At 35.2% G+C, this 57671-nt stretch carries 42 protein-coding genes and 1 pseudogene (1 of these 43 running past the window's edge); 18 read left to right on the top strand and 25 right to left on the bottom strand.

The window, feature by feature from the left end; all coding sequences use genetic code 11:
• Positions 1 to 1018, bottom strand: partial view of a T9SS type A sorting domain-containing protein gene (locus OXQ85_RS18465; RefSeq protein ID WP_267406383.1) — the 5' portion only. Its footprint begins 725 nt before the window's first position; only the first 1018 of its 1743 coding nucleotides appear in the window; the start codon lies at positions 1016 to 1018; its stop codon lies beyond the left edge, outside the window.
• A 272-nt stretch (positions 1019 to 1290) separates the two neighbouring features.
• On the opposite strand from OXQ85_RS18465, the gene dnaG reads away from it, so the two are divergent.
• The 3 genes from dnaG (at position 1291) to OXQ85_RS18450 (ending at position 5506) form a co-directional block, all read left to right on the top strand.
• Positions 1291 to 3270 carry a DNA primase gene (gene dnaG / locus OXQ85_RS18460; RefSeq protein ID WP_267406382.1) on the top strand — a complete coding sequence of 660 codons (1980 nt, stop codon included), beginning with the start codon at positions 1291 to 1293 and terminating at the stop codon, positions 3268 to 3270.
• Positions 3271 to 3390: 120 nt separating this feature from the next.
• Complete coding sequence (gene clpP / locus OXQ85_RS18455; RefSeq protein WP_267406381.1) at positions 3391 to 4074, top strand: ATP-dependent Clp endopeptidase proteolytic subunit ClpP; 684 nt, start codon at positions 3391 to 3393, stop codon at positions 4072 to 4074.
• A 172-nt stretch (positions 4075 to 4246) separates the two neighbouring features.
• Positions 4247 to 5506 carry an esterase-like activity of phytase family protein gene (locus tag OXQ85_RS18450; RefSeq protein WP_267406380.1) on the top strand — a complete coding sequence of 420 codons (1260 nt, stop codon included), beginning with the start codon at positions 4247 to 4249 and terminating at the stop codon, positions 5504 to 5506.
• A 90-nt stretch (positions 5507 to 5596) separates the two neighbouring features.
• Here OXQ85_RS18450 and OXQ85_RS18445 read toward each other — a convergent pair whose 3' ends face one another.
• The 8 genes from OXQ85_RS18445 to OXQ85_RS18410 all read right to left on the bottom strand — a co-directional run bounded on the left by OXQ85_RS18445 (position 5597) and on the right by OXQ85_RS18410 (position 14406).
• A complete protein-coding gene (locus OXQ85_RS18445) occupies positions 5597 to 6448 on the bottom strand; it encodes a cupin domain-containing protein (RefSeq protein WP_267406379.1) in 852 nt (283 codons plus the stop codon).
• A 2-nt stretch (positions 6449 to 6450) separates the two neighbouring features.
• Positions 6451 to 8427 carry a hypothetical protein gene (locus OXQ85_RS18440; RefSeq protein ID WP_267406378.1) on the bottom strand — a complete coding sequence of 659 codons (1977 nt, stop codon included), beginning with the start codon at positions 8425 to 8427 and terminating at the stop codon, positions 6451 to 6453.
• A gap of 471 nt (positions 8428 to 8898) precedes the next feature.
• Positions 8899 to 9657: a triose-phosphate isomerase gene (gene tpiA, locus OXQ85_RS18435; protein WP_267406377.1), complete on the bottom strand. Its 759-nt coding sequence runs from the start codon at positions 9655 to 9657 to the stop codon at positions 8899 to 8901.
• 26 nt (positions 9658 to 9683) lie between these two features.
• A complete protein-coding gene (locus tag OXQ85_RS18430; RefSeq protein ID WP_267406375.1) occupies positions 9684 to 10088 on the bottom strand; it encodes a hypothetical protein in 405 nt (134 codons plus the stop codon).
• A gap of 5 nt (positions 10089 to 10093) precedes the next feature.
• Positions 10094 to 12220: a S9 family peptidase gene (locus OXQ85_RS18425; protein ID WP_267406374.1), complete on the bottom strand. Its 2127-nt coding sequence runs from the start codon at positions 12218 to 12220 to the stop codon at positions 10094 to 10096.
• Between the two features lie 19 nt (positions 12221 to 12239).
• Positions 12240 to 12590 carry a TerB family tellurite resistance protein gene (locus OXQ85_RS18420; RefSeq protein ID WP_267406372.1) on the bottom strand — a complete coding sequence of 117 codons (351 nt, stop codon included), beginning with the start codon at positions 12588 to 12590 and terminating at the stop codon, positions 12240 to 12242.
• 135 nt (positions 12591 to 12725) lie between these two features.
• Positions 12726 to 13838 (bottom strand): BT_3928 family protein, encoded by a 1113-nt coding sequence (locus tag OXQ85_RS18415; RefSeq protein ID WP_267406370.1) that lies wholly within the window; start codon positions 13836 to 13838, stop codon positions 12726 to 12728.
• A 1-nt stretch (position 13839) separates the two neighbouring features.
• Positions 13840 to 14406 carry a DUF1599 domain-containing protein gene (locus tag OXQ85_RS18410; protein ID WP_267406368.1) on the bottom strand — a complete coding sequence of 189 codons (567 nt, stop codon included), beginning with the start codon at positions 14404 to 14406 and terminating at the stop codon, positions 13840 to 13842.
• 436 nt (positions 14407 to 14842) lie between these two features.
• Between OXQ85_RS18410 and folP the strand changes: the two genes are divergently transcribed.
• From folP to OXQ85_RS18385, 5 genes are all read left to right on the top strand, one after another.
• Entirely contained in the window at positions 14843 to 15610 is a 768-nt protein-coding gene (folP, locus tag OXQ85_RS18405; protein ID WP_267406480.1) for a dihydropteroate synthase, read from the top strand.
• 12 nt (positions 15611 to 15622) lie between these two features.
• Positions 15623 to 16024: an ACT domain-containing protein gene (locus tag OXQ85_RS18400; RefSeq protein ID WP_267406367.1), complete on the top strand. Its 402-nt coding sequence runs from the start codon at positions 15623 to 15625 to the stop codon at positions 16022 to 16024.
• Positions 16025 to 16339: 315 nt separating this feature from the next.
• A complete protein-coding gene (locus tag OXQ85_RS18395) occupies positions 16340 to 17458 on the top strand; it encodes a glycerophosphodiester phosphodiesterase family protein (protein ID WP_267406366.1) in 1119 nt (372 codons plus the stop codon).
• A 6-nt stretch (positions 17459 to 17464) separates the two neighbouring features.
• Complete coding sequence (locus OXQ85_RS18390) at positions 17465 to 19273, top strand: hypothetical protein (protein WP_267406365.1); 1809 nt, start codon at positions 17465 to 17467, stop codon at positions 19271 to 19273.
• A 172-nt stretch (positions 19274 to 19445) separates the two neighbouring features.
• A complete protein-coding gene (locus OXQ85_RS18385) occupies positions 19446 to 19937 on the top strand; it encodes a hypothetical protein (RefSeq protein WP_267406364.1) in 492 nt (163 codons plus the stop codon).
• Positions 19938 to 20619: 682 nt separating this feature from the next.
• On the opposite strand, the gene OXQ85_RS18380 is transcribed toward OXQ85_RS18385, so the two are convergent.
• The 5 genes from OXQ85_RS18380 to alaS form a co-directional block, all read right to left on the bottom strand.
• Positions 20620 to 22089: a M20/M25/M40 family metallo-hydrolase gene (locus tag OXQ85_RS18380; RefSeq protein ID WP_267406363.1), complete on the bottom strand. Its 1470-nt coding sequence runs from the start codon at positions 22087 to 22089 to the stop codon at positions 20620 to 20622.
• Positions 22090 to 22100: 11 nt separating this feature from the next.
• The gene (locus OXQ85_RS18375; protein WP_267406362.1) at positions 22101 to 22337 is read right to left on the bottom strand and encodes a hypothetical protein; all 237 of its coding nucleotides are present in this window, start codon (positions 22335 to 22337) and stop codon (positions 22101 to 22103) included.
• Positions 22338 to 22339: 2 nt separating this feature from the next.
• Positions 22340 to 24535, bottom strand: a complete 2196-nt coding sequence (locus OXQ85_RS18370; RefSeq protein WP_267406361.1) for a hypothetical protein — start codon at positions 24533 to 24535, stop codon at positions 22340 to 22342.
• Positions 24536 to 24857: 322 nt separating this feature from the next.
• Entirely contained in the window at positions 24858 to 27338 is a 2481-nt protein-coding gene (locus OXQ85_RS18365) for a hypothetical protein (protein WP_267406360.1), read from the bottom strand.
• A 161-nt stretch (positions 27339 to 27499) separates the two neighbouring features.
• Positions 27500 to 30103, bottom strand: coding sequence for an alanine--tRNA ligase (alaS, locus tag OXQ85_RS18360; RefSeq protein WP_267406358.1), 2604 nt, complete (start codon positions 30101 to 30103; stop codon positions 27500 to 27502).
• 929 nt (positions 30104 to 31032) lie between these two features.
• Here alaS and msrB point away from each other — a divergent pair.
• Positions 31033 to 32022 (top strand): peptide-methionine (R)-S-oxide reductase MsrB, encoded by a 990-nt coding sequence (gene msrB, locus OXQ85_RS18355; protein WP_267406478.1) that lies wholly within the window; start codon positions 31033 to 31035, stop codon positions 32020 to 32022.
• Between the two features lie 100 nt (positions 32023 to 32122).
• On the opposite strand, the gene OXQ85_RS18350 is transcribed toward msrB, so the two are convergent.
• The 3 genes from OXQ85_RS18350 to OXQ85_RS18340 all read right to left on the bottom strand — a co-directional run bounded on the left by OXQ85_RS18350 (position 32123) and on the right by OXQ85_RS18340 (position 34808).
• Positions 32123 to 32803, bottom strand: a complete 681-nt coding sequence (locus tag OXQ85_RS18350) for a hypothetical protein (protein WP_267406357.1) — start codon at positions 32801 to 32803, stop codon at positions 32123 to 32125.
• Positions 32804 to 33057: 254 nt separating this feature from the next.
• The gene (locus tag OXQ85_RS18345; RefSeq protein ID WP_267406356.1) at positions 33058 to 33903 is read right to left on the bottom strand and encodes an ABC transporter permease subunit; all 846 of its coding nucleotides are present in this window, start codon (positions 33901 to 33903) and stop codon (positions 33058 to 33060) included.
• Positions 33904 to 33905: 2 nt separating this feature from the next.
• Entirely contained in the window at positions 33906 to 34808 is a 903-nt protein-coding gene (locus OXQ85_RS18340; RefSeq protein WP_267406355.1) for an ABC transporter ATP-binding protein, read from the bottom strand.
• Positions 34809 to 34968: 160 nt separating this feature from the next.
• Here OXQ85_RS18340 and OXQ85_RS18335 point away from each other — a divergent pair, with 160 nt between their 5' ends.
• The 4 genes from OXQ85_RS18335 to OXQ85_RS18320 all read left to right on the top strand — a co-directional run bounded on the left by OXQ85_RS18335 (position 34969) and on the right by OXQ85_RS18320 (position 39673).
• Positions 34969 to 36324 (top strand): AAA family ATPase, encoded by a 1356-nt coding sequence (locus OXQ85_RS18335; RefSeq protein WP_267406354.1) that lies wholly within the window; start codon positions 34969 to 34971, stop codon positions 36322 to 36324.
• Positions 36325 to 36650: 326 nt separating this feature from the next.
• Positions 36651 to 37610: a T9SS type A sorting domain-containing protein gene (locus OXQ85_RS18330; protein ID WP_267406353.1), complete on the top strand. Its 960-nt coding sequence runs from the start codon at positions 36651 to 36653 to the stop codon at positions 37608 to 37610.
• 154 nt (positions 37611 to 37764) lie between these two features.
• Entirely contained in the window at positions 37765 to 38877 is a 1113-nt protein-coding gene (prfB, locus tag OXQ85_RS18325) for a peptide chain release factor 2 (protein WP_267406351.1), read from the top strand.
• Between the two features lie 85 nt (positions 38878 to 38962).
• Positions 38963 to 39673, top strand: coding sequence for a VTT domain-containing protein (locus OXQ85_RS18320; protein WP_267406350.1), 711 nt, complete (start codon positions 38963 to 38965; stop codon positions 39671 to 39673).
• Positions 39674 to 40060: 387 nt separating this feature from the next.
• Here the strand turns inward: OXQ85_RS18320 and OXQ85_RS18315 are convergent, their stop codons facing one another.
• Positions 40061 to 40933 (bottom strand): alpha/beta hydrolase, encoded by an 873-nt coding sequence (locus OXQ85_RS18315; RefSeq protein ID WP_267406348.1) that lies wholly within the window; start codon positions 40931 to 40933, stop codon positions 40061 to 40063.
• Positions 40934 to 41649: 716 nt separating this feature from the next.
• Between OXQ85_RS18315 and OXQ85_RS18310 the strand changes: the two genes are divergently transcribed.
• The 4 genes from OXQ85_RS18310 (at position 41650) to OXQ85_RS18295 (ending at position 48879) form a co-directional block, all read left to right on the top strand.
• Positions 41650 to 43989 carry a hypothetical protein gene (locus OXQ85_RS18310; protein ID WP_267406347.1) on the top strand — a complete coding sequence of 780 codons (2340 nt, stop codon included), beginning with the start codon at positions 41650 to 41652 and terminating at the stop codon, positions 43987 to 43989.
• Between the two features lie 512 nt (positions 43990 to 44501).
• Positions 44502 to 46835, top strand: coding sequence for a hypothetical protein (locus OXQ85_RS18305; RefSeq protein ID WP_267406345.1), 2334 nt, complete (start codon positions 44502 to 44504; stop codon positions 46833 to 46835).
• Between the two features lie 161 nt (positions 46836 to 46996).
• Positions 46997 to 47881, top strand: a complete 885-nt coding sequence (locus OXQ85_RS18300) for a DUF808 family protein (protein WP_267406344.1) — start codon at positions 46997 to 46999, stop codon at positions 47879 to 47881.
• Between the two features lie 68 nt (positions 47882 to 47949).
• Positions 47950 to 48879, top strand: a complete 930-nt coding sequence (locus OXQ85_RS18295; protein WP_267406342.1) for an acyltransferase — start codon at positions 47950 to 47952, stop codon at positions 48877 to 48879.
• 272 nt (positions 48880 to 49151) lie between these two features.
• Here OXQ85_RS18295 and OXQ85_RS18290 read toward each other — a convergent pair whose 3' ends face one another.
• From OXQ85_RS18290 to proS, 7 genes are all read right to left on the bottom strand, one after another.
• Positions 49152 to 49736: a hypothetical protein gene (locus OXQ85_RS18290; protein ID WP_267406340.1), complete on the bottom strand. Its 585-nt coding sequence runs from the start codon at positions 49734 to 49736 to the stop codon at positions 49152 to 49154.
• Between the two features lie 226 nt (positions 49737 to 49962).
• Positions 49963 to 50454, bottom strand: coding sequence for a hypothetical protein (locus tag OXQ85_RS18285; RefSeq protein ID WP_267406339.1), 492 nt, complete (start codon positions 50452 to 50454; stop codon positions 49963 to 49965).
• 42 nt (positions 50455 to 50496) lie between these two features.
• Positions 50497 to 51615, bottom strand: coding sequence for a molecular chaperone DnaJ (dnaJ, locus tag OXQ85_RS18280; protein ID WP_267406338.1), 1119 nt, complete (start codon positions 51613 to 51615; stop codon positions 50497 to 50499).
• Positions 51616 to 51694: 79 nt separating this feature from the next.
• The gene (locus OXQ85_RS18275; RefSeq protein WP_267406477.1) at positions 51695 to 52234 is read right to left on the bottom strand and encodes a nucleotide exchange factor GrpE; all 540 of its coding nucleotides are present in this window, start codon (positions 52232 to 52234) and stop codon (positions 51695 to 51697) included.
• A 556-nt stretch (positions 52235 to 52790) separates the two neighbouring features.
• A complete protein-coding gene (locus OXQ85_RS18270) occupies positions 52791 to 54125 on the bottom strand; it encodes an Nramp family divalent metal transporter (protein ID WP_267406336.1) in 1335 nt (444 codons plus the stop codon).
• A 117-nt stretch (positions 54126 to 54242) separates the two neighbouring features.
• Positions 54243 to 55547 carry an OmpA family protein gene (locus OXQ85_RS18265; RefSeq protein ID WP_267406334.1) on the bottom strand — a complete coding sequence of 435 codons (1305 nt, stop codon included), beginning with the start codon at positions 55545 to 55547 and terminating at the stop codon, positions 54243 to 54245.
• A gap of 127 nt (positions 55548 to 55674) precedes the next feature.
• A complete protein-coding gene (proS, locus tag OXQ85_RS18260; protein ID WP_267406332.1) occupies positions 55675 to 57150 on the bottom strand; it encodes a proline--tRNA ligase in 1476 nt (491 codons plus the stop codon).
• A 177-nt stretch (positions 57151 to 57327) separates the two neighbouring features.
• Between proS and OXQ85_RS18255 the strand changes: the two are divergent.
• A pseudogene (locus OXQ85_RS18255) lies at positions 57328 to 57671 on the top strand (prolyl-tRNA synthetase); the annotation flags it as partial.

Below are 57671 nucleotides of genomic sequence, written 5' to 3'. Positions count from 1 at the left end.
TTCCGTTAGAATATTCTTCTTTGCTCCATTGCGTTACATTTCTGTAATAAGCCATTCCCATGATTGGCGCCCAATTTCCATGACCAGCATAATAAGTTGTTCCAGCCTGTCCGTCATGGCTCAATCCTAATGTATGACCAAGTTCATGAGAGGCAATTTCACCCACTAACTTTCCGGATGTTCCTGAAGATAAAGTGAATACCCAACACGGTAAATCTGACATAGATGAAAAACAATTAATTAAAGATATTCCTGTACCTCCTGGTAATGCCGTGTCGGTAGGTGTAATTACACATCTTCGTCTTTTATTTTGAGGATATTGGTTGAAAACTGCTTCATTTGTCGTAATATTTATATTAAATGGTCTAAAATCTTCCGCCACAAGTTCCCAAGCCTCTAAAATCTCATTATCATTCATGCCGGAAGGTAAGGCTACAATGGGGTTTCCGCTATTCCAGCCACTGCCTGCGGGAACTGTATGCCCGTCAAAATCAAGCAAAAGACATCCTGCGGCTCCCGGAAGGCTTTGCAAATACATAATATCACTTAAAACTGCTGATGTAGCTTTAGCCGATTTTTGTTTTGGAGGTTTAGGAAAATCCAGACAGATTAATTTATTAATGTCAATGTTTTTTATGAAAGCATTGGATTGGTTGTCAGAATAATACAGGTAAGCTTTTTTGCTTTTTAAAAGAATAATTCTTCCTTCTAGCTTATTGTTTTTTATATTAATACTGAAACTTCCGTTGGGTTCATCAATAATGTTTCCTTCAATATGTAGTGATTGATCATCATTTTTTTTGCTATAATTAATAATAGACGGTAGAAAATGATTATCAGAAATATCTAGATTAATGACACTTTTGCTGTTATCTGATTGCACGATCATGCGCTGTAAAAATTCATCAGTTTTTCCTAATGAATAGATTTCTTCATTACTCTGGGCGTAAATGCTCGAAAAAGCAAATAGTAAGGTAGCAATAAACGCCTTCACTTTTAAAAATTCATTTTTTTTCATCGTATTTATTTTAGGTTAAAAATTTTTTAATTGTTTTTTTTATTTAATTTCATTAATTCATTATTTTTCAATGAAGTTATGATGATATTTTCCATTACCGAAATAGCGCAAATTGGGATGGTTGTTAATTTTTCAGCCTAAAAAGATGATACTTAATAGTTTGACTTATGATATTGATTTAGTGTTATTTAGTTATAGATAATTTGATAATAGGTTGATTGATTTGATTTAAATATGACCGTTCTTTTTAATATTTGAATTATTTTTGCAGTATGATTTCCAAACAGACCATTGATAAGATATTCTCAACAATCCGTGTAGAGGAGATTGTAGGTGAATATGTGCAGTTGAAAAGGGCAGGGTCTAATTACAAAGGACTCAGTCCGTTTCACGATGAAAAGACACCGAGTTTTGTAGTTTCTGCAGCCAAACAGATTTGGAAAGATTTCTCAACCGGAAAAGGAGGAACTGCGATTTCTTTTTTGATGGAAATTGAAAATTTCACTTATCCCGAAGCACTTCGTCACGCTGCCAAAAAATACGGAATAGAGATCGAAGAAGATCAGCGTGAGTTTTCTGAAGAAGCCAAAAATGCTCAGTCGGAAAGAGATATTCTGTATAAAATTCATGAAGTTGCCAATGATTATTACCAAAATTTTCTTTGGGAAGTTGAAGAAGGTAAGGCGATTGGCTTATCTTACTTTAAAGAGCGTGAATTAAGAGATGACATCATCAAAAAATTCCAGCTGGGATATTCTCCTGAAAAGAAAAATGCTTTTACAGAATTTGCAATCGATAAAGGCTATTCAAAAGAAATTCTTGAGAAATCCGGACTTTCTATTTTTCCTGAAAATGCTCCGAACGGAATCGACCGTTTTCGTGAAAGAGTAATTTTCCCGATTCACAGTTTTTCGGGAAGAGTGCTTGGTTTTGGAGCCAGAATTCTGAAAAATAATGTTAAAACTGCCAAATATCTCAACTCTCCGGAAACAGAAATTTATCACAAGTCGAATGTTCTTTATGGTTTAAATCAAAGCAAACAGGCGATTTCTAGAAAAAATGTCTGTCTTTTGGTAGAAGGATATATGGATGTGATCTCGCTTCACATGTCGGGAATCGAAAATGTGGTGGCGAGCTCCGGAACTTCTTTAACCACGGAGCAAATCAAGCTTATTAAAAGGCTTACGGAAAACGTAACGATTCTTTTTGATGGTGATAATGCCGGAATTAAAGCCAGTTTCCGAAGTATTGATATGTTGCTGACGGAAGGGATGAATATTCGTGTTCTTCTGTTTCCTGACGGCGATGATCCCGATTCTTTTGCCAGAAAACATCCGCAGGAATATGTGGAAAAATTCATCGAAAATGAGGCTCTGGATTTTATCGATTTTAAGGCTGAAATTCTCTTAAAAGAAGTTGGAAATGATCCGATAAAAAAAGCAGAAGCGATCCGTGATATTGTAAAATCAGTAGGTTTCGTACAAAATGCTTTAAAAAGAGAGGTTTATTTAAAAGAAGTTTCGAATAAATTCGGCTTGTCTGAGCAAAGTTTGTTTAATGAACTTGATGTTCAGAGACAGGTTACTCAAAATCAGAATCAGCATGTTCAGCAACAAAAAGAACAGGCGGTGGCTCCTCCAAAAATGGAAATTGTTCCGTTGGATGAAGAAAAAAATGATCCTTTTTTATTTGAAGTCCTTTTCATGGAAAATAAACTGGTAGATCATATGCTGATGTTTGGAGATATTGTTTTGAAGCGAAAAGATGATCAGAATGGCGAATACCAGATTACCGTAATCGAAGAGATTTTGCATCATTTTGAGGAAGAGCAATATCAGTTTTTGGTAAAAGGAAATGAAATTATCATTAATCAGGTTCGTGAAGGTATTCAGAATGATGAATTAAGAAGCGGAAATTTCTTCGTGTCTTTTATGGATGAGGAAATTACGACAAAGGTTGTTGATGCCTTAATTCCTTTGGATGATCTTGAAAACTGGGCTTCCCGAAATATTTATCCACCAAATTATGGTGATAAAATTGGTGAGCAGGTAAAAGGGGATGTATTGCTGCATAAATATCGATATATTGATTATTTAATTACAGAAACCGCAAAACAGCTTGACGGAGCCGATGAAACGCAATATTATGATTTGATTAAAAAGATCACTTTGCTGAAACAGGCTTCTATTCAATTGAGTAATATTATCGAATATTCTCCGATTAAAGGAATTTATGTCAACAGAAAACGCTAGTTTTAATCATAGAAATGTTTATATTTATCGTATTAAACTGACAAAAAGTCCTATAAAATTTTAGGAATAAAAGTTGTAATTTAAACAACAGTAAAAATTTAAAATAATACCAATAGAAATATGGACATTAAAAAAGAATTTAGAGATTTCTCTACAAAACATTTAGGAAACAGCGGTTTGGCAACCGATCAGTATATGGGAATGTATGGCCCAACGAATCTTACCCCGTACATCATGGAAGAAAGAAGAATGAACGTTGCTCAAATGGACGTTTTCTCTCGTTTGATGATGGACAGAATTATTTTCTTGGGAACAGGAATCGACGATCAGGTGGCTAATATTGTGACGGCACAGCTTTTATTCTTAGAAAGTGCTGATCCTTCAAAAGACATCCAAATTTATATCAACTCTCCTGGTGGTAGCGTTTACGCTGGTTTAGGGATCTACGACACGATGCAGATCATTAAGCCTGATGTAGCGACTATCTGTACAGGTATTGCAGCTTCTATGGGTGCTGTTTTATTGGTAGCTGGAGAAAAAGGAAAACGTTCAGCTTTGAAACATTCAAGAGTGATGATTCACCAGCCTTCAGGAGGTGCACAAGGGGTGGCTTCTGATATGGAGATCAACTTGAGAGAGATGTTGAAACTGAAAAAAGAATTGTATGACATTATTTCTGACCATTCAGGACAAACGTACGAATGGGTAGAAAAAGCGTCTGACAGAGATTATTGGATGACATCTACTGAAGCAAAAGACTTCGGTATGGTAGATGAGGTTTTACAGAGATCAAAAGAGAAATAATTGTTTTTCTTTTAAAGAATATTTCAGAAACGCATCAATTGGTATTGGTGCGTTTTTTTTGATTCCAAGTCTTGAATTTTCATGTCTTTTATTACAAAACAAAAGAAAATTAATATTCTATTTAAGATTAATTTACAATCAATATTTACTTTCGCTGCCAATAAAAGTAACTATGAAAAGAATCTTATTACCTCTTGTTTTCTTACTGACAGTGGCTTCATGCAAAGACGATGACAACGCAAACCAAGATATTAATTATTCTAAACTTCCTCAGGAATTTCCTTTCACCACTTTGGCTACACAAAATGGTGTGAATGTAATTAACGGAGGCTTCGGATCAGGAGCCGCAGCGCATCCTACGAGAAAAGGTGAATTTTATGTAATCACCGATCGTGGTCCGAATACCGCTTATTTAAACGGAATAAAATTCCTTGTTCCTGACTTTACCCCTACAATTTTACATTTTAAAATTAATGCGGAAGGAAATATTGAAGTCATTAAATATATCAAGCTCAAAAATCCGTCCGGGCAGCCAATTACAGGTCTTCCAAATCCTGTGGGAATGGGAAGTACAGGAGAAATTGCCTATGGAGCCAACGGAAATCTGTTGGGAACGGATAATTACGGATTAGACAGTGAAAGTATTGTAGCAGCGGCAGACGGAACATTTTGGGTGTCTGATGAATATGGTCCGCACATTGTTCATTACAGTGCAGAAGGTATTGAGACTGAAAGAATCAGCCCGATTGGAGTAAATACCGGAACGAGAAAGCTTCCCGCAGTATTTGCAAAAAGAAGACCCAACCGTGGAATGGAAGGGATGTGCATGACTCCGGATGGAAAAATGTTGGTAGGCACCCTGCAGTCCATGATGTATGTTCCGACAAAAGCTTTGGCCACGAATACTACCTTAACAAGAATTGTCACTTTTGATTTGGCAACAGGCCAAACGAAACAATATTTATATAAACAGGATGGTGGCGCTTCAGATTCTGTTTGCGATATAACGCCTATCAGCAATACTGAATTTTTAGTGATCGAAAGAGACGGAAATTTTGGCTCTGTTGGCGGGGTGAAGAAAGTGTATAGAATTAATTTAAGCGGTGCTTCTGATGTAACCGGAACAGATTTAGCCGCGGTGGACGGAATGAAAATCAACGGGAAAACTTTGGAGCAGTCGACTTGGGATGAAATCAATACCGCGGGACTGAAACCTGTAACAAAAACTTTGGCAATTGATCTGGTAGCTAAATTAGGATACGAACATGATAAATTCGAAGGAATTGTGTATTTAGGAAATAATAAACTGGCTGTTTTCAATGATGATGATTTTGGCGTGGTAGATGACGGTAACGGAAATCCGAAAACAAAAATTCTACCTAAAACTGGGAAACAGGATAAAGGAACGATGTATATTGTAGATATTAAGTAAATAATTAAAGAAAATATTTAAACAGTTGCATTATAAATTCAATAAAAACCTCATTCAGAAATATGCTGAATGAGGTTTTATTTTTAAGACTTAAGAAAGTTCATCAATTATATCAACATATTCCGGGAAAGTATGCTTCAACCCATTCAAAAATGTCTTTCTTTCGTTGTCATCTGCTGGTAAAGGAGTGCTGCAACTTTCATAAAAAGCTGGTGCTAAACTGCAACTGCTTAGATTAAAATCTTTATTTACGACTTTGGCTCCAAACCATGTGTTTTTTGGAACTATAATTTGTATTTTTTCGCCTTTAGAAATATTCTTACCTAAAGTCTTAACGGTTGCCGTCTTTTTCACCAAATCGAAAATATAAATTTGCAAAGCAGAACCTTCATGAAAAAACCATTGTTCATCCATCGCAAGTTTGTGCAATTTCAACTTCGGAAGATTATCTATCAAAATAAAATTCAAAGAATAAGTACTGTCTTTATCGGTTTGATGACTGCCGTCAATGCCAAAATAGCCCACACGATCTACCAGTTTTAGCCCTAATTCTTCAATCCAGGCTTCTTTGGTCTTTTGTAAAGAGAAATTAACGGTTGTGCCTAGAATTTCAGATTTGTCGATGGTACATCGCCACAGCCCTTTTTGGGTAAGAATTGGCTGTTGAGAGCCGTTGGGTAATTCTATTACTTCACGATGATTTAATAATGGGATGCCAGATTTTCGTACCGCTTCATCATCTTTTACATGATCTTCTCTGTCATCAATTGTTCCTACGATTTCCGAGACAGAACTTCCTACGAGTTTTGCAAAATTTTCGTTGCAAAATACAAATCGGGAATCAACATCTTTGATGCAAGTATAGACTCCATCCATATTTTCTACAGATTGCAAGTCTAAACTTACTTCTAATAGTTTAGCAGTTTCGTTAGTATCCATCATGATTAAAATTTAGATTGATCAATTAATTCAAGAATAGCTGTAGATTCTGTGTTTTCAGAAACGGGCTGTTTCTTTTCTTGAGCGTTAGCTGCAATTCGTTTATCTGCTAATTGTAAAGCCATTGCCGTCATGGTTAAGGTAGGATTCCAAGCACCGCTTTGTGCCCATAATGAAGCTCCTGTTATGAATAAATTGGATACAGGCTTACCTTGATTGATGAGTTGGTACTCTAAATTTACGACAGCCTCAATTTTTTTGTTATCACTATCAAGATTATTATTTTCAATAGGTAAGGTAGAGCCTTCGTGTACCATTGCCGGAACATGAGGATATCTTGTGCGCTCTGCTTTTTTCACCCATGAGTTTTGGATTCCATAACGCTCAGGTAAATAATCTGTACCACTTACATGACATTCTTGATAATAGTTCAAATCACTATACCAATATTCAGGATCATCAAATAAATAATCAAGAATATTATAGGTCGTTTTACCCATGTCATCCCATGTTTTTTTATCTTTCAGACTCGGATTACATCTTAGTAAACTTCCTGTAGTCGCATCAGAATCTTTATTAGCTTTAAAAGATGCATCTTCATTATGAATATCTAATTCACCTAAAATTGCACATACTAATATGACATGATTTTCTGAACCTTTCAATTGCTCCGGAGAAGCAGTAGACACTACATCAGGCATATAGCGCATTGCCAGCTCCTGATTTTTAGCCGGATTCGGATCATGAATAATTGATAATTGAATGTGAAACTGCTGACCATTTTCTGCAAAGAAAGGCAGATAAATCGCTCCCATCTGCAAATTTCCATTTTCTGTTAATGCTGATAATTTATCTTTCTTCACTCTTGCTGTAATAGCAGAAATTGTATGGGCTGTAAAATGCTTTCCTGCCGATTCATGATTGAATGATTTCTGAATTAACGTTGCAGGTGGCATGGCTCCCGTTGCTAATATCAATTCTGCGTTATTCAATGCGATGGTTCCTCTTGATGTTAATAATCCATAAGCTTGATTATTTTCATTCAAAATCTCTTCTACAACACATTCAGTAAGAATATGCAATCTGTTGGGGTACATATTATTGCCTTCTTTTCTTCTTTTTTCGGTCTCAGAATCTACATTTTTGGTCGGAAACGCCGTGCTGTCTACCAAATTAAGAATAGCTGTTGGAGTTGAAAATTTATTAAAATCAATCCCTTTATTTTCACCATCACCACAAGCCAACGATGCATATTCTACCTTCATGAGTTGCGCACGTGTTTCACTTTTAGAGTTAAAATCGTCTTTGTTTTTATCAAATAGATCATGAATAATATCTTGCAATGTTCCATATTCTGGTAATCGTAATTGGTCTAAATTATTTTCCAGCCCCAATTTTTTTAAATTCTTAGAGAAAGGCAATGCATTGGACTTATGAACATGCAGTAATTTAATCGCATCATCAAAATAAGAAGTATCCCCATTTTTTTGCGTTAAAGACTCAAATAGTATTGGCGACCACTTCTCGGCTTGTGCTTTTTCGGGTTGAGGGCACCATGCACTCCACAAGAAGCTTCTGCCTCCAAAATAAGGTAACATTCCATGCTGCGTTACACGATAAGGCGCTTTTTCCAGCATGGTAGACTGAGACAAACTCCAAGGAAAAGTTTCAGAAATTGGGCCTACCAATTTTTTATAGCTCGCTCCTAAATTCTGAAAATGTGTTGGTAATAAGAAACCTCCGCGTTCCACCATAAGAATTTTGGCTTCTTTGTCTTTTTCTAAAATTCTTTTAGCAAAGGCATATGCGCAGAAGCCTGAGCCAATAATTATATAGTCATAAGAATTATTTTCTTTTGCTTCTTTCCACTGACCGTCGGTTAAGAAATAAGCATGATTCATGATGTCCTGAATGTCAGGTCGCTGAGGTCCCGGAGTTGGATATCCGTTTCCAAGATTTTTTGATGATGCAAAATTTGCCATAGTTTTTAGTTTATTTGATGGTTTTTATTAGGTTTAAATTTTTCTGAAATATTTATAGAATAAATAATGACTTCGTGATGAATGTAATTTTAAGAATCTTTGATGTTTACTGATAATCATTTATTTAATAATTAAAAGAAGCACGAGACTTAATATTTCTTATTGTTCTTTTACTTTCGCTATCTTCGGGATAAAGACGTAGTTTAGAATTGCTCTTCTGTAATAGAAAAGCTTTAATATGATGTTCATGGTATATTATTATTGTATAAAAGTAGTGAAACCGAAATGATATAAATTAAGTATTTATACGTAATCTGTGGTATCCGTATTTTGTATGAATAAGCTCAATAACCCAATGCTAGAAAGAATTTAATGAGTTTTTCAGGGTAATTTTAAATTAGTTTTTTGTGTAAAAATAAAAAAAGAACGCACCCAAAAGATGCGTTATTATATATTCAAAGAAAATTATTCTTAATTAAATCCTTCGATAATCTTAGAGAAATCTTCTACTTTCAAAGCTGCTCCGCCAATTAAACCTCCGTCGATATCAGGTTGAGAGAAAATTTCTTTAGCATTATCTGGTTTTACAGAACCTCCGTAAAGGATAGAAATCTCATCAGCAACTTCCTGACCGTATTTTGCAGCAATAATACTTCTGATATAAGCGTGGATTTCCTGAGCCTGCTCCGGAGTTGCCGTTTCGCCTGTTCCGATAGCCCAAACTGGTTCGTAAGCGATCACTACTTTTTTAATTTCTTCCGCAGAAAGCGTGAAAAGGGCAACTTCTGTTTGATTTTTAACCACTTCAAAATGCTGTCCAGCTTTTCTTTGCTCTAAAGTTTCACCGTTGCAATACACCGGGATTAAACCTTTATCTAAAGCCAATTTCACTTTTCTGTTGCAGTGAGAATCTGTTTCTCCGTGGTATTGTCTTCTTTCAGAATGTCCGATTAAAGAACCTGTTGCGTCAATTGATTCCAACATATCTACAGAAATTTCTCCTGTATACGCTCCGCTTACGTGCTCGCTGATGTCCTGAGCAAAAACTCCGATCTCATCATTCTCGAAAACATCTTTTGCCATCATTAAATATAAAGCAGGAGGGGCGATCCAAACTTCGCAGTTGATTGCGTTATTGTTTTTATAATCCTGTAACTGAGTCATTAATTGCTGAGCATCAATCACATTTTTGTTCATTTTCCAGTTTCCTGCAACGATCTTTCTTCTCATAATTCTTATATTATCTATTTTTTTGTTTAATCTTCTTCTATTTTAGTTTCAATAAATGTGTAGGTATTATCTTTTTTACCCATCAGTTCAATAGATTGAAACTTAACATCACCACTCCCTAAAATTTCATAACTATATATATCTATCACCTTATCAAAATTGTGAAGTTCATAATATTTGCCATTGCTTGTCCACCATTTACCATTCTCCGTTTCTTGCTGTACGTCTCCATTCTCATCGATAGCCACAAACATCAAAATACTCTTTCCTCCCTCTAATCGGCAAGAAACCCAGTATTTAGAAAAACCTTCAACCTGCTGATTTTGTTCAGACCCTTTATAACAACCCACCATTTTAGGGTCATATTCTTTTTTTTGAGCTGTTATCCCAATTCCTATTATTAGGAGTGCTAGTATTAATAGATTTTTCATAGTTTTTATTTTGTGATTCCTTCCAGTTTAAACATAAAAGCATACACCAACGCAGTATCTTTCAGATAATCAAATCTTCCTGAAGCACCACCATGCCCGTAAGCCATATCAGTTTTTAGCAATAAAACGTTGTTGTCAGTTTTCATATCTCTCAATTTTGCCACCCATTTTGCAGGCTCAAAATACTGTACCTGAGAATCGTGTAAACCGGTTGTTACTAAAATATTAGGGTAGTTTTTCTTTTCAATATTTTCGTAAGGAGAATAAGATTTCATGTAGAGATAAGCCTCTTTATTGTTTGGATTTCCCCATTCATCGTATTCATTGGTTGTTAACGGGATCGTTTCATCAAGCATGGTGTTCACAACATCTACAAACGGAACCTGAGCAATCGCTCCATGCCATAAGTTCGGACTCATATTCACAATGGCTCCCATCAGAAGGCCTCCTGCACTGCCACCTTGAGCATATAAATGCTTTGGTGAAGTATATTTTTCTTTAACCAAATATTCTCCGGCATCGATGAAATCGGTAAAAGTATTCTTCTTTTTCATCATTTTACCGTCTTCATACCATTGTCTTCCCATTTCCTGACCTCCGCGGATGTGTGCAATGGCATATGCAAAACCTCTGTCGAGAAGGCTTAGTCTTGTGCTGCTGAACGTTGCATCCATCGAACTTCCGTAAGAACCGTAAGCGTAGAGCAGAAGCGGATTGTTGCCATCTTTTTTATATCCTTTTTTATAAACTATGGAAATCGGGATTTTTGTTCCGTCTTTTGCGGTGGCGAAAAGCCTTTCCGTTACATAATTTTCTTTATTGTAACCGCCTAAAACTTCCTGTTGTTTTAATAAAGTTCTTTTGCCTGTTTTTAAATCCTGTTCGAATTGTGAACTCGGCGTGATCATCGAAGTATATCCAAAACGGAAATTATCCGTATTATATTCCGGATTCCCTGAAGGATAAACCGTGTAGGCAGCTTCATCAAATTTCAGAAATTCTTTTTTACCCGTTTTTCTGTCATAGATCACCAATTGTGAAAGTCCGTTTTGTCTTTCGCTGAATACCAGATAATTTTTAAACTCACTGATCCCTTCCATCAAAACTTCTTTTCTGTGCGGAATAAAATCTTTCCAGTTTTCAACGCCGGTTTTATCCAAAGGTGTTTCCATCACTTTGAAATTAAGCGCGTCTTTATTGGTGGTGATTAAAAATTTATCTTCAAGAGGCGTTACATCATACAGAACATCCTTCATTCTCGGTTGGAAAACTTTGAATGTACCATTCGGCTCATCAGCTTTCAGGTATCTTGTTTCGGATGAGGTCGTTGCACCGGAATAAATCATAATGAATTTTTCATTCTTAGATTTTCCTACGCCGATATAGTTTGATTTGTCTTTTTCCTCATAAACCATCACATCTTTAGAAGCATCTGTTCCCAAAGTATGTCTGAAAATTTTCTCTGTCAGAAGTGTTTCAGGATTTTTTCCGGTGTAGAAAATAGTTTTATTGTCATTCGCCCACGTTGCAGAACCTGTGGTATTTTTAATACCCAATTCCGTAGTTTTTCCGGTCGAAAGATCCTTTAAAAAAAGCTTGTATTGTCTTCTGGAAACATCATCCACACCATACACCATCTTCATATTATCCGGACTGATGCTGAAACCCGAAGCCGAATAATACGCATGACCTTCCGCCAGTTGGTCTACATCTAGAAGAATTTCTTCAGGAGCGGTAAGGCTGGCTTTTTTTCTGCAATATTTAAAATACTGTTTGCCGGTTTCAGTTCTGGTGTAATAATAATAGCCGTTTTTGAACAGCGGAACCGACTCATCTTTCTCCTTAATTCTGGCTTTCATTTCCTGAAAAAGCTTTTCTCTGAAAGGTTCTGTATCTTTCATCATGCCTTCCCAATAGGTATTTTCAGCCTTCAGATAATCCACCACTTTGGTTGAATCCTTTGCTTTTTTAAAATAATCGATCATCCAGTAATAAGGATCGTTTACTTTATCACCGTGAATATCTCGGATATGTTCCTGCTTTTCAGCAATCGGAGCTTTTAAATCGGGGAATTTTTGAGACTGAAATGTAGCTGCACTCATTACGAATAGGGTTAAATAAAGCTTTTTCATGGTTTTTATGTTTTTTAGCTTAGTTCAAATGCCAAAGATTCTTCAAAAGCGTATAGAAAGTATGCTCTTCGTCCGTCACCTTATTGTCTGCTTTGATTAAAGATTTAGCAAACTGCACAAACTTCACTCTTTCATCCTCTGTAGAATCATCCTGGAAGCAACGTGCATGGAATTCAAAATGATCTTTCCATTCTTCAGGCTGCAATAAAGCAAGCGTTTCCAATTCGTTGTCAAGATTCATTCTGAAAGGAAATTCATCCGCCAGATATTGCTGAATAAGCATTCCTTCTTCCGGCGCAAAATCACCATCTACAGATGAAAGGATCATTAATAAGTGATAACCGGCAATTGATTTATTTGATTTTTGCATTGTATTATGTTAGTTGTTTGTTAATTTTTGGTTGATGGTTTCTAGTTTCTTGTGGCTGGCTGATTGTAGTTTGAGTAGTCGTTTTAAAATTCACAATTGACCATTCACAATTGATTATAGACCATTCAACATTCGTTATTTTACATAGTCTTTCGCAGGCATTTTCTCTACGATTTTTCCGTTTTCTAAGATCAGAACGAAAGGATTGCTTCTTGCAATTGTTTTAATGGCAGTCGCATCCATCATTGCATTTTTGATGGTTTTGAATGTATTATGATCTGTTGAAACTCCATAGATAATATTAGCCTTTTGTCCTTTCACTTTTGCTTCAATTTGTGCTAAAAGCTCTGGAGAAACTTCTTTTGGATGATAAGAGAAAACCAAAATAGCTTTCGGAGCTTTAATGATCTCATCCGTAAGGTCAATTCCTGTAGGATCTTCGATCTTAAATTTCACGATCTCAGATTTGTAGCCTTCTTTTACCAAAACAGATTCATTCTTTCCGTCTTCAATTTTCCACGGCGAACCTTCAGCCCAGTATTTTGTTTCTTTGATATAATCATCCTGATTTACCTTTAAAACTTCTCCTGTCTTCGTATTTTTAAGAGAGTAAAAAGTTTTGTATTCTGAAGGATTTTTAGCAATTTTTTCTTTTTCAGTTTTTAAATTGGTTCCCAATTTATAATCACGGAAATCAATGATCGGTTCCTGAATAATTCCATGCGCCATAATATAGATCATCGCTAAAGAAAATATTCCCAACAAGATATATTTAGGCTTATTCGAAGCTTCTTTTTTGCTGCTGAATGTATAAGCATCTTTTTTCTTAAAGTCTTTTCTATAAAGGATGAAAACAACAATTAATCCCACCAAAAGCACAACATCTTTAATGAAACTTTGCCAAGGCGTAAATTTGATTGCATCTCCAAAACATCCGCAATCGGTCACTACATTAAAATAGGCCGAGTAAAACGTAAGGAAACCAAAGAAAATGCACAACGCAATTAATGCTGAAAGAGTGAATTTCAGTTTCAATTTTAATAGAAGCATAAAGCCTAAAAGCAATTCCAGAACCACTACGATAATGGAAAACAGTAAGGCAAATTTTTCCAGAAACGGCATATTGAAAACGGCAGGGGAGAAGTATTCTTCCATTTTGAATGAAAAACCTACCAGATCCACCGCTTTTACAAAGCCTGAAAGGATGAATATAACGGCAATAATGAAACGTAATAAACCTTTGATCATGTTAAATAGTTTTTGGTTCGAAATTTTTTTCTTGTTCGGAGAATTTTATCAGGCAGAAAACCGCATAGTTCAGCATATCGAAATAATTAGCATCCAAACCTTCTGAAACAATAGTAACGCCTTGATTGTCTTCTATTTGTTTTGTTCTTAAAACTTTCTGATAAATCAAATCTGTGATGGAAGAAATTCTCATATCTCGCCACGCTTCTCCATAATCATGGTTTTTTCTTTCCATCAAAGCTTTTGCTTCTTGGGAATATTTATCGTAAAGATTTAAAATTTCTTCTGTATTTTCGTTGAAATCGTTGGAAAAACCTTTCTCCAGCTGAATAAGTCCGATGATAGAGTAGTTCACAACAGCGATAAATTCATCTTCTTCACTTTCATCCACCATTTTTTTATCGGTCATTTGTAAAGTGCGGATTCTGTTGACTTTAATGTAAATCTGATCCGTAATAGAACTTGGTCTTAAAACTCTCCAAGCGGCTCCGTAATCTTTCAGTTTTTTACCGAACAAATCGCGACACTGACCTATAATTTCCTCGAACTGTACTGATGTTTTTAGCATAAATTCTCTTAATCTTTCAAATATACAAAATAGGTTTTAGGTAGCAGGAATTAGGGATTAGTTTTTTGGAGTTTTCCGTTGTGATTGTGGGAGAGTTTTAGGATTTTTGTGTAGGAGAGTGGGAGAGTTTTAGGGTTTGAGAGTATTAGAGTTTTTGTGTTTGAGCGTGGTGGAGTATTAGGGTGATGTGTTTTAAATGTTTGAGGGAAAAAGAGTTTTTTTTGAAGTAAATATTTTATTTCTTTTGCTTTAATTTTGTAGTATAAATTTTAAACCTATCATGTCCGACAATAAATCTTCTGAATCATCATCTCCAAAAATCTCAAACTCTCCAACTCTAAAACACTCTCACTCTAATACTCTCAAACCCTCCAACCCTCCCACACATTCCATCAACAGCAACGGAAAACTCGTCGATTTATCCACTCCCAAAATCATGGGAATTCTGAATCTTACTCCCGATTCTTTTTCTGATGGCGGAAAATTCAATAATGAAAAAGCAGCGCTACAACATGCTGAAAAATTATTAAAAGAAGGTGCAGAGATTATTGACATCGGTCCGCAATCTACACGTCCGAATGCTGAATTTTTAAGTGCAAAGGAAGAAATCAGACGAATGGCAAGTATAATTTCAAATATCAAAAAAGAATTTCCCGAAGCTTTAATTTCCATTGATACTTTTTATGCAGAAACGGTAAAATTCGGTTTCAATGAAGGAATGGATATCATCAACGATATTTCCGGCGGACATTATGACGAACAGATGTTTGATGAAGCGGCAGAAACCAAACTTCCTTATATCTTAATGCACGTTAATCCTTCTTACGAAACGATGCATGAAAAAGTGAAATTTGATGATATTACATTGGCTGTCAATCAATATTTTTCAAAAAAAACAGCCGAATTATTAGCAAAAGGAGTGAATGATATTATTCTGGATCCCGGTTTCGGTTTTGGAAAAACAGTAGAAGATCAGATGAAAATGATTGATGAAGTTCAATATTTAGGTTTTGGAAAATTTCCTTTGTTAATTGGGATTTCGCGAAAATCTTTTATTTATAAACCTTTAGGAAAATCTCCTTTGGATATTAATGAAGAAACGCAAAAACTTCATTTGAAAGTGTTGCAACAAGGCGCGAAAATTCTTCGTGTACACGATGTTGCAGAAGCAGCAGCTACACTGAAAATTTTTAATAATCTTTAAAAAATAAATTTAATGACGGGAGAAAAAGACCTGAAAATATTATTACAATCTATGAAGCCTGAATTGAATGAAGGCGAATATGTATTTTGTACCGTAGAAAAGCTACCGGAAATAGATCTGAAGGAGATCGTTTGCTTTTTCAAGGAAAAGGAAGGTATCACTTTGATTATTAGAAAAGAATTGGCAGATCAGCTCAATCTTTCTTATGGTTTTATTGCTTCATGGATTACTCTGAAGATTCATTCCTCACTTGAAGCGGTTGGTCTTACGGCTGCTTTTTCAAAAGCGCTGACTTCAGAAAATATAAGCTGTAATGTGGTGGCAGGCTATTTCCATGACCATATTTTTGTTGCGACAAAAGATGCCGAAGCAGCAATGAAAGAACTTCACAGATTATCTGAAGAGGGAATCTGAGAGTTATAGTTTACAATAGTATCAGATTAAAACGAATTATTATAAAAATCGTGAAGAAGTAAAATTTTTTCACGATTTTTTTTATATAAATAATTAGTGAATAATCCGATGGAATGGCGAATTCATAATAATATGTCTCATTAAATGAATATTAAATTTAATTTTATGTTAAAATAATGTGGTATTTGTATTTAATTTATCTGTAACTTAGAAAGTGAAAACGTTAAAAACAAATAGCTTATGAAAAAACTATTCAGTCTTTTAGCCCTCGTTCTTTTGGGCGTTGTGCAAATATGTGCACAGGTAGAAACCGGTATGAAGGTGAAAAAAAATCAACTACAGACAAGTGAAAAGGCAGGATCTATTGATGTTAATAAGATTATTGATGCCAATAAGAGAAATTATTCGCCAAAGATTGCTGATAAACTCAATTACAGAGAAGAGCTCATAGAAGCACTTACAAAAGGAGATAAGTATCCAAACTATGTTATTTCTGCATCACATCGCGCGCAGTACAATGGAGGAAATGAGCCGGAAAACTCAATGGAAGCTATTGTAGATGTTTTAAAAAATAAACGCGCAGATATAGTAGAGTTGGATATAAAAAAATCAAAAGATGACACAGTGTATGTAATGCACGATAATTATCTTCAAAGGACGACAGACTTTTTAGACAAATTTACAGGACTAGGAAAAGGTTCTGATCAATATGGGCACTATAACAATTACGTTTGGGAGCAAGTGGCATTACTTAAACTAAAAAGACCAGATTTTTCCTACACAGATAGAAAAGTTCCTACTTTCAGAAATGTACTGCGATATGTAAAAGCTCAAACGCAATCTCTTATTAATCTTGACATTGGAGATATGGCTGTTTTTAAGGCTACTTGGGAAGTCGTAATGCAAGAAGACGCTTTTAATTGTGTTATTTTTAAAACAGCTCAGTTAACGGTAAATCAATATAAAACAGAGTATTATGATAAACTAACAGCAGCTCAGAAGCAACAAGTAATTTTCTTTCCTATGATTGTGGTGAATAATCCTGAATGCAAAACGCCTCTAGAAGCATATAACAATTGGGAAGCTTCAGGTTTGGCAAAAGGATATGAACTAGGATATAGAACTCTTAATGCAACTAATGATCCTATAGTAGAAGTAGCTATGGCTGTAAGGAAAAAAAATAGAGTTAGGGTTCATGTATTCAATACATATCCAGACACCTATGAAGGTCGATACAGAGGAAACGTGAATATCGATCAATGTTGTAATGATGCTTATGACGCACGGGGAGATTGGGGGTTTCTTTTAGATCCAAGAAATGCGGGAACATATGCAGATGGTTCTAATGGATATATTATTACTGATGATCCGGAATTACTGGACGACTATCTAAGTGTTCATGAGTTAAAAAAAGTTGACATTAAATTAAAGTAAAAACGTATGAAAAGAATACTAAATATTAAAATATGCTTATTAGCTATTTTGTACAGCTTGAATTTTACTGCACAGGAAGTTTTTTTTAAGGATAATACTACTAAATTAAAAACTATTGTTCCTAGTCACTATTATCCTATGAATTTTAACCATCCAGGACAAGAATTTATTAGAAAAAATGATAATGAAAAATTACTTGGTAATTTTTATGATACAGAAAAAGATAGATTCAATAACCAAGATAGAGGGCTAAATGGCAAAGTACATTTACCACCCATAGTTTTTGAGGAAATGATTAAAAATAAAGTGATTAATTTTTCTTTTTGGGCTAAGTATGATCAAGATGTGTATGATGGTAAAAAGAGTGCCGTATTGTTTGAAACATCACTCAATGGGACAGATTTAGAAGGAGATGTAAGTTGCTATATTTTAGATAAAAAAATTATTGTAGAAGTTATTAAGAAAGGTCGTAGTAGTGCAGTCATAAAATTGGACTTTCCAATTGATTGGGAAAATGAAAAACCAGGAGAAGATACAAATGGTTATATTTTTTTTAGTTTCAACTCTGAAAATACCACTAATGGAAAGCGTACTAAAATATATGTTTCAAGACCAGGAGGTAGATTATATTGTAGATCCTATTATGTATACCCGTTTGAAAATGTTCAAGTTGAAAAAGCGAGTTTACGCATAGCTAGCACCTTAAACAATTTTGCAGGAAGTTTAGCCATAAATGATCTGATGTTATTTCAAAAAGCAGAATATGTAACTCGGACTCTAGCTCCTGAAGAAGTATTAAATAATTTCTATCTTCAGTCTCCATTGTATGAAGGGGTCTCTTATGAAATTAATCATCAACATGGAGTAATGGGATTAGAAAAAATGGCAAATAGAGGAGTAGAATTAAAAGATGAAGAGTATTTGACTTTTGAAAAACAAAATTTCAGCCACGCTCCTTTTGGATATAATAGATTTAATATTTCTAAAGTATTTAGTGGGGCTGATCAAAAATTATTTCAAATAGAAAGTGTAAAATTGGGAGCTAGGCTTAGTGGGATAGCATCCAATGAATATGCTTATATGGAGCAAACTGGTGGAGGAGAAGACTTTGAATATACAAGAGATGTTAGTGATCCTGAAAGTATGTATACCGTAGGAAAAGATAACTTCAAACTTGTTCACCATAATCCTATTGAAGGTGATTTTTTTATAGACTCCTATGAAAAAAGTGGTAGACAATGGGTAACTGTTGAAGACAGAATTGGTGTAAATAGTAATTTAAACATCTCGGCAGCAGTAAAGGTTTTTAGACCGTTAAAATCCTATGCTAATCAAAAGATACAGTTAAATAACTATTCTTATAATGCATTTATAGGAGATAATGTTTATACTGATGCAACAATAGATCGACATATATTGATTAAACCATTACAATTATATCATTATATTACTTTTAAACTATTTTCTACAGGTTATGTAGGTAATTATACAAATTATCAACTTCAATCAGATGACCCTAAGTATATACTTCAATCAAAAGGTACAACTACTTGTAGTAATACTACCGATGGCGTGAAATTCGTGGTGAGTAATGCATCAGGAGTATGCCCTTTTAATTTCATTTATGTTAAAGATGATTCTAACGGAAGCCCATTATATATGATAAATTATAATGTTCATTCAATAAGGATGGGCGTAGGGGGAACTTCAATTGAGAATGATGATCGATATTTTGGACAATATTATAAAACTAAACTACATACCGATGGTACTGTTCCCGATGCATTCTTATGGCGTGTAAGATCTAATGATTAAACTAAATTAAAATACCATCCCGCTGTCTCCACAGCGGGATTTTTCATAACTAGAGAAAAATTTTCTCTTTCAATACAAATATTTATTACATTCGTATATCTTTTTACATCCTCACTTTCAGAAGGATTAAAAAAACACAAACAATAATTTTAATTTTTAAAACAGAAAAAAAATGCCGATTACCAATTTAAACAATGTGCATCTTTCGAACGATCAGGTTGAGACTGCTAAAAACGCGCTATCTCTATTAGAATCATCACTACAGGAAATCAATATCAACCTCTCTGCCGACGATCGCCAGAAGTATGGGAGCATTAACGAGCAGAATAAGCTCTTTGTGAACAAAGTATATGATTTTCACAGAAACCAACCCGAGCTGGAAGCTTCGGAAGTAGACTGGGCAGAGTATGAAAGAGATTTTATCTCGCGTCAAAACTACGAAAACCTTATCGCAAGACTCGAAAGCCTTACCACAAAGCTGAAGAACGCAAAAATTCTTCATGATTTTGATAACTATCAGGCGGCGCTTACAGACTATGCCTTCACAGCTTACAAAGCAGGAACTGCAGCATCGGGCTACGAAATCAAGCAAAACGAACTGAAACAGTTTTTTGCTCCTGTTGCTAAAACGCCTTCAAAACCGAGTGAAGAGACAAGCAAATAAAGAGAGAAACCCATCGATTGTTCTATGGGCTCACGATAAACTCAGCTCAGAACAGCAATCTTGATGTTTCCTACCTCAACGAAGAAGTCCGCGACCCCCGTCACGGACTTTTTTACTGCGAATTTTGGGTTGCTAAACTCCGTTGATGAGGTTTGAAAGTCCCTTTTCGAGGTTCTACACTCCGCGGTCGGGCTCTTCAAGAGTGATGTTGAGGTTCTTCAACTCCAAATTTGGGGTTTCAGAATGGTCTGTCGGGGTTCCGGACGGGGCGCACGGTATTTCAGACCTCGAAATCGGGGTTAGGGAACCCCGAAATCTACCTTCGAAACCCCGATCCCGCACTTCAAAACCCCGTTCTCGTATTCCGAAACCTCACGATCGTAGTTTACCAACCCCGATCTACCATTTCAGAACCTCGTTATACCATTCCGGAACGGGGAGAGCGGGGTTTGTGGTATTAATAAAATGCTTCGACTGCTTCGCGCTCAGCATGACAACGCGAGAGAAGTGCTGTTGATTATAAACCCTTAACCATCAACCATAAAAAAGCTTCGCTACATTCAACAAACTAATAGCTATATTAAATATAGCGAAGCATTATATGATAGAAAGCTTAATTATAAAGCTCAAGCCCTAAAACCCTCCGACTCTCAAATTCTCCAACTCAAAAATCCAACTCAAATTACCATTCCAGCGTAAAATTAGAGATCACTTTCGGGCGTTCCGTTTCGTTGGCTACTTTCCATGACGTGCGGTACATCCATTCCGTCATTTTGTAAAGCTTTTTATAATTGATGTTTTCAGATTCGTCTTGCGGCGTGTGATACTGGTCGTGCAAAACGCTCGTGAAAAATACTGCAGGAATTCCTGCTTTTGCATACGGAAGATGATCGCTTCGGAAATAGAAATATTCAGCATGTTTCGGTGAATCCCAATCTTTCAGATAGGTGAATTTCGTGCTTTCGTCGTTCGCATCCTCTGCCATTTTCACCAACTCTTCAGAGTTTTTATGCGGAGCATTTCCTCCTAATAAAGCGGCTTCGTTGTTATCATTTCTTCCGATCATATCACCATTCAGAACAGCAACAATGCTTTCCTTCGGAACTACAGGATGCGCTGCATGCCATCTTGAACCTAAAAGGCCTCTTTCTTCAGCACCGTGAAAGACGAACAGAACGCTACGTTTTCCCGGTTGTTTTTTATATGCCCTCGCCATTGCCAACATCGCTACACAAGTACTTGCGTTATCGTCTGCTCCATTGTAGATAGTATCGTTTTTCACAGGATGTCTGATACCATCGTGATCCTGGTGACCGCTTAGCAGCACATATTCGTTTTTCAGTTTTGGATCTGTACCGTCAATTTTCCCGATTACGTTTACCGATGGATATTTATACGTTTCCGTGATAAGATTTAATGAAACTTTAGGATTATTCTTTACCCAATTTGCATTTTCTCTCTTAATCCATAAAACCGGAATATTATTCGTTACTTTTTCTCTTAAACCTTCTCCGCCGTAAGCTCCTCTTGTCATTTGCGGAAGTACTTCAACCCAGCTTTTATCGGAAGTATCGTCTGTAATGAAAATAATACCTTTAGCTCCCAATTCGAAAGCTTTGTTGTAATATTTCGTTCTTACAAACCCGGGATATCTTCTTACGAAAAGCGTCATATCTTTTTCGATATTTTTATCGGAAGCGTTTATTGCAAGTATTTTTCCTTTGATGTTTAGTTTTGAAAGATCATCCGGTTCAGCATTTCCTGCGTATATAATTTCTGTATCGATATTCGCATTTACAGGTTCTGCCACCAAAAAGTCTTTCCAGATTTTTAACTGTTGATCTCCCAATTTTAATGTACTTTGCGGCACCACCTGATGTCTGTACATATCAAAAAATTGGAAGAAAGTTCCGTTGTCTCCCGCAGGTTTCATTCCTGCTTCTTTCGCTTTGTCGGCCAACCACATCGATACCTTTAGTTCGTCTAAAGTTCCTGCTTCACGTCCCCAAAACTGGTCGGCAGCCATTTCGTACATATCTTTTCTAAGATCTGTCTCTTTGATCGCCGAAACCAATGGTTTCTTGTAATTTTGTGCGTTGCCGACACTGAAAATCAGTACACTCAGTATTGATAATAAATAGTTTCTGTTCATAGCCTCTTCATTTAATTTAAATTCGTCAGTTTATCAGAGAATTGTTTTGAAAATTCTACACGGTCTTCTTCAAGCTTTTCCGGTGTAGAAGGCAAAATATAATTGAAAAGTATTTTGTCTTCATTGTCTAAAAAGATGATCTCCTTTTCATTTCCGTCCATCATTTGGGCAAAAATCTCCCACATCGAGGTATCTTTTAATTTTAATAATTCAAAAAACTGATCTGCTTTTATTTCTATTCTCTGCATGATTAAAAATCTAATAATTTTAATTTAAACTGAATGGCAAAATTTTGCTTAAAATTCGGTGTAGTGTAATACCCAACTCTATAAAATAATCCTAAATTGAAATAGCTTGAAAGGAAATTATTCCACTCCAAACCAACTTCCTGATACAAATGATCGAGCTTTCGGAATCTGAAATCATGATATTCCGGATGCTTCATATCTCCTATCGTTCCTCGCAAAACAAAGTCGAAAGTCGAAATATTCTGCCCGAAACTTTTGAAATATACAGGAAGTTTATGCGTAAGATAATACGCTACAAATTTATCATTATAATATTTACCGCCTTCCAATGTGGCAAAACCAAGGTAAGACGTAAGGTTGAAGTTGAAATCTTTTCGTGGCGACGCCAGCCCGTTCATCGTGAAATTTTTCCAGATTGGTGCTTCACCCAAAACAATTCCACCGTATAATCTGAAACCGGTAGTTCCCAATCTTGTTTTAAAATTGTGGAGGAAAAGCATATCGAAACGGGTATAATCGAAATCTCCACCGAACATTTTATAACTCTGTTCGTAATTAAGATATATTTCAGGAAATTTTTGATCGATCAGCGATTTTCCCTGTGGTGTCATAATATTGGTAGAATTCGGAGAATATTTCAGCGTAACCAGCGTGTTGAAATTTTCAAAAGAGGCGCCGCTGTTTCTGAAACTATAATCAAATTTTGCTTCTTCACGGTTTCTTCTGGCATTCAAAACAACCGTAAGCGCATTCGTTAAATCATTATTGTATGATACAGAAACCCCTCGAAAATGATAATATCTATCGTTATTGATATTATTCCCGTAATTAGAAGTACGCATCTTAAAGCTCCACAGCTTTCTGTAAAACTCGCCGGAAGCGGTTACATCGTCGTAATGTTCAATTCTGAAATAGGAGTTTTTGTCTAAAGTCGTTTTAATATCCAGCCCAAGCCCATATTTCCATCGGTCATCTTTAAAACCATAGGCAAAATAATAATCAGGTGAGAAATAAGGATTAAAATTTTCATTCACTTTCGCTTTCAAACCTACTCTGAAACCTTCATACAAGTTATAATTTACCACTTCATCAATAGCAAAATCTAAGCTTCCTACACGAATGGCTCCATTCAGTAAACCTGATAAAACCTGTGCTTTTCTGTCGATATTATATTTTTTTCCAAGGCTGTCGATGGTTTTGTAGGTGTTTCGCTCTCGATCAGTTAAAGGATCGGTACGATAAAGATCCAGCTTTTTTCCATCTGCATTTTTTACGGTGAAAGTATAGCCTTTGAAGTCGCTTTTTTCTTCATCAATGGGCGAAACATAATCGAAATATCGCGAAGTCAGAAAAGCATAGGTTCCAAAGCTGGTCTTGCTTTTTTTCTGCTCGGGATTTTCTTTATTGTCTTCCTGCATCGACATGTTGCTCATCTTCAGTTTTACCGTTTCCTGTGCCAAAAACCATTTATTATTGAAGAAAGTCCATGTGCTGGTGATAATGCCGTCGTTTTTATTTTTACTAAAGTTTTCAATCTTTTTGACACCGTACGTTTCCGTATCTACATAAATAGCACCGTTGTATTTTCTTTGTTTATTAGATTTTTTGTAATTGACTTCCCTGAAACGAATGACAAATGTTTTTCTGCCGTCCATTTCAATAGAATCGGTCAGATAAAAACGGTATAATCCTCTGTTTTCTTGTTTTAATTGATTCGGAACTTTATCTCTGTTGCTTTGCTGAAGCGCGATCATTTCATAAATAGGCTGCTTCAGTCCGGAAATTCTGTTATCAAGAATATTGATCTTTTCACCGTATTTTTTGGAGTATAAAAACTCCTGCGCTCTTTCCCAAAGAAATAGTTTACTTTTCTCGAAGATCTTTTTTGCCGAAATATTGTTTAATGAATCTTTTTCTCTTTTTTTCTTTAAAAGATTGGTATCGTCAAAGAATTTATTGAACTGTGAAATGCTGTCTTCATCAATATCAAGCGAAATTTTTTCGTAGGATTTATAAACGTAAGACTCTAAGCTTTTCGGGGAGTTTTCTTTGTAGTTTTTATTGACTTTTTTAAGGATTTCCAAGGCCCTCGGATCACTTTTATCCTCGATAACCACCGTTTCGATAGAGGTAATTTTCGATTGCGAAAAACCTAAAATAAAAGTGCAGAAGAGTATTAGCTGTAAAAACCTTTTCATTTTAAAAAACAACCTCAAAAGTACTAATATTTCTTTTGTTGGAAAAGTTTTGTTAATTGATATTAATGTGATTCGTAATTGGAATTATCTTTTAGCTTTAATAGAAAAACTCCCGAAATTTTTCGAGAGTTTGTATTTGTTTTAATGTGAATTAGGAATTTCCGTCAGTTCGAGTGTTTTTCGAAATGAAATGAAGGAAAATGTATCGAGAACAAGTGAGTCAAAGACTTGTTCTCTTTAAACATGAACTTCTCGATACACTACGTTTCGCTACGTTACTCGAAGTGACGGCATGCGCTTTAAGAGGATTTTTCAATATAATTTAAAGCACGCTAAATCGTATTTTCAACCCAAGATTATCCTTAAACTCCGAGGTTTGATAATATCCCAATCGATAAGAAATTCCAACACCGAAACTTGTTCCTAAAAATTTGTTCCAGATCAATCCGGCTTCCTGATAATAATGATCCAAAACGCGATATTCAAACTGATGATCGGTTCTGTTTTTCATATTTCCTATTCCCGCCTGATATTCAATTTCAATATTGGAGTAATTTTTACCCAATGTTTTGAATCGGAAAGGCAGGTTTTGTGAAACTTTAAAAGCGACAAATTTATCAGCAAAGAAAGTTCCTGAAGGCATGGTTGCAAATGCTAAATTGTTTGGCGTATTAAGACTAGAATACCATTTGTCGGGGTTTGCATCGTTTTGTCCTGCAATCTCAAAGTTTTTCCAGATGGGTGCAGTTCCAGAAGAAATACCTCCAAAAATTTTGATATTAGTATACCCCAGTTTTGATCTGAATTGGTGAATAATCAACGCATCGGCTCTGAAATAATCTAAATTTCCACCCAAGGTTTCAAATCCTTTTTCAAAATTCATATACACTTGAGGAAAGCTTTTTTCATAGGTATATTTTCCGCTTGGCGTCATGATATTTTTATCGTTCGGAGAGAATTTAAATGATAATGTAGCGCTCGTATTATCGAATTGGTTTCCTAAATTTTTATATTGATAATCGAAAAGTGCCTCTTGTTTTTCGTTGTTAACTCCAATTTTCATGCTTAAAGAATTCGACAGATCATAAAGATAAGATGCTCCCCATTTTTGATTTTTATAGAAATTGGCATTGTGAAGATCAAGATTAATATCATTTACTTTCATCATCATATCCCACATCGTATTGCTGAATCTTCCGGCTGCAAAAACATCTTCTACATAATCAATCCTCAAAACAGAAGTTCTTTTAGAAGAAAGTTTTACATCCAAACCTAAACCATATTTCCAGGTGTGATCTTTGAATCCATATCCGAAATATCCGTCAGGAGAAAATGTTTTGTTGAACTTCTCATTCAGTTTGATGCCTGCACCAAAACGAACACCTTGATATTTGTCGTAACTGAAAACTTTAGTAATATCAAAATCAATCATTTTATAACGAATATTTCCCCGCATCAATTGGGTTAAAAAGCCCAGCTTTTTTTCAAAATCATGTTTCTCTACAAAGCTGTCGATTTTCGTGTAGGTCGCGCTTTCTCTTGCGGTAAGACTGTCGGTTCTGTATTGTTTAAGCAGGCTTCCGTCTGAGTTTTTCATTTCGAGAGAATACCCTTTGAAGTCGGCTGCTTTTTGCTCTTCATTCAGATCAAAATCGAAGAAGCGGTTTTTTACGTACAGATAATTTCCAAAGGTCTTGCGGTTGTATTTTTGTCTGTCGCTGAGATGCTGACCTTTCTTCAGAGTATCCGTTTTTACGCTGTCTTTTTTAGAAGTATTAAAGGTTTGGTCGCCCATTTTCAGTTTAATATCTTCATAATCCAGAAACCATTTTCCATTAATAGGTTTCCAGACAGAGACAATGTCGCCTTCGTTTCGTTTTTTGTTGGCACTTTCAAACTTTTTTAAGGCATAAGTCTCAGAATCTACATAGATTTTCCCGTTGAATTTCCTTGGATTCTGCTTTTTTTTGTCTTTGATTTCTTTAAATTTAATCACATATGTTTTTCTGCCGTCAAGCTGTAACGTATCGGAAAGGTAAAAATTAAATAACTTCCTGTTCTCTGGTCTTAGCTGTCTCGGAACTCGGTCTAAATTGGAAATGTTGATTGCCAATGCTTCATAAATCGGATTTTTAAAACCCGACATTCGGTTATCGATAATATTGGTCTTTTCACCGAACTTCTGTGAGAATTTATATTCAGTTGCTTTTTCCCATAAAAACATCTGACTTTCCTCAGAAGCATTGATGAAATCTTCGTTAATCAGCGAGTCTTTCTTCTGACTTTCTTTCTGCTTAAAGTCTTTCTGAGTTACCTTAGAAAGTGAATCTTTTCTGATGGCCAAAAAGCCTTTATAAGCATCGATAGAATCTTTATCTACATCAATCGAAAATTTTGTATACGATTTAAAATTGTAAGAATCCAGAGATTTTGGCGAATTTTCCTTGGCTCTTTTATTCACCTCATCTAAAATCCTCAATGCTCTCGGATCACTCTTATCCTGAATCACCACGCGGTCGATATTGTCCATTTTTTCAGACAAGGGCTGCATCTGAACTTCCATTGATTTTTTGACATCTGCCAAAGCATCTTCAAAATTACTGGCAAGGATCTCAACCTTTTTACATTTTGTTTTAAAGGATAAATGTCCGTTGAAATCTGTTTTTCCCAAAAGATCATCATCACAATACACCGCCGCATTATGAACGGGTTGTTTACTGACTTTATTGAAAACTTTTATTTCACTCTGACTGAAAACGAGTGCTGAAAAGAATAAAAACAGCGGAGATAATAGTTTTGTCATTAGTTTTTTATGAATGAAGCAAAACTAGAAATAAGAATGTTAAAAAAATAGAGGGGAAAGTATAATGTTTTGTTAAAATAAAAACGGCTGTATTTTAAATACACAGCCGTTTTTTATGAAATTATATTATGCTAAAAAGCTACATAATTGAGTCGTAAACATTAAATATTCAAAGCCTTCTGATAAGCATTTTCCAATCCATCAAGATTTTTACCTCCTGCTGTAGCGAAACCTGGGTTTCCACCACCACCACCTTGGATTTCTCTAGCTAACTCTTTGATCAATGCTCCAGCCTGATAAATTCCAGCTAAATCATCCGAAACGCCAACGGTAATCATTGGCTTTCCATCTGCGTCAGAAAGGATAATTGTGATCGAAGTTGGGATTTCTTTCTTCAACTGGAAAACAATGTCTTTCACAGAACCTGCATCTAAAGAAGTTCTTTTCACTAAAAGTAATTTATCACCTTTTTGCTCATAAGCACCTTTCCAGTCACCGATTTCGCCTTTTGCCTTTTCTTTTTTGAATGCTTCAACTTCTCCTTTTAATGCTGAGTTTTCTGAGATTAATTTCTCGATAGATTTTACAACATCTTTAGACTTCAATAATTGAGAAAGCTCAGTAATTTGCTTTTCTAAATTTTTGAAATATTCAGCAGATTTGTCTCCGGAAATAGCTTCAATTCTTCTGATTCCTGCTGCTGCAGAACTTTCAGAAACAATTTTGAAATGACCGATTTCGCTAGTATTTTTCACGTGAGTTCCACCGCAAAGTTCCATTGAACTTCCAAATTGGATCATTCTCACATAATCACCATATTTTTCACCGAAAAGTCCGGTTGCTCCTTTATCAAAAGCCTCCTGAATCGGGATATTTCTGAATTCCTGTAAAGCGATGCTTTCTTTGATCTTCTGGTTCACTTTATCTTCAACCAAAGTCAATTCTTCCTCCGTCATTTTATTGAAATGAGAGAAGTCAAAACGCAGATAATCAGGACCAACAAATGAACCTTTTTGTTCAACGTGAGTTCCCACAACTTCTCTTAACGCTTCATGCAATAAGTGTGTTACAGAGTGGTTTGCCTGAGAGTTTTTTCTGTCGGTTACATTTACTTTAGCATAAAAAAGAGCACCTGCATCCTTCGGAAGTCCATTGATTAAAGAAATAATCAATCCGTTTTCTTTTTTCGTATCTAACACTTCGAAACTTTCAGCAGCATTTTCAAGAACACCTTTATCCCCGATTTGTCCACCACCTTCCGGATAGAAAGGCGATTCGCTTAGTACAACCTGATAAAATTCTCCGTCTTTATTTTCTACTTTTCTGTATCTTGTAATGTAAGTTTCAGATTCAAGCTGATCGTAACCAACGAAATTTTCGTCTCTTTCTTCCAACGTTACCCAATCGTAAACTTTCTGAGCAGAATCATCCTGAGAACGTTTTCTTTGGATTTCTCTTTCAGCTTTAAAACCTTCTTCGTCGATTGTTAATCCTTTTTCTTCAGCGATAATTCTCGTTAAGTCATCTGGAAAACCGTACGTATCGTATAGTTCGAAAACTTCTTTTGTTGGTAAAACTTTTTTGTTTTCGGAAATCGTTTGCTGAATTAATTTTTCAACTCGAATTAATCCGTTTTCAATCGTTTTTAAGAAAGATTCTTCCTCGCTTTTAATCACTTCCGTAACCAAAGTTCCTTGTTTCTCCAATTCGGGGAAGAATTTACCCATTTGTTCCTGAAGAACAGCAACCAATTGATAAAGGAAAGGTTCTTTCATATCTAAGAATCGATAAGCGTAAGAAATTCCTCTTCTTAAAATTCTTCTGATTACGTAGCCTGCACCTCCGTTGGAAGGTAATTGTCCGTCTGCAATCGCAAAAGAAACCGCTCTGATGTGATCTACTACCACACGGATGGCAATATCTTTTTCGTCTTCCAAAACACCCGTATATTTCTTGCCAGAAAGTTCTTCAACTTTAGCAATTAAAGGCGTGAAAACGTCTGTATCGTAATTTGAAGTTTTGCCTTGAAGTGCCATGCAAAGACGTTCGAAGCCCATTCCTGTATCAACATGCTGAGCAGGAAGTTTTTCTAATGATTTGTCAGCTTTTCTGTTGAATTCCATGAAAACCAAGTTCCACACTTCCACAACTTGTGGATCATCTTGATTTACTCTTGTGATTCCTGGAACTTTTGCTTTTTCTTCTTCAGATCTAAGGTCGATGTGGATTTCAGAGCACGGCCCGCACGGTCCGCTTTCACCCATTTCCCAGAAATTATCTTTTTTGTTTCCGTTGATAATTCTATCTTCAGAAATGTGAGATTTCCAGAAATCGTAAGCATCCTGATCTCTGTCTAAATTTTCAGAAGCATCACCTTCGAAAATCGTTACATATAAATTTTCTTTTGGAATTCCGTATACTTCCGTCAACAATTCCCAGGCAAAAGCAATAGCATCTTTTTTGAAATAATCACCGAAAGACCAGTTTCCCAACATTTCAAACATCGTGTGGTGGTAAGTATCTCTACCCACATCATCCAAATCATTATGCTTTCCCGAAACTCTAAGACATTTTTGAGTATCGGCAATTCTTGGGGCGGTAGGCGTTTTGTAGCCCAGGAAAAAATCCTTAAACTGTGCCATTCCGGAGTTATTAAACATTAAGGTAGGGTCGTCTTTCAGCACAATTGGTGCTGAAGGAACGATAAGGTGAGCTTTACTTTTAAAATAGTCTAAAAATTTCTGACGTATTTCTTGTGATGTCATAAGTATATATTGCTTTGCTTTTACAATTTTGATAAGATGCAAATTTAAGGTTTTTGAACCAATGTAAAACAATAGTTTTACGTTTTAAAATATTTGTAAAATAGGATCATTTCTAGGAAGAAAAAATCTATATTCTCAATCATATAAACTTCCATCATCTAGCCTCTGACTTCCTTTCTTTTTCAGTAGCTTTTTCCAGCTTTCCGCACTCGCTATTTATTCAGTTTCGGCTGCGGCTGGCTTTGCCAGCCGCAGCCGAAACTGAATAAATGAGCTCAAACAAATGCTTCAATCTGGGCTAGGGAATTATAACCTTTTAGAACGATTTGTCAAAAAAAATAATCTTTACTTAAAAAAGGCAATAAAACTATCTGTCATTGCGAACCGAAGGTGAAGCAATCTCAATAAAAATTATAATGCTAAAAGCATTTAAGCATAATCTTTCTAAACTGTTTCCTAATACTAGGTTTATATTCTTTCAGAATGGTAAAATTTATATATATAAATTTGAGATTACTTCGTCATTTCATTCCTCGCAATGTCAATTTTTGCTAAGTAAAACATTTTCAGAACTAAAAAATTGTCTACCATACTTTCAAAAATAAATATTGAAATAAATTCAAGATTTTATTCAAAAATCAAAACTATTTTTCAATACTTATCGTATATAATTTTGTGGAAGAATAAAGGTAAATCCGCTATCATTCCGATAGACATTATCTTTGGTTTTGCATAAAAATTAGTCTGAAATTTGCAGTCAACTATTTGCAGATTTTTAATTGGAAAAAGAATTAAAAATGAATAAAAAGATAAAAATGAAGAACCTATTAATTGTATTAGGAATGTTTTTGGGAATCGCTGTATTCGCAACGAGTTGCGGAGATGCGAAACAAAAATCTACAGACAGTAAAAAAGAAAATGAGACCATTATGAACAATAGAAATGTAAAAGAAGTTTATTTTGCAGGTGGGTGTTTTTGGGGAACAGAGCACTTTTTTCAACAAATTCGTGGCGTGGTAGGAACGGAAGTGGGATATGCCAACGGAAATAAAACGAATCCGACTTATGAAGAGGTAATCAGCCATACCACAGGTTTCGCGGAAACGGTAAAAGTAAAATATGACCCTGAGCAGGTGGATTTAAAACTTTTGATCGATCTTTATTTTAAAACCATTGATCCAACAAGTTTAAACAAACAGGGAAATGACAGAGGAGATCAATACAGAACCGGAATTTATTCGACCGACAAAGCAACGGAAGCCATTATAAAAGAGGAAGTTCAGAAACTGGCAAAAAATTATAACAAACCGGTTTTAGTAGAAACCATTCCGTTGAAAAATTTCTATAAAGCGGAAGATTATCATCAGGATTATCTGGATAAAAACCCGGGAGGGTATTGCCACATTGAACCGGGATTGTTTGAAATGGCAAAAAATGCCAATCCGCTTCCTAAAAAGCAAAATAAAGAAATGAAATATCAAAAACAGGATAAAGCAGCATTAAAAAAAGAATTGACATCTGAGCAATACAGAGTAACTCAGGAAAACGGTACCGAAAGAGCGTTTCAAAATGAATATTGGGATGAAACCAGAGAAGGAATTTATGTAGATATTACCACAGGAGAGCCTTTGTTTATCTCAACCGATAAGTTTGAATCAGGCTGTGGATGGCCAAGTTTTTCAAAACCAATTACAAAAAAATTGATTGAAGAAAAATTAGACCGATCTGCTGGAATGACCAGAGTTGAGGTAAGAAGTAAAACCGGAGATGCCCATTTGGGACACGTTTTCAACGACGGACCTGAAGATAAAGGCGGACTTCGTTACTGTATCAATTCTGCATCATTGAAATTTATCCCAAAAGCTGAAATGGAACAGAAAGGTTATGGAGAGTATATTTCTCTTTTAGATAAAAAATAAAAAGTGTTAAGTGAAAGTGATTGAAGGGCTGCCGAAAGGCAGTCTTTCTTTGTTTTATCGTGTTTTGTTGCCATTCAGAACCAAGTAAATCTTTTTATATCTACCGAAATTTCGAAGCCTGAAATTTTTCCTTTATACTCAACATTGAAAAGTTTAAAAGCAGTAAGAATCCAAAAATGATATAAAAAGCTCCCTTAGGAAGTTGAGAAATATTTTCGAAAAATGTCTGGAAATATTGCTTATGAATAAAGTCTGAAACTGTATCCATAAAAGTAGGTTCCACGGTAGTATAAAAGATATCATGGCATAAAAGGCATTCAGCTTCTTCTTGGTCAGAATTATGAAGCGGATAATTTATAATAGTAAATAGATGTCCCGTTTTTTCAATATCAACACCGTAAGCATCCTGCTTAGCAATGTGCAAGTCATTTAATAAAGATACAAAATCTCCATACGTATTATTTTCATCTAAAATAAATTCAATGCCAAAGCTTTTTTGATTTTCTGCTTTGTATTGCTTTATTTTTGAAACATACATTGATGAATTTTCTTTTGCTTTACTGGCAGGAACTTTGATTTTTTCGTAATCCCAATTTCTGAATGGCTCTAAAGTGGAGTTGATATTACTTTTATCTTTTTCCAGTTTTTCAGGAAGCCCCAAATCAATAACATTATAAATTGTAGGATCAATATGTGTATGGATATAATACCAAAATAGAAAAGGAATCAATAAAGCGCTTATTAATCCTGGGATATAATATATTTTCTTCTGAGAAATCATTTAATAAAAGTAATGAATAACATTTCCTTTGAAGTAAAAATGGCCTTTAAGTTATGATTTTACCCAATAAATTTAAAAATTTAGGTTTGGGGATTGTTTGTATTCAATAAAAAAGTGATTCAAAATGAATCACTTAATATATATAAATTTAAAAAAAGGTCGTACATAACTTGGATAGTACTGAATTTATGAACAATCATATTATAATGAAATTACTAAACCTCCAGCCTCTATCATCCGGCTTCCTGCTCGCCCTACCAATCTCTTTTTCTCAAAATCCAGTAAGAAGCAAAAATAAAGATGCCGCACCAAACTATACAGGCAATCAAACTTTCTGTTGGATAGTGAAGTTCATACTTTGCGCCCAATAATTGTGCTGCTTTCAATCGCATGATGGGATTGGGAATTAAGCTCGACATACTTTCCAAAGGCAAAAGATGGCTGAAGAAAAAGTCGTTCTGAAGAATCTCATTTCTCTCAACGCTTTGTGTGCCGCGAACTTTCGAGAATACTTCAACCGCAGATAAAATACTTTCGGCAATCCAGAAAACAAAAAATCCTAAGAAAACAAAGACTGATTTTCTCAGTAAAATGGATAAAAACATCAGAAAGCAAAAGAAAGTGAACAGCTTCACGAAATAGTTTCCGATGAAGAAAATTTCTTCCGTTACTTTCGCAGATTCTGTAGTGTTGGAATATTGAAAGCCTAAAAACATCGTGATTACAAAAACAATTAACGTTGAAATAATCGTGAAAACACTTATGGTTAAAAGCTTTGAAGTGATGAATTCTTTTCTGCTTAATCCGTCGATTGTATTTTGTTTAAACATTCGGTTGCTGAATTCCTGCGAAATCGAGAAAACAATAATCAATCCCAAGAAAATTTTCAGCAAAGCAACAATCCATGTTGTAAAATTCCAGATTTGTGGGAAATTATAAATTCCTTCTTCTTTCAGGTTAATCGTTCCTCCGAAAAGATCAAAATCGACCAGTCCGATGAAAAGCAAAGCGATCAAAATAAGGAAATACAGGATCGTGAAAATCTTGAATGGTCTATAATTCAGATTTTTATAATATTCTAGTTTTAATAGTTTTATCATGATTAATTTGTGTTTTTTACAAGTTCAAGGAATTGAGATTCTAAAGACAGTTTTTTCTTCGTTAAATGCGATAAATAGATACCTTTTTCCGCAAGTTTCTGATTTAAAGCAGAAGCCGAAATGGAAGCATCATCACGAATCTGCGCCTTAATAATTTCGCCGTCCTGGTTAATGGCTGTAAACCATTGCAATTCTTCCAAAGCACTTAAAAGTAAGGTGTTATTATCCGCTTTCAATTCGAAATAGCCGTTGTTGGAAGTCATTTCATCAACTCTTCCACAATAAATAGAATTTCCTTCTTTTAACACAATTACATGGCTGCATATTTTTTCGATTTCATCCAGCAAATGACTTGCGATAATGATCGTAATGCCCTGTTTTGCAATATTATTGATGATATCTCTGATCTGGATAATCCCTTCAGGATCAAGACCATTTGTAGGTTCATCCAAAATAAGAACTTCAGGATTGTTCAGCAGTGCAGAAGCAATCGCCAAACGTTGTTTCATTCCCAAAGAATAAGTTTTGAAAGTATCTTTTTTCCTTTCTATAAGCCCAACTATCGTTAAAACTTCATCAATTCTTGGATAAGGCGTTCCTTTTATTTCTGCAACAATTTTAAGATTGGTTTCGGCACTTAAATAAGGATAGAAATTAGGTTGCTCGATAATAGCTCCGATTTTTTTTAGGGTATCAGAATCGGTTCCCTTTTTTCCAAACCAATACCAATCACCACTCGTAGGATTTATGGTGGAAAGCAACATTCCGAAAGTGGTAGATTTTCCACTTCCGTTGGGGCCTAAAAGTCCGTAGACATTCCCTTTTTCTACATCAAAAGAGATATTATTAACAACAACTCTTTTGAATTTTTTTGTCAGATTCTTTACTGATAAAATTTTTTCCATGTAATTTGTTTTACATAGTAGTAGTCTATATAACTTACAAAATGTTACAGAATGAGAAGAATTTTAACTCTTTTTATTTATTTTATCTATTATTTAAAGCGTAATCACAATGATTCATTCATTTTTTAATATTAAATTTGATAGAATTAATCAGTCGTTTATGAAGTTAATTGATTTAGCAAAAGAATTAAATGTTTCGGCAGAAGCAATTAAACAATTTATACAGGATTTCGATATTGAACTGGTGGAATGTATCAGTACCAATTTCGAAGTAAAAGAAGATTTCGAAAAATTTGCCCGCGAAAATATCGACTTTTTAAGACTTTATGAAAAAGATCTTGATAAGAATAAAACATTAGAACAAATCGCGGAAACCATTAATAAACCTAAAGAAAAAGTAGAAGAAGCCATCAAGGAAACCAATCCTAACATCTTTGATAACGGCTATTTCCGTTCATCGATTTCAAGTTATGGGATTGATAATAAATTAGGTGGAAATTATCAGTTTGTCTATGATTATTTCGGACATAAAACCAGCTTGAAACATCGTGATTTTATCGGCTACAGAGATTTATTCTTCTATATTTCAGGCGTTTTGGAGCCATTTTTAAATCCGCAACAGATTAAAGACTGGGGAATTCACAAGTCGGCAGGAATTATTTTATATGGGCCTCCCGGAAGTGGTAAAATATTTTGGGCAAATAAAATCGCGGAAATAATTGGTTATCAATTCAAAGAAGTAAAAAAACATTATTTAGGAACTTCTTTTGTTGACGGAAATAAAACCAATTTCAATGATTTTTTGGTGACTATGATGCAGGATGACAAGGTTTTGCTTTTTCTTGATGATTTTGATGAAATTATGATGGAAAGAAAAGCCGAAACTAATGTCGCTTCTTGTAATCTGGAAACGCAGGAAATTATCCTTCATTATATCAGTAAGTTTGAGCAGGAAGATCTGTTAATGGTCGGTTCGGCGAATTCTGTTTCAGAAATTGATGAAGAAATTTTGGCGCCAGGAAGATTTGATGTGATGATTCCCGTTTTTCCGCCTAATGCGGCTGAGCGTTCCGAGATAATTTTATACGCAATGACCAAAAATCTTGAAAAGGATTCTTTATTATTTAAAATTCTGAAAAACAACAAAGCAGATAAAATCCCTTTTTGGAACGAAATATCTTCACAAATGAAGGTTTTTAGCAATACAATGGTGATCGATTTTACGCAAAGTTTGAAAAAGAGAATAAAAAATCTTTATCAGAAAACAAGAAATGAAAATTTTAAAATAGATCAGCAAATTTTAAGTAAAGCTTTAAGAGACGCCACTGCAAAACTTACAGAAGAATATCTGGATCAAATTGCAAGATTCTTGAGTGATGCTATTGTAAATAATTTTGATGAATTTCAATACAGAATTCAGGCTTTGAAAAAGGAATTGGATAGTTATAGAATTGTTGAAGAACCGCAAAGAAGTATTGGTTTTCAACATAATGGAGAAGAAGAAAACAAAAACTGATTTTAATCATAAATTACAATACTTATCATAAATTAGTTTTTTATTAAAATATTTTAAAACCCCTTTTTTAAAGGGATTTTTGATATAAATTCAATGTTTTATCATAAAAGATGGTGCTATTTTATACGCCATCTTTTTTTATAAATATTTCTTGAGTGTGAGAAAGGTTAATTTAAAATTTGGTTATCATTGGTTATTTTGGTAAATTTCGTGATAATATTTAAAAAATTACTTTAAAAATTAAAGGATGGTTAAATTTTTATGACTTTTGTCATGAAAATAAAAATATTACAAAAAAAACTAATCAACATTTAACATAGAAATTTATGAAAAGAAAACTCTTCTCTTTGGGTGTTATGCTGACTTTGGCTCAGGTAAATGCGCAAACGTATCAACCATTATCCCTTACTGGTTTCAACGCAGACGTTATTGCTAATGGCGTTGGCGGAGCTTCAACCTCAACCAATATGAGCCTTGATAAGGATACGGATAATTTTGCCTATATGTCGAGAGATTTTAAAGTAAACGCTTCGGATGCTGCATTAACATATGGTTTACCAGAGAATGGATTAATCACCACCGTTGTGGCGGCAACAAGTGGTTTAACGTTTCAACTCGCGCCTTATTCTTCAGACAATTCATTGAGGCTTCCTAATGCAAATGATGTAGGTGTTTTAACATTGGCAACGCCAGTCGCAGCAACTAATCTGTATGTGCTTGCAGTAAGCGGAAGCGGACCTTCAACAGGTGAAATTACAGTGAATTTTCAGGATGGAACAAACCAGGTTTTTACCAATATAAATTTTCAGGATTGGTACGGAGGAATCAATTATGCCATTCAAGGAATTGGGAGAATTCATCGCGGAACCAATGCTTTAGATGCTGCGGGCGGAACAAATCCGAGAATTTACCAGATTACTTTAGCGATAGACACGGCTAATCAAGGGAAGCAGATAAATTCTGTAGGTTTCAGAAAAACGTCTACGGGAACTACGGTTATTAATGTATTTGGTATTTCGGCACAGGCTTCTTTGCTTTCGGTTTCAGATGTGAAACAGTCGAAACTTAAAAATATTTACCCAAATCCATTTGTAGATGAATTAAATTTAACCGATGCTTCAGGGGTTACCTCCATTGATATTTTAGATTTTTCAGGAAAAACGGTTAAAAACAATGTACAGCCACAAGCAAAATTAGATCTTTCCGGATTAGACAAAGGAAATTATATCCTTGTACTTAAAAATAAAAACGGAACAGTGACTTCTCAAAAGGTTGTAAAAAAATAAACAATAGTAAACTTGATTGTTAGATCCTCAAGCCGGCTTTTTGAAGCTGGCTTTTCTTTTGTGATAAAATTTTATATGTTGGAAGTTAGTCCTTCAACATCAACTATTCCTTACTCATAATTTTATCCGTATTTTTGCTGAAAATTACATATTCGTGATCAATAACGACCAGATAAAAGAAATTCAATCAAGAATTGAAGACCTATATAAATATCTTCAGATCGAAAAAAAGAAGATAGAAATAGCCAATGATGATGAGAAAACGGCTGCACCTGAGTTTTGGGATAATCCTAAAACGGCAGAAGCTTTTCTAAAGCAGCTTCGTTCCAAGAAAAAATGGGTGGAAGCGTATGATGAAATTAATACTCAGTTTGAGGATCTGCAGGTTTTGGTAGATTTTGCTAAAGAAGATCCGGATTCTGAAAAAGAACTGGATGAAACATTCCCTCAATTAGTCGAAAAAATCGAAGACCTTGAGTTTAAAAATATGCTTTCCAACGAAGGTGACGAACTTTCTGCGGTATTACAAATTACAGCTGGAGCAGGCGGTACAGAAAGTTGTGACTGGGCTTCTATGTTGATGAGAATGTACACCATGTGGGCTGAAAAGCAAGGTTATAAAATCCGTGAACTGAACTTCCAGGAAGGTGATGTTGCTGGAGTAAAAACCGTAACGCTAGAAATTGAAGGTGAATTTGCTTTCGGTTATTTAAGAGGTGAAAACGGGGTACATCGCTTGGTAAGAATTTCTCCTTTTGATTCTAATGCCAAACGTCATACGAGTTTCGTATCGGTATATGTTTATCCTTTGGTGGATGATACGATTGAAATTAATATCAATCCTGCCGATATTTCATTTGAAACGATGAGGTCTTCCGGAGCGGGAGGTCAGAACGTTAACAAAGTGGAAACGGCGGTTCGTCTTCGTCACGCACCAACGGGAATTATTATTGAAAACTCAGAATCTCGTTCACAGCTTCAAAATAAAGAAAAGGCAATGCAATTGCTTCGTTCAAGATTATATGAAATGGAATTGGAAGAGCGTATGAAAGCCCGTAACGAGATCGAAGCCAATAAGATGAAGATCGAGTGGGGAAGTCAGATCAGAAATTACGTCATGCATCCTTATAAATTGGTAAAAGATGTACGTTCGGGACATGAGACTTCGGATGTAGATTCTGTGATGAACGGAAATCTTACGCCTTTCCTGAAAGCATTTCTAATGGCGGATGGAACGGCGGTTTCGGATGATGATTTAGACCTATAAAAATCATATTTAAATTTCGTTAAATTGTTAGAATTAATTTCGTTTTGACATTTATTAATCCTATTTTTGCCGTATAACAAAGTGTATGGAAGATTTCAATAGCTGGAGAGATTTACTAAATCCAGAGTTTTATATAAAATTAGGCGGTTTCTGGCTTATTTTATTCATTATTTTTGCTGAAACAGGTTTATTTGTAGGATTCTTTTTACCAGGAGACTCGCTGCTTTTTGTTTCAGGAATTTATGCTGTTGATATCATCAAAGAGACTTTCGGATCTACGGGAAGCGATTTTTTCGACACTTTCCTTTTAGCATCGGCGGTTGCGCTGGCTGCAATTATTGGTAACGAGGTTGGATATTATTTCGGAAGAAAAACAGGTTCTGCATTATATAAGAAGCAGGATACGATGCTTTTCAAGAAAAAATACTTGTATCAGGCACATGATTTCTTTGAAAAAAACGGGGCTTTAGCAATTATTATGGCAAGATTTTTACCTGTGGTAAGAACGTTTACTCCAATTGTTGCGGGAATTGTAAAGATGGATAAAAAAGCATTCTTGAGAGATAATATCATCGGGGCGATTTTATGGTCGTTTTTATTGATCTTTGCAGGGCATTACCTTGATAAATTATTCATGGAGCAATTCGGAATTGATTTAAAGAAAAAACTGGAACTGATTATCATTGTCATTGTTTTGGTAACCACTTTACCAGTTATTCTTAAATTCTTATTCGGAAAGAAACAGGATTTTTCGAAGTATGAAAATCATAATTTCGACGAAGAAGAAAATAAATAGCATTAAATTCAATAAACTATATCAATAACCTGCTCTTTAGAGCGGGTTGTTTTTTAGGAGTTATTTGATTCTATCGAAATAGCTATTTTTATTTGAAGCTATTTCCCGCTTTCCGCACTCGCTATTTCTTTATGTTTCGGCGGCGCGGCGATGCCGCGCCGCCGAAACATAAAGAAATGAGCTCAAACAAACGCTGCAATCGGGGCTAGGGTGGAAGTCGTTCCTTTCAATAGTTGAAAAATAAAAAGAATACTATGATCCTGTCAAGAATCTAAAATAAATTTAAAAGTATGATTCAGCTATCATTTGCTGAGTGAAACGCCTTTGCGAACAAAAAATATTCTCAATCAATTCACAAAAACTTTGTGAGCTTTGCGTTAAAAAACACTACTCATGTTTAATCCAATTCAAAATATTAGGATAAATAATACTATCCCTTTTCTTTTTATTAAAAAATCTCGGAACGTGCCCGGTTCTTTCCATGAAAATTAATTTGTGAGGAATATTTTGAGCCGTTAATACTGAATCTAATGCTAAACCTTGATGTTGATTCACCAAGAAATCCTGATTTCCCTGAAAAAGTAGAGTAGGAACATTTGAAATATTAGCAATCGGACTTGCTTTTTTAAACTCTTCAGATATATTTTTTCGGTCAAATTTTTCTCCAACCACTTTTTGGAAAGTAGGAGAGGTGTATTTTGAATAAAAAGAATGCAGATAATCTTCAGAATAAAAATCCGTAGGGCCACTCAATGAGATAATTTTTTTAACCTGCTCCGGATGTTGATAGCCATATAACAAAGCCAAATGGCCGCCGGCACTTTCACCTAAAAGAATATAATTATCAGCTTCAAGCTTTGCCTTTTCGGCTAAGGAATTAAATTGTGTAATAGCAAGACTTATATCTTCCAACTGTTCTCTGTAGGTAATTTTCTTAGATTTAGAAACCAATCTGTAGTTCATATTAATACTTGGAATATTATTCTTAAAAAGCATTTTCTGAATTTGGATCATGTGTTCTTTCTTTCCCAGCGTCCAGGCGCCACCGTGAACAATTAATACAACAGGAGAGTTTTTAGGATAATCCGAAGGAAGGAAGATATCCATTCTTTGTCTTTTATGCTCTCCGTATTTTAAATTATAAATTTTCTGTTGATGATCTGTACCCACCCAAACTCGGAATTTCGTATTGCAAGAATTTAATAAAAAGCTTAAACATCCTACAACAAAGAAATGATATTTAAGAACCAGCTTTTTCATAGAATAAAGATAAAGAAATTTGAATTCAAATTCAGGACTGATAATTAAATTTATTTTATAGATTCTGTTTTTACAGAAAATGGACTATTATTTATTTAATTAATCATCTCTTAATGGTGAATAAAATAAAAAACATTAAAAAATTCGAAGTTTGATAGCAATAGGATTGAGTTTCGGAATATTATTCATTCTACCACTAGCATAATGGTAATTAATTATTTGCCGTTTGTTTGATATTTATGAAAAATATTCGTTAAAAAATTAGTTATATATTATTATTTACTGTAAAATATTATAAAGTATAATAAATGCCTGTATTTTATAGACTTACATTTTTTTGTAATGTAAATTTTCATATATTTGCAATGAAAAAATATACACACAAGAATGAAAAAAAAATATTCACTAGCTTCCGCGACTGGAAAGCTAATACATTACAGAATTTCTAGGAGTCGGAATACAGACTTACTTTTATCAGATACAAAACTTTAAAAAGATATATTTAAAATATAATATGTTTTTTTGTAATCTAGCAAGATAGGTTACACATAATTTTCGTATCCCAATTATCCAATTTTATCCGAATTATAAATTAAGGTACTTATCACTATGTACTCAGGAATTTTCAATTGCTGATGATATAGTGTGATAAATACCTGAAGCATAGATTATGCTTTAATTATTGTAAAAAACAATATAACATAAACACACGAAAAATGAAAAAAACTATTTTTGCTTCATTACTCTTTCTTGGAGTAATTGCAAGCGGACAAGTTGGTATCAAGACGACAAATCCGAAGGCTACTTTGGATGTTACTGCACATGATGCAGGCCTAGGACCTACTTTTGGTATAAAAACGAGCGATACCAGAGGTAGTTGGGACAATATCTGGTTCAAACTAGATTCTTATGCTCCATCCATCAATGCTTCCGGTGCAGAGACAGGTCTACAGTTTAATGTAGGTAAAAATACCGCAGGAACTTATGGAGATAATAACCAAATCTTAACTACCGTGGCTACGATGACGCCAAGTGGTACTGTTGGGATAGGTACGGAGGCTCCAGCTACGAATGCTTTACTAGAACTTAGTAGTACAACTAAAGGTTTTTTACCTACCAGAATGACAACTGCTCAGCGTGATGCTATTAACCCTAAGCATGAAGGTTTAGTGGTTTATAATTTAGATACTCACTGTTTACAGTTTTGGAATGCAACCGAATGGATTGGGAATTGTACAAATAATGGCGGAGGAACAAATCCTGGAACTGGAAGTGGAACGATTGCTAACTGTACAACAGGAGCTTTAAGTGGAACTTACCAAGCAGGTACCGCAATGAATAGCAGTAATACAGTGGTGTTAACAATTAATGTAACTCAAGTAGGAACTGTTAGCATAAATTCTAATACGGTAAACGGAGTTACATTCAGTGGATCTCAAAACTTCACAACTACAGGTACTCACCAAATTACTCTTACAGCAAGTGGAACTCCTGCAGCTGCCGGAAATCATGCTTTTACCTTCTCATTGGGAAGCAATACATGTAGCAGAACAATTACCTTTGCTTCTTCCGGAGGAGCCGGAACAATCACAAACTGTACAACAGGTGCATTAAATGGTACCTATACAGAAGGTACAGCGATGAACAGCAGCAATACGATTCAATTGACTGTAAATGCTACCCAAACAGGTGCTTGGTCAGCTTCTTCTGCAACAGTAAACGGAGTTACCTTTAGTGGTTCAGGAACATTTACCTCTACAGGATCTCAGACGATTACGTTAACAGCAAATGGTACGCCTTCTGCGGCTGGCAGCTTCGGATTTACGTTCTCATTGGGAAGCAGCACATGTTCAAGAAATATTACATTTAATGCAGCAACAGGAGCTGGAACAATCACAAACTGTACAACAGGAGCATTAAATGGTACATATCAGGCAGGAACAGCCATGAACAGCAGCAATACCATCCAATTAACAGTGAATGCTACACAAACAGGAAACTGGACGGCTTCTTCTGCAACAGTAAATGGAGTAACCTTCAGCGGATCTGGTACATTTACTTCTACAGGATCTCAGACGATTACATTAACGGCTAATGGTACACCTTCAGCGGCTGGAAACTTTAACTTTACTTTTTCATTGGGAAGCAGCACATGTTCTAGAAGCATTACGTTTACTTCTAATAACGGAGCAGGTACCATTACAAACTGTACAACAGGTGCATTAAATGGTACTTATAAAGAAGCGACAGCAATGAATAGTAGTAATACCATTCAATTGACCATTAATGCTACACAAACAGGAAACTGGACGGCTTCTTCTGCAACAGTAAATGGAGTAACCTTCAGCGGATCTGGTACATTTACTTCTACAGGATCTCAGACGATTACGTTAACAGCTAGTGGAACGCCTTCAGCGGGGGGAACATTTGGATTTACTTTCACACTTGGAAGCAGCACTTGTTCAAGAAATATTAACTTTGAGGCACAGGTGTGTCAGTTTGGACCTAATAATATAAGTTCATATACAACGAATGATGGTAAAGTAATTAGTTTTACTGTAAATCATAATGGAGAAACTGGAACCAATACAACAGGATGGACAGGATGTGGTACAGGAGCAAACTCAATTTATATGCCAAGCTTCTGGTTACTAGGACGTAGAAACGGAAGTCATACTTCAACTACAACTACAGTATCTTTCAACAGACCTACTACTGAAGCAGTTGTTGCCCTTGCAGAGCTTGACGCAAGTGCTACAGGCGGAGCATCGCAATCTGTAACAATTACAGCTCAGGATGCAAACGGAAATAACGTTCCGGTAACATTAACTAAAACTAGAGACTGTACAGGAAATAATACAATTTCTGGTAATACAGTAAGCCAAACAGGTACGGGAAGTTTCAAGGAAAGAAATACAAGCTTATCTATTAAAGTAAGTGGTGGATATTACAGAACTTTAAGAATTGTGCATAATGGTGTTCAAGGTACTTACAGACCTGAAACCAACAATGCTACAGCAATGAACTTAGAACTTTGTGGATCAAAAGCACAATAATATTTATCAAAACAGTTAGATTATAATTTTTTAAATGAGACGGCCTCTTTTTAGAGGTCGTTTTTTTTTGTGTTTAATAATATGATCTTGTAATAATTTGTATTTTATGCATATATATTTTTTTGTTTGGTGAATTTTTATATATTTGCAATGAGAAAAAATAATACACACAAAAATGAAAAAGCACAATCTAGTAAATCTCGTTTCAGAGAACCTTACATATCACAACCTTTTGAAGAATTTTTTGAATCTGAATTATATACAGTAAAATTCAAAAGAAACATGTTTTATATTTTTTAATATAAATTTTTATTGCTGCAATCTAAAGCTAGATTTCAGTTATTTTTCCTTTTTCTAAATTATCAGTTTTTATCAGTATTTAAAGTACTAATAAAGAAATATCCAGTAATATTTTTATTGCTGAATGGTTTTCTATTATCTGAACTTTAAAATCAAGTTTTTTTAAATATGTTTTTATAAAGATCAATACAAATTATAAATACACACAAAAAATGAAAAAAGCTCTTTATGCGTCATTACTCTTTTTAGGAGTAATAAGTAATGCTCAAGTAGGCATTAAGACAACGGCTCCAAAGGCTACTTTGGATGTCACCTCCCACAATTCAGGAACAAGCCCGATCTTTGGGATGAAAGTATCAGATGCTGTGGGAAGCTGGGATAATATCTGGTTTAAGCTGGATCATTATACCCCTTCTATCAATGCTTCAGGAGCAGAAACAGGACTACAGTTTAATGTTGGGAAAAATTCATCAGGAACCTATGGCGACGGTCAAACATTAACAACGGTGGCAACAATGACACCTAGCGGTAATGTTGGGATTGGTACAGCGGCTCCAGCTACGAATGCTTTATTAGAGCTTAGTAGTACGACGAAGGGATTTTTACCTCCAAGAATGACTACGGCACAACGTTTAGCCATTAATCCGAAACCTGAAGGTTTGGTGGTTTACGACTTAGATTTACATTGTTTACATTTTTGGAATGCTACCGAATGGATCGGAAACTGTACAAATAATGGCGGAGGAACTAATCCGGGAACGGGAACTATTTCAAACTGTACAACAGGCGCTTTAAGTGGAACTTACCAAGTGGGCACTCCTATGAATAGTAGCAATACAGTGGTATTAACAATTGATGTATCACAAGTAGGAACTGTTACAGTAAATTCTAATACAGTAAACGGAGTGACTTTCAGTGGATCTCAAAACTTCACAACTACGGGTACGCATCAGATTACCCTTACGGCAAGTGGTACACCTGCAGCTGCCGGAAATCATGCTTTTACATTCTCATTGGGAAGCAATACATGTAGCAGAACAATTACCTTTGCTTCTTCAGGTGGAACGGGAACCATTACCAATTGTACAACAGGTGCATTAAATGGTACCTATACAGAAGGCACAGCTATGAACAGCAGCAATACGATTCAATTGACTGTAAATGCTACGCAAACAGGCGCTTGGTCAGCTTCTTCTACAACCGTAAACGGGGTTACATTTAGTGGTTCAGGAACATTTACCTCTACAGGATCTCAAACGATTACGTTGACAGCTAACGGTACGCCTTCAGCAGCAGGAAGCTTCGGATTTACTTTCTCATTGGGAAGCAGCACATGTTCAAGAAATATTACATTTAATGCGGCAACAGGTGCTGGTACTATTACGAACTGTACAACAGGTGCATTAAACGGTACGTATCAGGCAGGAACAGCTATGAACAGCAGCAATACTATCCAGTTAACGGTAAATGCTACACAAACGGGTGCTTGGTCAGCTTCTTCTGCAACAGTAAATGGAGTAACCTTCAGCGGATCCGGAACATTTGCAACTACAGGATCTCAGACGATTACATTAACAGCAAATGGAACGCCTTCAGCAGCGGGTAACTTTAACTTTACTTTCTCGTTAGGAAGCAGTACATGTTCTAGAAGTATTACATTTAATGCTGCAACAGGAGGCGGAACTATTGCCAACTGTACAACGGGTGCTTTGAGTGGTACTTATAAAGAAGCTGTAACTATGAATAGCAGTAATACAGTAGTTATTAATTTAAATATTACGCAGCCGGGAACAGTTACGGTAACTTCTAATACGGTAAATGGGATTAGTTTCAGCGGAACTCAGACATATGCAACTGCAGGGGCACAACAGATTACCCTTACAGCAGCAGGAACTCCTTCAGCAGGTGGTAATTTTAACTTTGTTTTCTCATTTGCAGGGAATAATTGTACAAGAAGTATAGCATTCCAAGCACAACCATGTCAGTTTGGACCGAATGATAGTTATTCATATACTACTGGTAATAAAACTGTTAATTTTTCAGTAAGTGGTGATGTAAACGTTAGAATTGCTTCAATAGACGGATGTTTTACAGGTTCACCAAATTCAATCCATATGGATAGCTTCTGGTTATTAGGATTTAAAGCAAATAATTCCTATGTACCAACAACAACTACAATTAATTTTGACAGAGGTATGAATAATGTGGTTATTGCTTTAGCCGAACTTGATGCTAATATTGTAAATGGAGGAACTCCTCAGGCAGTTACTATTACTGCTCAGGATGCTAATGGAAATAATATTCCTGTAACATTAACAAGAACAAGAGACTGTACAGGAAATAATACCATTAATGGAAATACTGTGAGCCAATCTGGAACAGGAGATAATAATGAAAGAAATACAAGTTTATCTATTAAAGTTGCCGGTAATGCTTATTACAGATCATTAAGAATTGTACATAACGGTGTTAAAGGTACTTATAGACCTGAGACCATGAATGCAACTGCAATGAATATAGAAGTTTGTGGTGCATCCGTACAATAATCAAAACAGTTAGATTAATAATTTTCAAAATGAGGCGGTCTTTTTATAAGGCCGCTTTTTTATTGAAAATAATCTGTTAATAAATGTTTCTGAGCTATCTCAAATCAAATTAAATAATTATTTTTGCTCTTTAACAAATATTAAAAAAAAATTAAATTCATATGGCATCTGGTTTTTTTGCGATTTTAGATGATATCGCTGCGCTGATGGACGATGTAGCGGTGACAAGTAAAATAGCCACTCAAAAAACAGCCGGGATCTTAGGAGACGACTTGGCGGTAAATGCTGAAAAAGCAACAGGCTTTCTTTCTTCGCGAGAACTTCCTGTGTTATGGGCGATCACCAAAGGCTCATTCATCAATAAGCTCATCATTCTACCAATTGTATTTTTACTCAACTGGATCTATGCGCCTGCCATCAATTATGTATTGATTCTCGGAGGGCTCTATTTATCCTTCGAAGGAATGGAAAAAATTATAGAATTTCTTTTTCATCGTGATAAAAAAGGACATGAAGTGGTAGAAGAGATTGAAAAAGAAGAAAAAAGTCCGGAAGAGATTGAAAAAACAAAAGTAAAATCAGCCATTACCACAGATTTTATTTTATCCATTGAGATTGTGATTATTGCATTGGGAACGGTTTTAGAAGAAAGTCATCCTTTTATCACTCAGATTTTGGTGACGAGTTTGGTGGCATTTATTGCAACAGTTGGCGTTTACGGAATTGTAGCTTTGATTGTAAGAATGGACGATGCCGGATTTAAACTGATCAAAAAAAGTAATGATAAAGGCTTCTTCGGAAAACTGGGACATATTTTAGTGAAAGCTTTACCGATTGTGATTAAAGCATTAGGCGTAATCGGAACGATTGCATTAATTATGGTTGCTGGTGGTATTTTTGCCCACAGAGTAGAATTTCTTCATCATTTATTCCCGAGCTGGCCGGATACTTTGAAAGAAATTGTATTCGGCTTGATTGGAGGTTTGGCAACAGTACTTCTTTTCACCATCGGAAAAGGTGCTTTGTCTTTGGTAAAAAGTAAATAATTAACTTACATTTGAAAATATATAAAGCTTATGAATCAATTAAATATTCATAAGCTTTTTTAATTGTTATGAGAAGTCTGTCTATTGATATTTTAAAGATCGTTCTTGCTTTTTTTGTGGTTTTTCTGCACATGCATGTGTTGCGGGATATGTATCCGTCTTTAAGTTATGTCTTGGTCAACGGACTTTTCAGAATGGCGGTTCCTGTTTTTTTGATTATTTCGGGATATTATTTTTTTTATGTTGATGATTTTAAACGATTAAAAAAATGGTCGCTAAGAATACTTTTACTTTATATTATCTGGTCAGTCGTTTATTTTCAACTATGGAAAGAAAAAGATAATTACACCCTGAATGTCCTTTTCGGATATCATCATTTATGGTATCTTATCGGAACTTTTTTTTCGGGACTTATTTTATTTGCCTTGAGAAAATCTTCAGCAAAAGTTTTGATAATTTTAGGATTACTATTTTTCTGCTGCGGCTATGCGATTCAGTTACTAGGAAATATTCATTACTATAAAGGAAGCTTTGACAAGACGCTCAATTTATACCCTACGTACAGAAACTTTCTTTTCGTTTGCTTTCCGTTTTTAGCGATGGGATTTTTAATCAAAAAACTACAGGTCGACATCCGAAGAAAACCTTCTCTTTTCATGGTTATTTTTTCTATGGCTTTAGTTATTTTTGAATCTTTCTTAAATTATAGAGTTTTACATTTAAACCAAAAGGAAAGTATAGATTTGCTATTTTCTTTGTTATTGGCTTGTCCAGTACTGTTTTTATATTGTAAAAACCTTCCCGCAAAAACAGATTCTAAAATTTTGGCAAGCATTTCAACGGCAATTTATCTCATCCACCCACTTTTAATGGAGTTCATTTATAAATCTCCTTATCCAATCATTCAGCAATATCAGAATATTCTTTTCACCTCAAGCTTATTGATTTCGAGTTTACTTCTGGTTTTAATTAATCGGAAACTGAAATATTTGTTGTAAAATTTAGACGTTTTTTTAATCTTAATTCTCTTAACTAAAATAAACTCTGTTTATTTTTTAACAGTAAGGATTTAAGAGTTTTCTTTTCGCTAAAGGTTAAGAATCAATGAGTTGATTTTATTGAAGTTCTTTAAGTCGTAAAATCTTAATTGCTTAATATTAAATTATTTAAGCTCAACCTTACAACATTTATAATAAGAAGCATAGTATTAGAGATGTCACACTGAGCGAAGTCGAAGTGTTTTTGAAAACTTATTATTGATAAAAAAAACTTATTGAACCTCCGCAATCGTCAATCCATCCGGCCTTCCTCCAATATCCAGTTTCTGAATAACTTCCATAGATTTTAAATCAATCACAGAGACAGAATTATTCGGCGTACAAGACATAAAAAGTCTTTTCTTTTCTTTATCCATCAACATTTCCGCACCTTGTCCTGCATTTATTTTTTTGACTTCTATTCTGGTTTTGCTATCATAAAATAATAATTCCCCGGTTTTTACACTCACAATACAAATATATTTGCCGTCGGGAGTGAATTTTAATCGATGTAATCCCAATACCTTTGTATCAATCTCCGAAATAATCTCTCTTTTTTCAAGATCAACAATGGCAATATGTCCGTCAGGTTTTGCCATCCAAAGTTCTTTTCCGTTGCTTGAAACATCAAATCCTTCAGCGCCTTTCCCGACAGGAACTAAAGTCTGAATCCAATAACTCTGAAACGTGATCTCAAAGAAAATGTCTTTATCGCAAGCAACCTTTTTCAACCGTTGTCCTTTTTCATAGATCTTAAAACCTTCAAGCTGATTGTCTATGGCTTGACAAGCGTTTAAAAATACTGTTTTGGAATCCATTAATTTCTGTAAATGCTTCGGTGTTTAAACAAATATAGATTAAAATTTAGTGAAAAGAAAATTTCAATTTTAATTCCAAAATTAGTAATATCCATCAGATTTGTCATCCTGAAAGGATCTAGACTCGAATCTTTCCATTATATTTCTAATACTAAGCTTAGATCCCTACGGGGATGACAAATTTGATGGATATGAACTATGTAAAATTAAGCCTAAATCTTATTTATCAATATTCACCACAGAAATTTTTAATGTTTTTATCAAAGTAATAAAATATAGTGATATAGTTAATCTGTTTCTCAGTGAGATTAATTTGTTTCGCAAACTTTGCGTGTGCAACATCAAAAGTCTCATCATGTAACTTTACGAATTGAATACTCATTTCAGGTTCAGGATATTTTGCTCTTGCAACATCATAGCAGGAATCATCAATTTCATATTCTCTTTTCATCAGATCGCAATAACTTAAATTTCTTTTATCTAATGAATCTAAAAAAGCAGTTAGTTTATTTTTGTCTTTTCCCTGTTTTACTTTAGGCAAAACTTTTTCACGAAATTCATCATTTGGCAAATTATAAATTTTTGCTGCTGTAGCTTTTTCTTTAATAATTGAATCTTGCTTTTTCTCTTTACAAGAAATCAATGAAATGATTAAAAATAAAAATGCTAATATTGGTTTCATAGTTTGATTTATTTGATTCAAAACTAAACCAGCCAATCACCAATAAAAAAAGGATTCCCGTAAGAATCCTTTTATATTTTAGTTGAATAAATCTTTCACTTTATCAAAGAAAGTTTTTTCTTTTCCGGATGGTTCTGCAACCATTTCTCCGCTGTTCATTTGCTTTTCGAAGAAATCTTTTTGATCTTTCGTAAGCTTTTGCGGCGTCCATACATTGATGTGGATGAACATGTCACCTTTTCCGTAGCTGTCGATGCTTGGAAGACCTTTTCCCGCCAATCGTAAGATTTTTCCGGATTGAGTTCCCGCATCAACGGTAATTTTTACTTTTCCGCCAACAGTCGGAACTTCTTTTTTCGTTCCCAAAGCCGCTTCAGCAAAAGAAATATATAATTCCTGATGAAGATTATCACCTTCTCTTTTGATTACTTTGTCAACTTCCTCCTCGATGATAACCAAAAGGTCTCCCGGTACACCACCAAAAGGAGCGTCGTTACCTTTACCTCTTACATTAAGTTGGATACCGTCTCTGGCTCCTGCAGGAATATTGATTGAGATTTCCTCTTCATCTTTAATAAGACCCTGAGCGTTTGCTCCGGCCGGAATTTTATCAGCAACTTTTCCGATTCCCTGACAGGTTCCACAAGTCGTCTGCGTTTGCATCTGACCAAACATGGTGTTCATTACTTTCAGTTGAACTCCGGAACCGTTACAGGTAGGACAAGTTTTTGAAGTAGCACCTTCTGCCATCTTCATTTTCTTAACCTTAATGGTTTTTTGCGTTCCGTTTACCATTTCTTCAAGGTTCAGCTTGATTCTAATTCTTAAATTAGAACCTTTCACCTGCTGACGACCACCGCCGCCACCGAATCCTCCGAAACCTCCACCACCGAAAATATCTCCAAACTGACTGAAAATATCTTCCATGTTCATTCCGCCGCCGAAACCACCGCCTCCAAATCCGCCGTTTCCGCCAACTCCTGCATGGCCGTATTGGTCGTATCTTGCACGTTTTTGCTCGTCGCTCAAAACTTCGTAAGCTTCTGCTGCTTCTTTGAATTTTTCCTCAGCCTCTTTATCTCCCGGATTTTTATCAGGGTGAAATTTGATAGCCATTTTACGGTATGCTTTCTTTATTTCGTCGGCCGATGCAGATTTGCTGATCTCAAGAACCTCGTAATAATCTCTTTTTGACATCTTTTTATATGGGTAATTAAGTAATGAGAAATGGGTAATATTCAGAATTGCCTATTACCCATTACTTATTGCTTTTGTATTAATTTCCTGTAACTACTTTTGCAAAACGAATCACTTTATCACCTAAAGTATATCCTGTTTCGATTACGTCTACGATTTTCCCTTTTAAATCTTCTGATGGAGCAGGAATTTGAGTGATCGCCTCATGGAAGTCTACATTAAAAGCGTCTCCCGCTCTTACTTCCATTGCTTTTAAACCTTTTTCAGTTAATTTATTTTTGAATTTATTGTAAATTAATTCAACACCTTGTAGGTCAGCAGGATTTCCGTTTTTAGCGATTTCTTTTAAAGCTCTTTCAAAATCATCCAACACGCCAAGCATAGAGATCATCATGTCTTGGTTTGCATATTGGAAGAACTCCATTTTTTCCTTAGAAGTTCTTTTTTTATAGTTTTCGAACTCTGCATATAATCTGATGTAACGGTCTTTTTCTTCTGCCAAAAGTTCCTCAGCAGTTGGTTGAACTGTCACATTTTCTTCAGTTGTTGCCTCGTTCTGAATATTCGTATCTTGTTGATTATTGATGCTTTCTTCGTTAATATCCTGATTTTCCATAATTCAATCTTTATTTTCCTTATTATTCTCAAACACTTTGCCAAAGGAAAAAATAGGACATTTAGGCAGAGTTTGTTATTGGTTTAGGGTTTATGGTTTATAGTTTATGGTTTATAGTTTATGGTTTATATTTTATATTTTATAATTTATAGTTTATAGTTTATAGTTTATAGTTTATAGTTTATAGTTTATAGTTGCGCGAACAATAGTACTTTCTATACTTGATTTTAATTTTGTAGCATTAATTCCCCTCCATTGGAGGGGTAGCGAAAATTCGTAAGAATTTTTGTCTGGGTGGTTTTATAATGTTGGCTATTCTTAGTTTTTTAAAACAAATGGATTCTTCTTTAGCTAACACAGGAAATCACCTTTTCAAAGAAGGAAAATCTTTGTTGCAATATTCCAAATTTTATAACGAAGAACCACATCCTAGCCCCGATTGCAGCTTTGTTTGAGCTCATTTTCCTGTTTTCGGCTCGGGCGGCGAAGCCGCCCGAGCCGAAAACAGGAAAAATAGCGAGTGCGAAAAGCGGGAAAAAGCTTCTAAAGAAACTTTATATTATTCTCCAAAAAACGTTTGATATAAAAGATAAAGATTCAAAATAATAATTACAAATGAAATAACCCAAACGCAAATTTTCATGAAAGGTTTATTCACAAATTCACCCATTTTGGCTTTATCACTTGTAAACATCACTAATGGAAATACAGCAAAGCTCAACTGCATCGATAAAATTACTTGACTTAAAACTAATAATTCTGTCGTGCCTTCTTCACCGTACAAGATAGCAACGATTAAAGCAGGAATTACGGCAATTAATCTAGTGATCAAACGTCTTAACCAAGGTTTTAATCTGATATTTAAGAAACCTTCCATCACGATTTGTCCGGCAAGAGTTCCTGTTAATGTAGAATTTTGTCCGGATGCTAATAATGCGACCGCAAAAGCAATACTTGCCATAGAGGCTCCTAAAATTGGTGTTAACAATTTATAGGCATCATGAATATCTGCCACACCATGATTTCCGGTAGTATGAAAAGTTGCAGCAGCCAAAATTAAAATGGCGGCATTAATAAAAAAGGCTAACATCAAGGAAACGGTGCTGTCTAAAGTAGCAAATTTTATCGCTTCTTTTTTGCCTTCTTTTGTACGTTCATAATCTCTCGTCTGAACAATGCTGCTATGTAAATATAGATTGTGCGGCATTACCGTTGCGCCCAGAATTCCAATGGCGATATAAAGCATCGCGGGATTGGTAATAATTTCCTTTTGCGGAACCAATCCTCCTAAAAGTTCATTAATTGCTGGTTTTGAAATTACTAATTCATAAACAAAACAGGCTAAAATGATAAAAATCAATCCGCCGACAATACTTTCGATCCATCGGAATCCTTTGGCCTGTAAGAGAAGAATAATTAAAACATCAACTGTGGTAATTACAATTCCCCAAGTTAGAGGAATATGAAATAGTAAGTTTAAAGCAATGGCAGAGCCGATTACCTCGGCGAGATCGCAGGCGGCAATGGCAATTTCACAAAATACCCAAAGAATAAAATTAGTCGTCGGACTGAAGTGATCTCTACACGCTTGAGCTAAATCTCTTTCTGCAACAACACCTAATTTAACAGATAAATGCTGCAAAACCATCGCAAAAATATTTGAAATCAGAATTACGGAAAGTAAAGTGTATCCAAATTGGGCCCCTCCGGCAATATCGGTCGCCCAGTTTCCGGGATCCATATAGCCTACGGCAACCATTAATCCGGGACCGGCAAAGGCTAAATATTTTCTCCAAAAACTTGCATTTTTAGGTACTTTAACCGAGGAATATACTTCAGGTAATGAATGTAATGTTTTATCTTTTCGCCAAGCGTCTTTTATATTGAAATTCATAAATTGTTAGAAATGACTAACAAATTTAATTAAATAAATATAAATGGAGAAATGATTTGAACAAAAAAATTCCGAAAATCGCTTTCCGGAATTTAATTTTTATTGGTTCTAAAGAATTTATTTTGCGAATCTTACCGACATTTTTCTGTCGATAGCTCTTTCTGCATCGGTTGCTTTAGCATCTACTTTAGCAAATTTACTTCCATAACCTTCAGCATCCAAAACTTGGCTTCCAACACCTTGTTTTCCTAACCAGTCTTTGATGAAAGTAGCTCTGTCTTTAGAGATTTTAAGGTTGGTAGCTTCGTTTCCTGTTTTATCGGTATAACCTCCGATTTTAATTTTAGCATCAGGATACGCCTTTAAAATAGCTACTAAATTTTGTAGCTGCCCTTCAGAGCCGGCTTCCAGCTGATTAGAACTTCCTGTTTTAAAATTTACATGGTCGAAATCATACCATTTATCTTTCAAAACACTGTCGTCTGCAGCATTTTTATAACCGTCAGATTTTAAGAACATGATCATTTGATCTTCCATTCCGCCTTTGTAGCCTTTTAACGCGGTACCATTCAAATCAATATTTTCATCAACTTTAGTTACGGTAGTTGTTCCGGCACTGTCGGAAGTTACTGTTGTTGTTTCGGTTACCGTTCCTGTAGAATCGTTTACAGTAGTCGTGGTAGTTGTTTCTTTTTTCTCACATTGTTTCCAAAGGAAATATCCTGCTGCAATTAATAATAAAAGCGGAAGTAGCCATTTCCAGATAGAACCTCCTTCATTTGTATTTCTGTCAGGGAAAGTTCCTGTTTCTGCTGTACTTCTCGTTACCTGTATTTTTGGCTGCTCTACCGGTGCTTCCTGAGTCGGCATGTTGATAGCATCCTTATCATTGTCGAAGGCATAGCCTTTTGCCCAATCCCCAACATTTAAACTCGCTAATGAAAGTCCTGCAGGTAATAAAGTAGAAACAATTCCTTTTTGATCATTCAATAAGCTTGAAATTCCAGATTGGTCTAAATTATTATCTGCTGCATATTTCCCAACTGAGCCTACTGTAGCTCCGGTTACTAAATTTAATAATGAATTGGAAGTACTGTGACTGATCCCTGCATAAGTGGCAATGGAATTGACCAATCCGCTCAGCTTATCCCCGAAGATGGATGATAGTAAAGTGGTAATCCACGGACTTGTAGCAGAATCTCCGATTAAATTGCCTAAAATCCCGTTTGAAGATGCGTTTTTAATAGCGTCTAAAACATTCGGGTTGTCTGAATTGTTTGCCAATCCGCCTACAACGGCAGGTAATAACCCGCCAATAGCTTTTGAAATACCTGATTCGCTTTCTCCAAACTTCGATGCAGCCTGAGATACTAAAGCAGGACCTAGCTGTCCTTTAATTAAATCAATGATGTTTAAAGACATAATAAATTATTTTGAGATTAATGTTGTATAAATTTAATCAAAAAATCGTCCAAAGGTTAAATTCAAAAAAAAATCTTTAAAAATTACATGAATTTTTAAAGATTTCTTAATTATATAGAATTGATTTTTAGTATGCTTTTGCAAATAAAACTCTTCTTGCAGATGGTTTTCCGGAAATTAACGAAACGCCTTCTTCCACATCATCATCCAAAGGAATACATCTGATGGTTGCTTTGGTTTCATCCTTAATTTGCTCTTCTTCTTCAGCCGTTCCGTCCCAATGAGCGTAGATAAATCCTCCTTTTTCTTCCAACACCTTTTTGAATTCTTCGTACGTATCAACTTTAGTGATATTATCTTTTCTAAAGTCTGCTGCTTTGGTATAAAGATCTTTCTGAATTGTTTTTAATAATTCTTCGATATAAGAATCTAGACCGTCGATAGAACGAACCTCCTTCGTTAAATTATCTCTTCTTGCGATCTCCACAGATTTATTTTCCAGATCTCTTGGTCCCATGGCAATTCTTACAGGAACACCTTTCAATTCGTATTCTGCAAATTTCCAGCCTGGTTTGTTGTGTGTATCATCATCAAATTTTACAGAAATACCTTTTGCTTTCAGTTTAGCCTGAATATCCAAAGCCACTTCACTGATTTGCGCCAATTGCTCATCTCCTTTAAAAATAGGAACAATCACCACCTGAATCGGCGCCAATGTCGGAGGCAGTACCAATCCGAAATCATCTGAATGCGTCATAATCAAAGCTCCCATCAAACGAGTTGATGTTCCCCAAGATGTTGCCCAAGCGTGTTCAATTTTTCCTTCTTTATTGGTGAATTTTACATCAAACGCTTTTGCGAAATTCTGACCTAAAAAGTGAGAAGTTCCTGCCTGTAAAGCTTTTCCGTCCTGCATTAAAGCTTCGATACAATACGTTTCATCGGCTCCAGCAAATCTTTCAGAAGGCGTTTTTATACCCTGAACTACCGGCATTGCCATAAAATTTTCTGCAAAATCTGCATAGACTTTATTCATTTTTTCTGCTTCTTCTACTGCTTCATCTTTCGTAGCATGAGCGGTGTGACCTTCCTGCCATAAAAATTCAGCCGTTCTTAAGAAAAGGCGGGTTCTCATTTCCCAACGTACAACGTTTGCCCATTGGTTGATGAGTATTGGTAAATCTCTGTAAGATTGAATCCAGCTTTTGTATGTATTCCAAATAATTGCTTCTGAAGTAGGACGAACGATCAATTCTTCTTCCAATTTTGCATCCGGATCTACAATTAATTTTGATGGATTGTCCGGATCAGTTTTTAATCTATAGTGAGTTACTACAGCACATTCTTTTGCAAAACCTTCTGCATTTTTTTCTTCAGCCTCAAACAAGCTCTTGGGCACGAAAAGGGGGAAATAAGCATTAACGTGACCAGTTTCTTTGAACTTTTTGTCCATTTCATCACGCATTTTCTCCCAGATTGCATAGCCATATGGTTTGATAACCATGCATCCTCTTACTCCTGAGTTTTCAGCTAAGTCAGCTTTTACCACCAACTCATTATACCATTTGCTGTAATCTTCGCTTCTTGAGGTTAATTTTGCCATTATTATTTAAAATTTTTTTAACTTTTCCTTATTATTGTTATCTAAAAAATAAAATCTATTTTTGATAGATTTTTTTACCAGTGTTTTGGTACATTTTTGGTACAGATTGCAAATATAATTTAAATTAAAAATCTTTACGTTATCATGAAAAGAAATATACATAAAAATTTACTTGGTATGCTAAAATCCAAAGGGGTATTGGCGATATCAGGTGGATTACTATTGGTTTCTTGTGGTGCTCAGATGGGTGGGTACAGCGAGACAGACGGGGTATATTACGACCCTAACAAAGATACCCTACCTGAAGGAGTGATCATTAATGATGGCGGAAACAGAGTAGGAGAGTACTATGATTACTATCAGAATGATTCTAACTTAATCCAGAATGCAGAAGCTAATGCTAAAGAAAGCAGATATGATTCTTGGAATGACTACAATGTGAACGGTAATGCTACCGATTCTGATTGGGGTGCTTTTGCAGGTTCTCAAACCAACTATTACGATAACTCTTGGGGATATTC

Source organism: Chryseobacterium sp. GM_Chr_2, assembly GCF_026540445.1.
Taxonomy (GTDB): Bacteria; Bacteroidota; Bacteroidia; order Flavobacteriales; family Weeksellaceae; genus Chryseobacterium.
This window is presented reverse-complemented; position numbering and strand designations above follow the sequence as displayed.

What these genes read in the sequence shown, in the direction of transcription:
- dnaG (WP_267406382.1), top strand. Translation starts at nt 1,291, where the DNA reads ATGATTTCCAAACAGACCATTGATAAGATATTCTCAACAATCCGTGTA.
- clpP (WP_267406381.1), top strand. Translation starts at nt 3,391, where the DNA reads ATGGACATTAAAAAAGAATTTAGAGATTTCTCTACAAAACATTTAGGA.
- OXQ85_RS18450 (WP_267406380.1), top strand. Translation starts at nt 4,247, where the DNA reads ATGAAAAGAATCTTATTACCTCTTGTTTTCTTACTGACAGTGGCTTCA.
- OXQ85_RS18445 (WP_267406379.1), bottom strand. Translation starts at nt 6,448, where the DNA reads ATGATGGATACTAACGAAACTGCTAAACTATTAGAAGTAAGTTTAGAC.
- OXQ85_RS18440 (WP_267406378.1), bottom strand. Translation starts at nt 8,427, where the DNA reads ATGGCAAATTTTGCATCATCAAAAAATCTTGGAAACGGATATCCAACT.
- tpiA (WP_267406377.1), bottom strand. Translation starts at nt 9,657, where the DNA reads ATGAGAAGAAAGATCGTTGCAGGAAACTGGAAAATGAACAAAAATGTG.
- OXQ85_RS18430 (WP_267406375.1), bottom strand. Translation starts at nt 10,088, where the DNA reads ATGAAAAATCTATTAATACTAGCACTCCTAATAATAGGAATTGGGATA.
- OXQ85_RS18425 (WP_267406374.1), bottom strand. Translation starts at nt 12,220, where the DNA reads ATGAAAAAGCTTTATTTAACCCTATTCGTAATGAGTGCAGCTACATTT.
- OXQ85_RS18420 (WP_267406372.1), bottom strand. Translation starts at nt 12,590, where the DNA reads ATGCAAAAATCAAATAAATCAATTGCCGGTTATCACTTATTAATGATC.
- OXQ85_RS18415 (WP_267406370.1), bottom strand. Translation starts at nt 13,838, where the DNA reads ATGATCAAAGGTTTATTACGTTTCATTATTGCCGTTATATTCATCCTT.
- OXQ85_RS18410 (WP_267406368.1), bottom strand. Translation starts at nt 14,406, where the DNA reads ATGCTAAAAACATCAGTACAGTTCGAGGAAATTATAGGTCAGTGTCGC.
- folP (WP_267406480.1), top strand. Translation starts at nt 14,843, where the DNA reads ATGGGAATTCTGAATCTTACTCCCGATTCTTTTTCTGATGGCGGAAAA.
- OXQ85_RS18400 (WP_267406367.1), top strand. Translation starts at nt 15,623, where the DNA reads ATGACGGGAGAAAAAGACCTGAAAATATTATTACAATCTATGAAGCCT.
- OXQ85_RS18395 (WP_267406366.1), top strand. Translation starts at nt 16,340, where the DNA reads ATGAAGGTGAAAAAAAATCAACTACAGACAAGTGAAAAGGCAGGATCT.
- OXQ85_RS18390 (WP_267406365.1), top strand. Translation starts at nt 17,465, where the DNA reads ATGAAAAGAATACTAAATATTAAAATATGCTTATTAGCTATTTTGTAC.
- OXQ85_RS18385 (WP_267406364.1), top strand. Translation starts at nt 19,446, where the DNA reads ATGCCGATTACCAATTTAAACAATGTGCATCTTTCGAACGATCAGGTT.
- OXQ85_RS18380 (WP_267406363.1), bottom strand. Translation starts at nt 22,089, where the DNA reads ATGAACAGAAACTATTTATTATCAATACTGAGTGTACTGATTTTCAGT.
- OXQ85_RS18375 (WP_267406362.1), bottom strand. Translation starts at nt 22,337, where the DNA reads ATGCAGAGAATAGAAATAAAAGCAGATCAGTTTTTTGAATTATTAAAA.
- OXQ85_RS18370 (WP_267406361.1), bottom strand. Translation starts at nt 24,535, where the DNA reads ATGAAAAGGTTTTTACAGCTAATACTCTTCTGCACTTTTATTTTAGGT.
- OXQ85_RS18365 (WP_267406360.1), bottom strand. Translation starts at nt 27,338, where the DNA reads ATGACAAAACTATTATCTCCGCTGTTTTTATTCTTTTCAGCACTCGTT.
- alaS (WP_267406358.1), bottom strand. Translation starts at nt 30,103, where the DNA reads ATGACATCACAAGAAATACGTCAGAAATTTTTAGACTATTTTAAAAGT.
- msrB (WP_267406478.1), top strand. Translation starts at nt 31,033, where the DNA reads ATGAACAATAGAAATGTAAAAGAAGTTTATTTTGCAGGTGGGTGTTTT.
- OXQ85_RS18350 (WP_267406357.1), bottom strand. Translation starts at nt 32,803, where the DNA reads ATGATTTCTCAGAAGAAAATATATTATATCCCAGGATTAATAAGCGCT.
- OXQ85_RS18345 (WP_267406356.1), bottom strand. Translation starts at nt 33,903, where the DNA reads ATGATAAAACTATTAAAACTAGAATATTATAAAAATCTGAATTATAGA.
- OXQ85_RS18340 (WP_267406355.1), bottom strand. Translation starts at nt 34,808, where the DNA reads ATGGAAAAAATTTTATCAGTAAAGAATCTGACAAAAAAATTCAAAAGA.
- OXQ85_RS18335 (WP_267406354.1), top strand. Translation starts at nt 34,969, where the DNA reads ATGAAGTTAATTGATTTAGCAAAAGAATTAAATGTTTCGGCAGAAGCA.
- OXQ85_RS18330 (WP_267406353.1), top strand. Translation starts at nt 36,651, where the DNA reads ATGAAAAGAAAACTCTTCTCTTTGGGTGTTATGCTGACTTTGGCTCAG.
- OXQ85_RS18320 (WP_267406350.1), top strand. Translation starts at nt 38,963, where the DNA reads ATGGAAGATTTCAATAGCTGGAGAGATTTACTAAATCCAGAGTTTTAT.
- OXQ85_RS18315 (WP_267406348.1), bottom strand. Translation starts at nt 40,933, where the DNA reads ATGAAAAAGCTGGTTCTTAAATATCATTTCTTTGTTGTAGGATGTTTA.
- OXQ85_RS18310 (WP_267406347.1), top strand. Translation starts at nt 41,650, where the DNA reads ATGAAAAAAACTATTTTTGCTTCATTACTCTTTCTTGGAGTAATTGCA.
- OXQ85_RS18305 (WP_267406345.1), top strand. Translation starts at nt 44,502, where the DNA reads ATGAAAAAAGCTCTTTATGCGTCATTACTCTTTTTAGGAGTAATAAGT.
- OXQ85_RS18300 (WP_267406344.1), top strand. Translation starts at nt 46,997, where the DNA reads ATGGCATCTGGTTTTTTTGCGATTTTAGATGATATCGCTGCGCTGATG.
- OXQ85_RS18295 (WP_267406342.1), top strand. Translation starts at nt 47,950, where the DNA reads ATGAGAAGTCTGTCTATTGATATTTTAAAGATCGTTCTTGCTTTTTTT.
- OXQ85_RS18290 (WP_267406340.1), bottom strand. Translation starts at nt 49,736, where the DNA reads ATGGATTCCAAAACAGTATTTTTAAACGCTTGTCAAGCCATAGACAAT.
- dnaJ (WP_267406338.1), bottom strand. Translation starts at nt 51,615, where the DNA reads ATGTCAAAAAGAGATTATTACGAGGTTCTTGAGATCAGCAAATCTGCA.
- OXQ85_RS18270 (WP_267406336.1), bottom strand. Translation starts at nt 54,125, where the DNA reads ATGAATTTCAATATAAAAGACGCTTGGCGAAAAGATAAAACATTACAT.
- OXQ85_RS18265 (WP_267406334.1), bottom strand. Translation starts at nt 55,547, where the DNA reads ATGTCTTTAAACATCATTGATTTAATTAAAGGACAGCTAGGTCCTGCT.
- proS (WP_267406332.1), bottom strand. Translation starts at nt 57,150, where the DNA reads ATGGCAAAATTAACCTCAAGAAGCGAAGATTACAGCAAATGGTATAAT.